The following is a 55,769-nucleotide window of genomic DNA, read 5'->3' as shown; positions in this document are numbered from 1 at the left end:
TGTCACGAGCCCTGAGCCGCTCAGCCATCGACACAGTTCTTCCGGTCAGGCCACGGCATGGAGCCTTCTGGCCGGCGGGGTGACCGCCGGTGGCCGTGCGCGGGGTCCCGGCAGTGCCAGCCGCAGGACGCGCTTCCACACCGAGCCCGCCTGGCGGGTCAGGGAATCGCTGGTGTAGGCCAGGCCGAACCGGTCGCACAGGGCCCGGACCCGGGGCGCGATCTCGGCGTACCGGTTGCTGGGCAGGTCGGGGAACAGGTGGTGTTCGATCTGGTGGCTCAGGTTGCCGCTCATGATGTGGAACAGGCGGCCGCCGTCGATGTTGCAGGAGCCGAGCAGCTGGCGCAGATACCATTCACCCGGGGTTTCGCCCTGGAGGCGGTCCTCGGTGAAGACTTCGGCGCCGTCGGGGAAGTGGCCGCAGAAGATGATGGTGTGGGCCCACACGTTGCGGGCCAGGTTCGCGGTCAGGTTGCCCAGCAGGGCGGGCAGGAAGGCCGGTCCGGCGAGCAGCGGGAAGGCCAGGTAGTCCTTGATGATCTGGCGTCGCGCCTTGCCGGCCACCACGCGCAGCTGGGCCAGGGCTTCGGTCAGGCTCTTGTCCCCGGAGGCGACGCGTTCGAGTTCGAGGTCGTAGATCGCGATGCCGTACTCGAAGAACAGGGCCAGCAGCGCGTTGTAGAACGGCTGGGCGAGGTAGACCGGATGCCAGTGCTGCTCCGGGGTGATCCGCAACGCCGAGTAGCCGATGTCCCGGTCCTTGCCGAGCACGTTGGTCCAGGTGTGGTGGATGACATTGTGGGAGTGTTTCCACAGGCTGGCCGGGCAGGCGATGTCCCATTCCCAGGTGGTGGAGTGGATTTTCGGGTCGCGCATCCAGTCCCACTGCCCGTGCAGGACGTTGTGGCCGATCTCCATGTTCTCCAGGATCTTCGCGGTGGCCAGTGCCGCCGTCCCGGCGGCCCAGGCGGGCGGTAGCCAGGCGGCCAGCAGCAGCGCCCGGCCGCCCAGCTCCAGCGTGCGCTGGGCGGCGATGACGGCGCGGATGTAGCGGGCGTCCCGTTCGCCGAGGTCGGCGAGAACCTCCTGGCGGATCTTGTCCAGTTCACGGCCGAGCTCCTCGATGTCGGCCGGGGTGAGATGTGCTGTGTCGGTCACGTGTGTTCCTTTCAAATCTCCAGCTCGACGGGGCCGGCGGCGGCGGACACGCAGGTCTGGATCAGGTCGCCCGTTTCGCCGTGGATCAGGCCGGTGCGCAGGTCGCGTACCCGGCCGGTGCGCAGGGGCACGACGCAGCTGTGGCAGATGCCCATGCGGCAGCCGCTGGGCATGAGCACGCCGGCGTTCTCGCCGACGGTCAGCAACGGCGTCACACCGTCGGCGTCGGCCTCCCGGCCGGTCGTGGTGAAACGCACGTGCCCTCCCGCCGTGCCGGAGGCCGGAGCCGCCGGGCGGATGGACTCGGCGAACCGCTCCACGTGCAGCCGATCCGCCGGGCCGGGCCACTCGGCCGCAAGTTCGTCGAGCATCCCGGCCGGCCCGCACGCCCAGACGGTACGCCGCGCCCAGTCCGGGCACAGGGCGGCCAGGTCCGCCGGCCTGAGCCGTCCCGCGCTCCGCGTGTGCCGCTCATGCAGCCGCAGGTACGGCGATCGCGCGGCCATGCGCCGCAGGCGTTCACCGAAGATGACCTCGCGCGGTGTCGGCGCCGAGTGGACCAGCACCACGTCGGGCGGCTCGCCTCGCCGGTGCCCCGGCGGCCGCCCGGCGTGGACGGCCGGCGCGCCCGCCGGGGAAGCCTTCGCCGTGCCGCGGCCGGTGGGGATGTCGCCGGCCAGCAGGCTGCTCAGCATCGCCATCACGGGGGTGATGCCGCTGCCGGCGGTCAGGAACAGCAGACGCGGCGGTGGCGGCTCCGGGATGACGAACTCGCCCTCCGGCCCGGCCAGCCTGACGATCGTCCCGGGCGGGGTACGCCGTGCGAGGTGATGGGAGACGAGCCCGCCCGGGATCGCTTTGACCGTGATCGTGATACATCCGTCCGGCCGCTGCGGCGGTGAGGACAGCGAGTAGGTCCGCCACTGGCGCCGTCCCTGAATCTCGACACCGATCCGGGCCCATTGGCCGGGGCGGTGCGCCCGCCAGCCACGGCCCGGGCGGATCACCAGGGTGACCGCGTCGGCGGTCTCCGGGCGAAGGCTCTCGACCCGGCCGCGCAGTTCCCCAGCGGGCCAGAGCGGATCCAGCAATCCCAGGTAGTCCTCCGGCGACAGAGGCGTCGACAGCCACCGCCCGGCCCCGGCCAACGACCCCAGAACCCACGGCCAAGCTGAAGTGATCACGGGGCGTGATCCGGCCGCGATCCGGTTCAGCTTCTCAAGCATGTCGCCCGCCCGGGTCATGATCCAGGCGGGCGAGCCGACGGCTCAAGGGTGTCCGCGACGGTCATCACGCGCGTGATCGCCTTTCTTGGGCGTGGAAGAGGACAGTCCTGTTGATCACATCCGGGTAATTCCCGCTGATTCATAAAGGAGATGCCGCCGCTTCACCCGCAATCAGTAGATTCGCGCGGCGCTGGGCCGACCGCCAAACAAACAGGGATGATGAACATCTCCAGCAGGGCGGCACGGCCGGTTGCCGGGGGCCCCGCGCCAGCCCTGGCATGATCCTCGAAGCCGTGAGCCTTTTCATCCTCCTCCGCCCGGCCTCATGAGCAGGGTCGATGTGCTGGCGCGGAGAAGTCCAGGCGGGCCCTGGCGTATCCATTGCGGCAGGTCAGGGATCCGGGCTCGCAACAACAGTCGTCTAACCTCCTGAAACAGGATGAAATAGGCTCCGTTTCGGTGGTCAGCGGCCTTCGTTGGGGCGCGTTTCTGGAAGTCAAAATGCCTATCTACCTCCAGAATTGCGAGATTCCAAAAATCAGGGGTATGGTGAAAGCACCGAGGACTTTTCGAGCGTTGGCATACAGGCTGGCGTCGCCCACGGCGATACACCTTCGGCCCTTCAGGGGCTCGGACAGGCCAGGCAAGCCATGACGCCAACACTTTTTTCTCATTACACGCCACTGAACCCCGTCGCGTCCGCGATTCCCCGCGTCGACTCCTCCGTCCGGCTCAGCCTGAATCCCGTACGGGATCGGCGCGTCACCGTGGACGGAGCGTGGTGGCCCTACTCCCGCGACGCCGCCGCTGAACTGCCCGGCCTCATCGCCGCCGTCGATCAGCGGCTCGCCGGGACCACGCTGCGGATCGGTCTGCGCCAGGACGAGTGGGACCACATCCCGCACCGCCTTCCGGCCCGCGGGCGGCAGGTGAGAATCGGCTGGTTCGGCCACGCCGATCCCCATGTGCTCACCATGAGCATGGCAGGCGCGGAACCGATTGTCCTGCTGGTCATCCCGCCGGGCACCGCGACCGGTCCCGCCGAGGCCGGACTCAAGCTCGCCGCTGAGGACACGACCGGCTTCGTTCCGGCCGAGATCCTCACCATCGCGCACCTTTTCACCGCACCAGATGTCGGCTTGGCATACGAGGAGGACTCACCCGACTGGGAGAACGAGGGCGGGTACGTCACCGCCCAGCCGTAGACCCCCATTCGCTGACCCGCGCGCGAACCGCTCGCCGTTCGCCGGCCGGTTCGAGCCGGGACGCCACCGCCCAATCGCCCCGCGCGGCGTCCGGTCGGCGGGCCCGAATCGCTGCTATTCCTAATCTTCTCCGATCGGAGATCCCATGAACGTCATCGACCTGTCACCGCTCGGTGTGGTCAGCCCATCGGCCCCCACCATCATCCGCCTGTCCGGAGACATCGACATTCTCACCAGCCCGGAGCTTCGCCGGCGATTGACGAGCACGTTGCGCTACAGCACCAGCCTGCTCATCCTCGATTTGTCCGGGGTCTCCTTCTGCGACGCCTCAGGCCTGTCGGTCCTGGTCGGCATCAAAAACCGCGCCCGGACGATGGGCATCACACTGGCCCTGACCGGGCCCCGTCCGTCCATGTCCCGGCTGCTGCGCATCACCGGCCTGGACCGCAGCCTGCCGATGGTGGCCTGAGCGGATGCGCGCCCAGACCCCGGACCAGGCCTACGACGGGCGATCACCGTTCCCAGGCGCCGACCGGCACATCACCGCCGGCCCCGGGCAGGTGGCCCTCACGGCCATGATCGCGCTCGTGCCGTTCATCGCGCTGGGCGCCGGCATCTGGCTGGCGTGGGGAACCGGAATCACCCTCACCGACGTCCTGCTGGCCACGGTGTTCTACGCCGTGACCGGTCTGGGGGTGACGGTCGGCTTCCACCGGCTGTTCACCCACCGTTCCTTCACCGCGCGCCCCTGGCTGCGCATCGCGCTGGCCATCGCCGGGTCGATGAGCTTCCAGGGCAACCTCATCGACTGGGTGGCCGTCCACCGCCGCCACCACGCCTTCACCGACCGCCCCGGCGACCCGCACTCCCCCCACCGCTACGGCACCCACCTCGGCGGGCAGTTGCGCGGCCTCGCCCACGCCCACCTGGGCTGGCTGTTCAACGGCCAGCCCACCTCAGCCGCCCACTACGCCCCCGACCTGCTGCGCAACGATCCGGCCATGCTGCGCATCTCACGCGCCTTCCCCGCCCTGTGCGCCGCCTCCCTGATCTTGCCGTTCGCCGCGGGCTGGGCGATCAGCGGCAGCTTGTACGGTGCCCTGACCGCCTTCATCTGGGCCGGGCCGGTCCGCATCGCCCTACTGCAGCACGTGACCTGGAGCGTCAACTCCCTCTGCCACACCATCGGCGACCGGCCGCACCCCACCCGACTCCACGACCGCTCCACCAACCTGTGGCCGCTGGCGCTGCTGTCCTTCGGGGAAAGCTGGCACAACGGCCATCACAGCCAGCCCAGCCGCGCCCGGCACGGCGATCCCGGACAGATCGATCCCTCCGCCGCGCTCATCCGCCTGTTCGAACGCCTGCGCTGGGCCACCCACGTGCGCTGGCACACCCCCGGCCACCTCCAGCACCATCGCACGGTAGCCGGCAAACACACCCTGCACAGCCAGCACGCGGTGCCCCGAAGCGGCATCGCCCACGCCGCGACCCGCACCGACCCAGCGCCTGGATCCGGCTGAGCCGGACATCCGGGAGTGACCAACATCAAGGACCTGGACAAACGAGGCCTCGGCCAGCACCAGGCGATCTGTTCCATGCCACCATCGCGCCGACTGCTGTCTCGCAACCGTTCCAGATCGAGGTCGATCTGGAACAGTCGCGCTCGCCGGGCCTGGCCGCCCTCATCCCCGGGCGTCGCCAGACACGCGCCCAGCCCCGTTCAACGCCGATACCATGACGGCCCCTCCTACCGCGTGCTGCAACTCACCGTCCTGCTCACACGACCGCGCCATAGGCGCGGCGCAGGGCCGCTCAAGGCATCAGCCCCAGATCGCGCAGCTGCGCGGGGCGCAGTGGCCGCCATCCGCTGGTGTCGAGCTTGGCCAGCTCCGCCTCGACGTCGACGTTGATGACGCCGAAGAAGTTGATGTTGTCGCTGTGGCCGGGCGAGATGTGCGACAGCAGCTCATCGGGCACCTCGCGACCCTGGGAACGCAACTCCAGCACCGCTCTCGAGTAATATTCTGTCGTCCACGCGACCACTGAGTTGGTCAAAACGGTCAAACACCACGCCTGTTCGGTCTGCTGCTCCAGGTGCGGGCGGGTGACGGTGCCCAGCTGGGCGTAGTGCAGGTCCCTGCGCAGTGCGTGCAGGCTCTCGCCCTTGTTCAGCTGCCGGGAGATCTTCCGCCGGAACGCCGGGTCCGACAGGTACTTGGCCAGGTGCACGGTCCTTCTCAGCATGCCCCACTCCTTCAGCGCGGCGGCCAGGGTGTTCTGCCGGGAGGCGGCCGACCACTTGCCGACGATCAGCGAGGCGGTGGCCTGGCCGTACTTCAGCGACCTGGCCATCCGCAGCAGGTCGCTCCAGCAGTCGGCGACCAGGTCCTCATTCCACCGCGCGCCCAGCAGCGGCCCCGCATGCGGGTAGCGCCTGGTGATCTCGGTGGGGGTGTCGTCGCGAACCAGGGTGACCCGGGCCAGGTCCCGCATCCTGGGAGTGAGTGCCTTGCCGACCAGGTCGAACAACGCGAAGTTGATCAACGTGGCCCCATGGGAGTCTGTCGCGTGCTCATCGACCGGAAGGTCGGTCACGTTGCCGAGGAAGTCGTCCAGCACATAGTGCGCCTCCCGCGCCGTCGGCACAATGATCTTCGTGCCGTACGTCGACCACTGGTCCGAGACATGCGTGTAGGTCGACAGCACCTGACCCCCGTGGATCACCATCGTCCGGGCGCTCAGGCTCTTGCCCCGCACCGGGAATCGCTGGCCGTCGGAGGAGGACATGGTGCCGCCGCCGAACACCCTGGCCAGCTCCAGGTTGTAGTGGTGGTTGACGATGACCGTGTTGGCCTCGCGCAGCGTCTCCTCCCGGATGTACCACTCCATCGTCCAGGCCAGCACGTCATAGGACACTCCACAGGCCTCCGACATGCGGGCCAGGCCCAGATTCGTTGCCATCGCGATGAGAACGGCGAGAATGTTGCGCTTGGTCTCCACCGACGTGGTCAGCTTGCGGCCACCGGCGTGGGTGAAGCAGTCCAGGAAGCGCGTGCGGGCGTCCAGCTCGATCAGCAGCGAGGCGATCGGCGCGAACGGCAGCATCGCGGCCAGCTCGTCCTGGAGCGCCTTGGCCTCCGCCGGCACGTCCTCGGCCGACAGCGGCGGCACCACCAAGTGCTCGTCCTCATCCAGCCGGACCATGCCGACGTCATCGGGACTGGCCTCGGCCAGGGTCTTGTCCAGCTCGGCCAACGCCGCATGCAGTTCCTCCTTGCCCTGCTCCAGCGCGTCGGCCGCGCGGGCCGGCTTGCCCACCAGGCGGCAGTACTCGGCGCGCTTGGGCGCCCACTGCTCGGGCGTGTAGAGGTAGGTGGCCGGGTCGGCGTAGCGGCGCGAGCCGGGCACGAACACGTCCCCGCTGCGCAGCCCGTCGCGCAGGCACAAGATCACACACAGTTCCCAGTAGTGGCGGTAGGCGGTGTCCTCCCCGGACTTGCGGGCCCGCTCCAGGTAGTCGGCGTACCGGGCGGGCACGAAGCCGGTCGGCGCGCCCGCGGGCACCTTGCGGCCGCCGAGCCGGTTCAGCCCCTGCAAAGTGGCCACCGCCTCCATCAGCTCGCTCGTGCCCGGCCCGCCCTGGAAGTCGATCGCGGCCAGCACGTTCGGGGTGAACTGGCGCAGGTAGGTGTAGGCGTCGGCGAGTCGTGCTCCATCGCCCGATCCAGCAGGAACTGCTCGAGTTCCTTCATCGCCTGGCTGCCTGCGGGAGCCGTCTTCCACTCCAGGTATTTGGCGACCTGGACCAGATGGTCTGATCGGGTCTGGGCCCGCTGCCCATACAGCGATAACGCCGCGGGATCCACGCCCAGCCGGCCCGCGACCCGGGCCACCGCCGCCGGCGGCGCCGAGGTCACATCATCGGGCACGAACCCGAGCCACGGCAGCGTGCACAGCTGGACCATCATGCCCAGCCGGTCCACCACGCCCCGCCCGCGACCCGGGTCGACGAACGCGACGTCGGCCGCCGTGGGTGTGAAGTATCGGATCAACTCTTCTCTGCTGATCTCCGGGAACGAGCGCAGCTGTTCCAGCTGCTCTTCGGAGAACATCTTCTCTGACAACGCGCCGCCTCACGTGCCGCTCCGGACGAATCCGGAACGAACGTAGCGGCAGTGATCATCAGTCCGCCATAGATGGTCAAGCTCCTGTATTAGCCCAGGTCAGCGGTATATCCGTTGGAAATTTCTTCATTGCTACCGGGACCCCTAGCACCGTGATCCCGGGCAGCAGGATCCGCTCCTTCAGCAGATGCACCCGCGCCCGGTCAAACAGCGCCCGCGGCCCCTCCACCGAGGACCACACCCGGGCCGCCACGAACTCGCGGATCTCGGCCTCGCCCGCGCTGAAGTCGCGGTAGCCCAGCAGCTCGCGGATCTCCCAGGCGTGCTCGTACACGGTCTGCTGACGCTGGCCGTAACCGGCGAAGTCCGAGGGATCCAGCGCGAGCTGGTCGGCCACGAAGGCGACCACGCCCGGCGGCACCGCCAGCGGGTCCTCGGTCAGGAACACCCCGAGCATCCGCACCGTGCCCCACTGCACCGCCCATGCTGCGGACCGTCTTCGAGCGGCCCGACGCCCGCCTCGGCCCACGTCCAGCACCGTCACGTCGTTGAGGCGCTGCCAAGTACCGGGCCGCTGCCGAGCAGCTGGACGAGGCCAGGGACGACATTCTGTCCTTCACCGCCTTTCCGAAGGCGGTGTGGCGAGGTGTGGAGCGACAACCCTCCGGCGAGAATGCGCGGCGTGGGCGTCGACCTCACCCTCGTCAGTCTGGGACGCGCCGCCCTGGATTCCGGCTCGGCGACCCGGCCGGTGCGGCAGCCGAATCGCCGGCGCCGGGTCCTTCGGACAAGTACTGGCGCAGGCTCGCCAGGGCAGCGTCCAGAAGCTGGGGCAGGGAGGCGTCACGCCCGTTGAGCCACTGCTCGTACGCCGACAGCGCCATCCCCAAGCTCACGTGCCCCACCGTCCGGGGGAGCAGGTCGTCGGCTGACAGGCCGTACCTGTCGGCGACGTACTCGGCGATGACCCGGCGCCACGCGGCGTACTTGAGCGCGGAGTGGGCCTGTAACGCCGGGGTGGTGAGGAGCAGCCGCATGCGCTCACGATGCTGCGGGATCGCGGTCTCGTCCAAGTGGTTGAAGTCGAGCACGGCCTGATGCACCGCCTGGTAGACCGGGATGTCGGCTGGCATGGCCCGCAAGTACTCGCGCAGGTGCTCCAGACCGGCCTCAAACCGTCCCCAGGGAATGTCGTTCTTGGAGGGGTAGTACCGGAACAGCGTCCGCCGCCCGATGCCCGCGGCCTCGGCGATGGCGTCCACCGACGTCTCCTCGAACCCCCGCTCGGCGAAGAGCCGGAACGCCACCCGCTCGATCGCGGCGTGATCGGTAGTGGAGCGGCGCCCCCGCGTCGGCCTCGATCGGCTGGTCACAACCACCAGAATCTAGCAGCTTCTGAAACAGAGCCTTCCTTTTTGGCCCTCAGTGCCATTAAATGATTTGTTGCACTCGATGCCGTAAATGCGCGGCCGCCCCCAGAGGAGTAGCCATGGAAGACAGGACCACCCCGACCGCACCCGAGGAAACCGTCGCCGCGACGGAGGAGCTCACGGTGGAGACGTTGATCGAAGAGGTGTCCATCGACGGCATGTGCGGCGTCTACTGATCGGCGGCAGGCACATGACGACGAACCCGCTCGATGAGGCGTGGGAACTCTCTCCCGGAGTGGCCCTGCGGCCGGAGCCGTTCGGGGCGCTCGCCTACCACTTCGGCAACCGGCGCCTGAACTTCCTCAAGCGCACAGAACTCGTCTCGGTGGTCCGTGCTCTCGCCGACCATCCCGACGCCCGCACCGCCCTGGCCCTGACCGGAGTGCCCGCGGATCGGTGGCCCACCTACGCCGACGCGCTGCGCGGCCTGGCTGCCGCGGACATGATCAGACCGCGCACGCCAGGAGACGCGGCGGGAGATGCGCCCGCGGCTCCCGCGGGCAGAGCCGCCAGCGGATCGCTCGTCGAACGGTTCGAGTACGGCCTGGCCGCTCCCATCTGCCTCACCTGGGAGCTCACCTACGCCTGCAACCTGTCCTGCGTGCACTGCCTGTCGTCCTCGGGACGGCGCGACCCGCGCGAGCTGACCACAGCCCAGTGCGAGGCGGTGATCGACGAACTGCAGGCCATGCAGGTCTTCTACGTCAACATCGGCGGCGGCGAGCCGACGGTGCGGCCGGACTTCTGGCATCTGCTGGAGTACGCCGTGGACCATCAGGTCGGGGTGAAGTTCTCCACCAACGGGGTGCGCATCACGCCGGAGCGCGCGCGGTACCTCGCGGCCACCGACTACGTGGACGTGCAGGTGTCACTGGACGGCGCCACGGCCGAGGTCAACGACCGGGTGCGGGGCACGGGATCGTACGCGACGGCGATGCGGGCGCTGGACAACCTGGCCGAGGCCGGCTTCGCGAACGCGAAGCTGTCGGTTGTCGTGACCCGTGACAACGCGAGCCAACTGGACGAGTTCAAGGCGATCGCGGACGCCCGCGGCGCGACGCTCCGGCTCACCCGGCTGCGCCCTTCGGGACGCGGCGCGGACGTGTGGGACGAGCTGCATCCGACGGCGGCGCAGCAGCGCGAGCTGTACGAGTGGCTGCTGCGCGTGGGCGAGAACGTGCTCACCGGCGACTCCTTCTTCCATCTCGCCGGCTACGGTAAGTCGCTGCCGGGACTGAATCTGTGCGGAGCGGGCCGGGTCGTGTGCCTGATCGACCCGGTCGGCGACGTCTACGCGTGCCCATTCGCGATCCACGACAGCTTCCTCGCCGGCAACGTGCTCTCCGACGGCGGGTTCGCCGGGGTGTGGCGCGACTCGGAGCTGTTCGGTGAGCTGCGTTCGCCGCAGACCTCCGGCGCCTGCACGAAATGCAGCTTCTTCGACTCCTGCCGCGGCGGGTGCATGGCGGCGAAGTTTTTCACCGGCCTGCCGCTGGACGGGCCCGATCCGGAGTGCGTGCGGGGGCACGCGCAGGACGCGCTGGCCGCGGCCGGACGCAGGATCCCACAGCCCAGCCAGGATCACTCCCGCAGGCGGCCGGTCCCGGTGCGCATCGGACGCCGCCCCGCTCCCGCCGCCCCCCCGGTCCACGCGTGCGCGGAGAGTCCGCTGGCCGGGTTCCCGCTATCACACGACTCGTAGCAGAGAGGTTCTCATGGCCAACGCATGGTTCGAGACGGTGGCGGAGGCACAGCGCAGAGCCCGGCGCCGCCTGCCCAAGTCGGTGTACGCGGCGCTGCTCGCGGGATCGGAGAGCGGCCAGACGTACCGCGACAACCTGGACGCCTTCGCGGCGCTCGGGTTCGCGCCGCATGTGGCGGACCTGCCGGCGAAGCGGGACCTGGCGACCACGGTGATGGGCCAGGAGATCTCGCTGCCGGTGCTCATCTCGCCGACGGGGGTGCAAGCCGTGCATCCGGATGGGGAGGTGGCGGTGGCGCGCGCGGCCGCGGCGCGCGGGACGGCCATGGGGCTGAGCAATTTCGCGAGCAAACCGGTGGAAGAGGTCGTGGCGGCCAACCCACAGACCTTCTATCAGATGTACTGGATGGGCACCCGGGACTCCATGATCCAGCAGATGGAGCGGGCGCGCGCGGCCGGAGTCAAGGGCCTGATCGTGACCCTGGACTGGACCTTCTCCCACGGCAGGGACTGGGGCAGCCCATGGATCCCCGACCGGCTCGACCTCAGGGCGATGGTCAAGTTCGCGCCGCAGGGCCTGTCCCGGCCCCGGTGGCTGCTCGACTTCGCCAGAACCGGCCGCCTCCCCGACCTGACCGTCCCCAACGTGGCCGAGGCCGGTCAGCCGGCACCGACGTTCTTCGGCGCGTACGGCGAGTGGATGCAAACACCGCCGCCGAGCTGGCAGGACGTGCAGTGGATGCGCGAGCAGTGGGCCGGCCCGTTCATGCTCAAGGGCATCGGCCGCCTCGACGACGCCCGCCGGGCCGTGGACACGGGAGCCACGGCGATCTCGGTGTCCAACCACGGCGGGAACAACCTGGACGGCACGCCGGCCACGATCCGGCTGCTGCCCGCCATCGTCGGCGCGGTCGGTGACCAGGTCGAGGTCCTGCTGGACGGCGGCGTCCGGCGCGGCGGCGATGTGGTCAAGGCGCTCGCGCTCGGCGCGCGGGCGGTGATGATCGGGCGCGCGTACCTGTGGGGGCTCGCGGCCAATGGCCAGGCCGGCGTGGAGAACGTGCTCGATCTCCTGCGCGGCGGGATCGACTCGGCGCTGCTGGGGCTCGGACGCGCGTCCGTGCACGACCTGGTGCCCGGCGACATAGTGATCCCGCCCGGGTTCACCCGCGAGATCGGCGCGTAGGTGCCCGATGAGCCCGGCCTCGCGGACCTCCCCTGGGCCGCGCTGCCGCCCGCGCCCGCCGTCCTGGTGCCGCTCGGCTCCACCGAGCAGCACGGACCGCACCTGCCGCTGCACACCGACACGACGATCGCGACGGCGGTGGCGGAAGGCGCCGCCGCCCGCCTGCGCCTCGCGCGGCCGGGCGAGCCCATGCTCGTGGCGCCCGCCATCGCCTACGGTGCCAGCGGCGAGCATCAGGGCTTCCCCGGCACCGCGTCGATCGGCACCGACGCGCTCACTCTCCTGCTGGTCGAGCTGGTCCGGTCGCTGTCCCTGTGGGCCGGGCGGATCGTGATCGTCAACGGGCACGGGGGGAACCTGCGCGCTCTGGCCGCCGCCGTGCCGCAGATGCGGGACGAGGGGCACGATGTGGCCTGGGCGCCGTGCACGGACGGAGGCGGCGATGACACGGACGCCCACGCGGGGCGTACCGAGACCTCGCTCATGCTGCATCTCGCCCCGCACCTGGTGGACCTGTCCCTGGCCGAGCCGGGCACCCTCGCCCCGCTCGCCGACCTGATGCCCGAGATCATGGCGAGGGGCGTCGCCGGCGTGTCGCCCTCCGGCGTGCTCGGGGACCCCACCTCTGCGTCGCCCGAGGAGGGGCGGCTCATCCTCGGCCGGATGGCCGGCGACGTGGCCGCCCGTATCCTGCGCGGGCGGGCGGACCGTGGCGGCCACCTGCGTACGGACGCGGCGACATGCCCGACATGAACGGCAAGGTCGCCCTGGTCACGGGGGCAGGCCGCGGCATCGGGGCCGCCACCGTCCGCGCTCTGTGCGCCCGGGGCTACCGCGTGGTGGCGGTCGACTCCTGCGCGGCCGACGGCCCGGATCGGCCCGCCGGTGTCACCTACCCGCTCGCGAATCCCGACGACCTGAAGTCCCTGGCCGCCGGCCACCCGGACGCGGTCCTGCCGTACGTGGCCGACGTCCGCGACCGCGACGCCCTGGCCAAGGCCGCCGGCCTGGCGGTGGACCGGTTCGGCCGGCTGGACGCGGCCGTGGCCGCCGCGGCGGTCGTCGCCGGCGGCCTGCCGCTGTGGGAGACCCCGGCGACGCAGCTGAACACGCTCTGGGAGGTGGACGTGCTGGGCGTGTGGAACACCGCCGCGGTGTGCGTCCCGCCCATGCTGGCCGGGCCGGACCCGACAGGATGCCGGTTCGTCGCCGTGGCCTCGGCCGCCGCCTCGCACGGGCTGTTCCACCTGTCGGCGTACAACACGGCCAAGCACGCGGTCGTCGGGCTGGTGCGCGGACTCGCGGCCGACCTGGTGGGCACCGGGGTGACCGCCGCCGCCGTCTCCCCGGGCTCGACCCGTACGCCCATGCTCACCGCCACCGCCGGCGTGTACGACCTGGACGGCCCAGACGACTTCGCGCGGTCGCAACTGCTACGCCGCCTGCTCGAACCGGACGAGATCGCCGAGACCATCGCGTTCTGCTGTTCTCCGGCGGGAGGCGTGCTCAACGGATCGATAGTCTCAGCCGACGGAGGGTTCACCCCATGACCACCGCTCCCCTGCCCCAGGGCTTCGCCGTCCGGCTGAACCGGCGCGCCCGCGTCCGCGACGGCGGCCGCACCCTCGTCGGCGGCGCGCCGACGCGCGTGATCCACCTCACCGACAAGGCCCGAGGCGTCATCACCGGCCGTACACTGCGGGTCAGCGACCGTGTCTCCGCCCTGCTGGCCGACCGGCTGTTGGAGATCGGCATGGCCGACCCGATCGCGGCGGAGCTGCCCGGCCTCGACCTCGGCCAGGTGACCGTCGTCGTCCCGGCCCGCGACCGACCCGATGCGCTGGCGAGGCTGCTGGCCGCCATCGGCGACCGGCATCACGTGATCGTGGTCGACGACGCCTCGGCCGACCCGGCCGCCATCGCGCGGGTGGCGGCGGCACATCGTGCCGAACTCGTCCCGCTGGCGCGGAACATGGGGCCCGCCGGTGCCCGCAACGCGGGCCTGCGCCGGGTCCGCACCCCCTTTGTGGCCTTCGTCGACTCCGACGTGGTCCCCGAACCCGACGCGTTCGCGATCCTGCTCCGGCACTTCACCGACCCACGCGTGGCGATGGCGGCCCCGCGCGTGCTGGGGCTGCGCATGCCCGGCAGGGACCGGTGGATCCGCCGCTACGAGGACGCGCGCTCCTCGCTCGACCTCGGCGTGGAACCCGGGATCGTCCGCCCGCGCGCGCCCGTCTCCTGGGTGCCCAGCGCGTGCCTGCTGGCCAGGGTGGACGCGCTCGGCGCCGGGTTCAGCGCCGACCTGCGCGTCGGCGAGGACGTCGACCTGGTGTGGCGGCTCGCGGCGGAGGGGTGGCGGGTGCGCTACGAGCCCGGCGCGATCGTGCGGCACGAGCACCGTACGGCGGTCCCGGACTGGCTGCGGCGCAAGGCCTTCTACGGCACCGGCGCGCATCTCCTCGCCCAGCGGCACGGCCGCGACGTGGCGCCCGCCGTGCTCACCCCCTGGAGCGCGGCCTTCGCCCTCACGCTGCTCGCCCAGCGGCGCTGGTCCCTGCCGGTCGCCGCGCTGATCTTCGCAGCGGCCGCGGTACGGATGTCGGCCAAGGTCAAGGGGAGCGACGATCCGACGCGGCTGGCGCTGATCCTGACCTCGGACCGGGCCGTCGCCGCAGTGTGGCAGACCACCGCGCTGCTGCTCCGCCACTGGTGGCCACTGGCCGCCGTGGGATGCGTCTTCTCCAGGAGACTGCGCCGGACGGTGGCCGCCGCCGCCGTGTTCGACGCGGTGGCCGATCTCCGCCGCACCGGGGCCCACCTCGACCCGGTTCGGTACGCCCTCGCCCGCCGCCTCGACGACGCCGCGTACGGAGCCGGCGTGTGGTACGGCGCCATCAAGGGCCGCTCACTACAGGCCCTCCTGCCGGACATGCGCCATCCGCGGAGGGTCAGGTCTCGGATCTGGCCCACATTTCGCCGCCGTCGCCGCGATGACCGTCCTCGCCATCGTCCGACTCACGGGAAAAGATGAAGAAGACCCGCTCAGCCTCTCCCGCCAGCCCAGCTGCCACACCACTTCTTCACCTCTTGACTGAGCCGTCAGCGGCGCCCTCACCCTCATCCTCCACACCGCCGCCCGCCTCCCCCACGCCTTGGCCGATCTGCTGCGTGCGTTCCTGCCCGTCATCACCGCACTCGCCGAACTCCGCATCGTGCTCGCCCGCGGCCGACGGCGAAGGCCTTCGTGACCACCCCACCAGCGCGGCTCGGGCCCGGCTGCGCGGCACGACGGTCCGCGCGACAGCTCCACCTCATGCTCCGCCCTGGGGAACGGGGACGAGACGCCGGCGCCACTATCCAGCGGCTGGCAAGAGCGCTACCGTCAGATACGAGCCGGTACTGCCAACTTCGGTGACGTACTGCCAACTCCGATGGCTCCTGACACAGACAGCACAGATGTCTGGCGCCGCACTAGTTGATAGCAGCACCCTTCGCTGACCTGCGTACTATCAATTAGGCGAACATCGAATCAGCGCGGCCGAACGAGATTCGAAGTGATAGTGCGACTCGAACAGCGTCCGGATGCGGGCGTGCAGTTTCCTTGCTGGTACCGGTCCCATCACGCCAGCCTTCATCATGGATCGGCGTACGGCGCGACCACGCCACCTGGAGGCACGTGGGATATCAAGGAAGCAGACCCGGGAGAGCAGCATCCACGCCCTCGGCGCGCCAGCTAAATTGTCCGAAACGCCAGCGCACTAGGCTCAGCGGTGCGGCAACAGGCCATGCCGACGCAACCGTTCCACCTCCTGGTGCGGCGCCTTATCGGCGAAATGCGCTATGAACTGCTCAGCAGCGCCATGATCGCCAGCATCGACTCGTGCCCGGAGTTCATCTTCTCCACCCTGCTCGGCCAGCAATTTAGCCAACCGCGTGGCGGCATAGGCCCCACTCTCGCCATCAGCGAGAACACGCCAAATCTTAAGAGCTTCCTCCTCCTGACCCTGCTCAGTTAGCAACTCGGCTAGCCGCGTGGCAGCGTATCCGTCGCCATTGTCGACGTGGACTTGCAACACGTCGGCGGCTTCTCTCACCCGGTCCAGGTCGACCAGCACGGCAACTAGCCGCTCGGCGGCAAGCCAGCTGCCTGTTGCGACGAGAGCGCGCAACGTATCCTCCTGGCCGCTCCGGGCCATCACCACGGCCAGCTCCAGTTCAGCGATTTCGTGTCCGTGATCGGCGCGCACCCGCCATAGTTCGATCGCCTCCTCCACCCGGCCCTGTTTGACCAGCAGTTTGGCCAATTGCTGGACGACGGTGGAGTCACCCTCGTCCAACAGGCCCCGCAAGATGTCGGTCGCCTCCTCCAACTGGCCATGCTGGAGCAGCAAGCTGAATAGCCCGTAGGCGTGGAAGGCGTCATCCTCGGTGTGTGCTCGCCACAGGTCGACCGCCTCCTCGCACCGGCCCTGTTTCATGAGCAGTTCCGTTATCGGCTCGACAGGATTTGCATGGTCGACAGCCATAGCGCCTTGGTATAAGGGTTCGGCATAGCAGTACAACAACCGGTCCTCGGCGGCTCTGCCAAGGCGGGTCTGGTCGCCGGGATCGGTGACAGCTCCACACGGTCGTGGTCGATGACGCGCAGCGAGCCGACACCCGCCGCAGCCAGGTAGTAGAGCAGCGTCGACTTCACACCGCCCGCACTGATCGACACCACCGACGCCCCAGCCAGCTCTCTCTGCCCGTCCCCACCTATCGCCTCTTCGACGGCGGCCAACAGTTCGGCCGCGATGACTGTGCCGGTTAGCGGGACGTCGACTTCCGCCAGGCCGGATGCCGCTTCGGGATACCCGCGCAGGATCACCTTCATGTACGACTCCCAGAGTCATGGGCCCCTTCAAGCCAGGGCCCCGTGCCTTCACTGTCGCGGCGTTCCTGCAGCAATGGCGGCCGGATAGTGCGCGATGATCGATGGCGAGGCGACCGCCGAGGAGTTCCGGCGACGGGGCGGCGACGTCGTCCTCTAACCACGCAACCCCGCGCACGGCGGCATCGACGGCGACGAGGCCGTCATCCTGGGCATCGTCGCGTCGGTGCTGCGCAACCTCTAGTGCCAATATCCGTCGTAATAGTCGACCAGGTGTTGGGCGTTCGGGCCGGCCGAGGCTGCGGCGATCGTGAGGTCGGCCTCGCGGAGCGTCTCCGACCGCACCAGCGGCGGCACCGATGCGACCGGCACCTCGTGGCCGTTGCGGTGGAAGGTCATCGGGTTGGTTGCGCACAGCGCGTCCAGGTCCCAGCCCTCGTCGGACATGCCTTCGACGATGCGCAGCATCCAGCGGGCCTGCCAGCCCGCGAGGTCGCGCACCACCTCGCCCTGCCCCTCGTGACGGTCGTGCTCCCAGTAGCCGATCGACACGCCGGTCCAGCCGTGCCGGATCAGTTCCGTCCGGGCCAGGTCGTAGCGCACGACGTGACCGGCGACGCGGTCCGGCTCTTCCGCGTACACCTCGCGGAGGACCTGTTCGAACGGCTGCGCCAGACCCGTCTCGCGCCATGCCCGCACCTCCTCGGTGCTCGCGTCGACCGGGTGCCACAAGGTGACCGGGCCTTCGGGGCGGTGCCCGGCCAGTTCCCAACCGTCGGCGGTTCTGACCGGCAAGCCTGAGGGGCCGCCGGGTATCCGCCACACCAGGGCGCGGGCGTCGGGGCCGGTAACAGGGTGGTCGAGAAGGTGCTCGCCGACCTCACGCCAGGTCCACGCGCGCTGGTGAATCAGCGCCTGCTCCAGGCGGTAGCGCGTAGCGGCGCGCGCCTGCTCGACCTCTCTGGGCTCGGTATCGGCGGCAGGGCGCGTCCGGTCGAGGAACTGGTCGCGGGTCAGTGCGGCCGCGTCGGCGAGCGCGTCGAGCGCGCGGGCGGCATTCTCCTGTACGGACGCCGCCCGCACCCGCGCCTGAACGAACGCGAGCGGGGTGACCGTATCGGTTCCGCCCCGGCGGGCCAGCACGTCGACGGCCGCGCCGGCGACGGTTTCGCTGCGGCAGGTGGAGCCGGGGCCGTCGTGGCCGGTGCCGCAGGTGACGGCGGCGTCGGCGAGCAGCGAGGGGACCCACGGTTCGTCGAGGGCCTCGCAGGTCCAGATCAGGCCCCGCACCACCGAGACGCTCCGGTCCTTCAGGAAGCGGTCCTCGGTCCAGGTGATGTCGGCATGGTGGCAGACGAACGGGCCGCCCCGGTAGGCGGCCAGGTGGGTGACCAGCTCGTGGACCAAGGCGGCGGCGGCAGGAGTGAGCAGGTCGTGGACGGCGGTTAACCAGCTGTCGCCGGGGCCGGGCGTGTCGGCGGTGGCCCAGTGGCGCAGCAGCGGCAGCATTCCGGCCAGGCGGGGGCCGTACTCCTCGGCCAGCATCGTGGCGAAGGGGTCGGCCTCCCCGACCACGTTCCTGACCGCACCGGCAGGGCCCTCCTCGGTGAGCAGGCTCTCCAGGAGCGGCAGGAGCTCTCCCAGGTCCGTCAGGTGGCCGAACAGGTCACGGCGCTGCTGCGGATGGAGCAGGTGGGCGGCCGACAGCGGGATCCGGTAGAGCTCCACGTGGCGGGTGTGGCCCTGGCGGGCCCAGTAGCCGGCGCGTTCGGCCAGGTTCCAGGCGTCGCTGGGCGTCCAGTCGACGGCACGCTCGGCGACGGTGCGAACCAGGCGGAGGATGCGCTCGTCGTAGTCGTGGCCGCCGTGCGGGCCGAGCCAGAGCTTGGTGTGGGCGTAGGTGCCGTAGAGGCGCCAGTCGGTGCCGGGGCCGGGGTCGAGGCCCTGCTCGGTGAGAGCGTCGAAGCGCTGGTAGGCCTCTCTGGTGGCCGGTTCCAGATGATCCCAGTTGCCCGCGAACGTCACCCGGTGATCGTAGTCGTAGGATGCCCCATGAAGATCGTCGTTCTGGACGACGACCAGCGGGCCACCCGAGACCTGGGTGTCCTGGCTCAGTGACCCTGGCATCGGCTCACTGAAGTCGGCACGGCGGCTCAGTAGATATGGAACCGGCTCAGCAAACGCGGCATGCGGCCACGCTCCTGTCGCCGCACCTCACATGAGGTTCCATAGGTGCCAGATTCTGTGGACACCAGCCTGCAACGGGCGACCGCGTACCAATGACATCTAATCTGCGCAGCAGTGACAGAAAAGCTGCGCCGCAGTGTCAACAATTCGGCGTCCCGCAAGAGAGCTGGTCTGTACCGGTACAAACCCCCGCTGGCTTGACCAGCAGCAACTGCGCATCCACATCGTGGACCCGCACCAGGTGATCGTGTACCAGTGACATCAACTCTCCGCCACTGTGTCAATAATTCGGCGTTCCGCTTAAGGACTGAGCTTGAGTCAGTGCCTGCCTCCACATAAGCCCGTCACGGAGATCGGGGCTCAATGAGCGACCTTCGACACCTACTTGTGGCCGTAGAGCGGGCAGAATCTCGGTCAGCCGTTTCATCGCAAAAAGCGGCAAAAGATGACATATGGGCGCCGGGTCGGGCCGACGATCGGCGCGAGTGACAGAAATTCGGCGTTCGTAGTGTCATTAATTCGGCGTTCTACACGTTCGGCATCTACGACCTGAGCAACGATTCCGGTTGGGTGAACGTCGGCACCGACCACGACACCTCGGTATTCGCGGTGGAGTCGATCCGCCGCTGGTGGCGCTCACGCGGACGCCTCGATTTCCCGGCCGCCGGCCGATTACTCATCACCGCTGACTGCGGCGGCTCCAACAGCTACCGCTATCGGCTGTGGAAGGCAGAACTCGCGGCGTTCGCCGCCGAGACCGGCCTGACGGTGACCGTCTGCCACTTCCCACCAGGCACCTCCAAGTGGAACAAGATCGAACACCCGCCTGTTCTCCCAGATCACCCTCAACTGGCGAGGCAGGCCGCTGACCAGCCACGCGGTCGTGGTGAACAGCATCGCGGCCACGCGCACCCGCACCGGACTGCGCGTGCATGCCGAGTTGGACACCGGCGCCTACCCGACCGGGATCTCCATCAGCCGCGACTATCTCCGATCACTGCCGATCACTCCCCATGAGCACAGGGGAACCTGGAACTACACCATCGCCCCCACCGGGACGGGCACACTCCGGGTGCACCCACCTCGGCCTTTGTGGAGCTATCGCGGGGACACGTGTGCCGGCTTCGGAGTGCGCCCGGCTGAGGGCGGCGGAGGTTGCGGCGATGGCGGCGCCGGCGGTTATCCCCGGGCGTGGTCGTAGCTGGCCCAGCCCTGGTCGAGAAGCCGGAATCCGACGTCGATGACCGTCTCTGGATCGTCATGGCGGGCCATGAGTGGTATCTGGAGCGCGAACCGGGCGTAGAAGCGGATCTCGTCGCTTGGCTCGGCGAGTCCGAATTCGTCGGTGAGGGTCTCGATCAGTGCGTCCTCGTGGCGTAGCCACATCTTCTCGGCGTACTCGATCAGGCTGGGGGTGCCTTCCATGAGGGCGACGATCTGGTTCATGGGCTCGGTGTTCAGCGCGGCGATCTCGCCGAGGTAGTGCGCCTTCAGCGCCTCGGAGATCGTTATGCCGGGTGCGCGGCCGGTCACCGCTGCGACGAGACGGTCGTGCCGCTCGCCCTCGTCGCTGAAGACCAGGGCCTCCTTGCAGGGGAAATGCGCGAAGACCGTCTTGGGGGTCACATCGGCCTTTTCCGCTATCTCGCGGACCGTCACCGCGTCGAAGCCCCGCTCGAGGAACAGCGCGGTCGCCGCTTCCAAGATCGCAGTCCGTGTCGCGGCCTTCTTGCGCTCGCGGCGCCCCACGGGCGCGTCGTTCACCATGCTCAAACTGTAACCCGAAGGGAACGCTACATTGACACGAAAGGTAAACCGAATATAGTTAGAAACCGAGTGGAGTTATCGAGTGTGACTCATGGGCCCCATCAGGCCCAGGCGTGTCACGGCCGCCTCATCGTGCGAGCCACTGATCGCCGGCAACCGCAGCAGGGCCGCTGACGGGGGCCGATGGGAGTCGATCTCCGCCGGGCTCCGCACGCCAGGCCCCGCCTCTACCAGCAGAAAGGCACACAGGCATGACAGAAGACATGGAATCGACGCGGCGGCGCGGCGTCGGTGGGCGCTGGCTTGAGCAGCGTCGGAGCGCGGGAGTGCTGCTGATCGCTGGCCCGGTGATCTTCCTGCTCGCGGAGTTCATCGCCGCCACGGCGTGGACCGATCCGGCCTACAGCTACACCCACCACTTCATCAGCAATCTCGGCGTCCACGGGCCGTCGACGCTGTTCGGGCAGTACATGTACTCGCCACTGGCCTGGGTGATGAACACCGGCTTCTTCCTGTTCGGCCTCACGATCCTGGCCGGGATCATCGCCCTGCGCGACGTGTCGGGGCGGCGCCGCTGGGCCGTGCTCGTCCCCGCGACGATGCTGGCCGTCGGCGGTGTCCTGCTCGCCCTTTTTCCCGGATCCGGCGAAGCGCTCAACGACGGCACCGGCCAGTACCACAGCACCGGCGCCTTCCTCGGTTTCATCGGCGGGAACGTGCTGACCATCGTGCTGGGACGCCGCTGGCAGGGCATCGGTGTCTCCCGGCGCATGGGCCGGGCGCTCATCGCGGTGGGCGTGATCGGCCTGCTGTCGATGACCGCCTACCTCGGGCTGATCTTGAGCGCGGGCGACAACCCCATCGGTGTCATCGGCCTGATCGAGCGCGGCGCCGTCCACCCGTTCCTGATCGGGCTCATCTGCGCCGGAGCAGCGATCAGCAAGCGCCGGCCCGCGGATGCGGCACCGGCCCGCCAGGTCAGCGCGCACGCAGCCGACTGACACCCGCCTGCTGACCCACCCCTGACATCCCGCCGGCCCCCGTCCCCGGACATCCATCGCCTCACCGAGAGCAAAGGACAACGACCATGACCGACAACCTCGACACCGGTATCGCAAGCACCGGCGCGCTGGGCTGGGTGCGCACCTGGGGCGTCTCGCCGCAGGCGCCGGACAACTCCGTCACCGGCATCGAACCCCTCGCGGACGCCACACTGCGGCAGATCGTGCGGGTGAGCGGCGGCGGAGACCGCGTCCGGATCCGGCTGAGCAACGAGTACGGGACCGCGCCGGTGACGATCGGCGCCGCGCGGGTCGCCCTCACCGGATCCGACGACCAGGTCCAGGACGGCACATCCCACACGGTGACCTTCAGCGGCCGGCCGACCGCCACGATCCCCGCCGGGGCGCCGATCCTCAGCGACCCCATCGACCTGCCGGTGCCCGCCCTGTCGCATCTGACGATCAGCATCCACCTGCCCGGCAGCGTCGAGGCCGCCACCTGCCACGGCACCTTCCACGCGCTCGGCTGGATCATCCCGGGCGACGCGACCGCCGCGGCTGCGCTCCCCACCAGCGCGGCGCCGCTGCCCGCCCAGGCACTGATCTCCGCCGTGGAAGTGCTGCCCGACCGGCGCTCGAACGCGATCGCCGTCCTGGGGGACTCCCGCGTGGACGGGATCGGCTCCACGCCGGGCGCCGACCGGCGCTGGACCGACGTGCTCGCCGAACGGCTGGCCGAGCGCGACGGGACGACCCGCTACGTGATCAACCAGGGGATCGGCGGGAACCGGCTGCTCAACGACGGGATCGGGACCGCCGGGCTGGCCCGCTTGGACCGGGACGTCCTGGCTACGCCGGGCCTGGGCCACGTCGTGGTCGCGGTAGGCAACGACCTGGTCTTCTCCTTCGCCCCCGGCACCGAGGAGACCGCCGGATTCCTGGCGATGTTCGGCGGCGAGCCCGTCACCGTCGAGGACATCATCGCCGCCCACCTCCAGGTCGCCGCCCGCGCCCGCGCGAACGGCGTGAAGATCCACGCCGCCACCGTCGCTCCCTACGGCGGCTCGGAGATGTACACGGCCGAGGGAGACGAGGCACGCGAGCAGATCAATACCTGGATCCGCACCAGCGGCGTCTTCGACGGCGTGCTGGACTTCGACGCCGTCTGGCGTGACCCGGCCGACCCCTCCCGCATCCGCGGCGACCTGCACATGGGCGACGACCTGCACGGCAACGACGCCGGCTACGACGCCTTGGCCCACTCGATCGACCTGTCGATCTTCGACTGAACCCTCCGGCCCGGCGGAAGCCGGGCCGGGCGACCCTGTGAGAAAGGAATCTCCGATGCATGACGTGGTGATCGCCGGAGCGGGCCCGGTCGGCCTGTTCCTGGCCGGCGAACTCGCCCTGGCCGGCTGCGCCGTCCTGGTCCTGGAGCGGGACGCCGACCCGCGCCCGCCGCTCAAAGCGCTCCCGCTGGGGTTGCGCGGCCTGAACGCCGGCTCGGTCGAGACGTTCTACCGCCGCGGCATGCTCCAGCCGCTGCTGCAGGCCTCCCACGTCGACGCCGCCGCCATCGGCGCCGACCCCGACGCCGACCAGGCGCCCGCTCCCCGGAGCCTGGGCCACTTCGCCGGCATCACCCTGGACGCCGCCGACATCGACCCAGCCGCTTTGACCTACCGGCTGCCCGGCCCTGCGATGGACGGCCTCATGACCAGCCTGGAAGCGGTCACCCAGGTCTTGGCCGAACGCGCTACGGCGCTCGGCGTGCCGATCGTGCGGGACGCGCCCGTCACCGCCGTGACCCAGGACGAGGACACGGTGACGGTGACGGCCGACGGCCGGGACTACCCGGCCGGTTGGTTGGTGGGATGCGACGGCGGACGCAGCACCGTCCGCGCGCTTGCCGGCTTCTCTTTCGTCGGCACCGAACCGCTGTTCACCGGCTACATCGCCAAGGTCACCTTCGCCGACCCGCACGAACTGCCCTTGGGCTTCCAGCTGACGCCGACCGGCATGTACCTGCGCACGCCCCTGGAAGGGCACCTGGGCATGATGGACTTCGACGGCGGCGCCTTCGACCGCACCCAGCAACTGACCCGCGAGCACCTCCAGGCCGTCCTGGACCGCGTGTCCGGCACGAACGCGACCCTGGAGGAGGTCCATCTGGCCTCCAGCTTCACCGACCGGGCGATGCAGGCCACCACCTACCGCAACGGCCGCGTCCTGCTCGCGGGCGACGCCGCCCACATCCACTCACCGCTCGGCGGCCAGGGACTCAACCTCGGCATCGGGGACGCGATGAACCTCGGATGGAAACTGGCCGCGACCGTACGCGGCGACGCTCCCGACGGCCTGCTCGACACCTACACCGCCGAACGCCACCCCATAGGCGCCGCCGTCCTGGACTGGTCACGCGCCCAGGTCGCCACCATGAACCCCGGCCCCAACGCCCCGGCCCTGCAGCAGCTGGTCCGCGACCTGATGGGCACCCCCGACGGGACCACCCACGTCTACCGCAGATCCTCCGGCCTGTTCCACCGCTACGACCTGGGCAGCGAGCAACCGCTCATCGGCCGCACCGCCCCCGACTTCCGCCTCGCCGACGGGATCAGCCTGGGCGACCTCCTCCACGACGGACGCGGCGTCCTGCTCGACTTTAGTCCCGAACAGACCCTGGCCGAGCAGGCCGCGCCATGGAAGGACCGCGTGCACTACATCAGCGGCCACCCCCGCAGCGACCTGGGCTACGGGGCCCTCCTCATCCGCCCCGACGGCATCGTCGCCTGGGCCGACACCCCTCCCGCAGCAGGCGGCGACACGCTCCGCCACTCCCTCACCCGCTGGTTCGGCCGCCTCTGAAACACCACAGCACCGCCGTATTGCCGTCACCGCCGGGCCGTCACCGCCGCAGGGCCGCGCGACGGCGGCACCAGGCGGCCACCCCGCCACCGGAAGATCGTTTGCAACCGTATGGAGGTACGCCATGTCCAAGTTGAAGATCATCGTGGGGACGACCCGCCCGACCCGCAACGCCGACCGGGTGACGGCCTGGGTGCAGGCCGCAGCCACCTCGCACGGAGCGTTCGAGGTGGAAGTGCTGGACCTGCGGGACTGGCCGCTGCCGTTCTTCGCCGAGCACTTCGGCAGCGTCGGCGACATCAACGACCCCACCTACTCCCAGCCGCTCGTCAAGGCGTGGAACCGGGCCGTGAAGGACGCCGACGCCTACCTGGTGGTGACCGGTGAGTACAACCACAGCGTCCCGGGCGTCCTGAAGAACGCCATCGACACCGTCTGGCTGTCGCACGCCTTCCGCAACAAGCCAGTCGCCGCCGTCGGCTACAGCGCCGGGATCGGCGGCGGGATACGGTCGCTGGAGCACCTCGCCCAGATCATGGTGGAGACCGAGGCCGTGCCGCTACGCAACACCGTGGTGATGCCGTTCATCACCGACGCCTTCGACGACACCGGCCAGCCCACCAACCCGGCGACCAGCGCCTCCCTCCAGGTGCTCCTGGACGACCTCGCCTGGTGGTCAACCGCCCTGGAACGCGCCCGCGCCGCCGGTGAACTCGTGCCCGGCCGCATGCGCCTGCGCGACCTGACGCTCAAAGCCCAGGCCGCCGCCACCCGCGCCAGCTGACCTCCAGTCACCTGACTCCCCGCACACGATCCCTGCCGCGGCCCGACCGGCGCCCAGCAGCTCACCACCCCCACGAAAGGCGACAGCCATGTCCGATATCCGTTCCCAGTCCTCCGCGCCAGCCGAGCACGCACTCGCCGAAGGGATGCCCGTCCCGCCCTCCGGCGCGCTGTTCGTGCAGATCAAGCTCCAGGCCCGCCCCGGCAGGACCGAGGCGGCCGAGCAGGCCATCGAGAAGATCATCACGCCGACGCGCGCCAACCCCGACTGCCTGGAATTCCGCGTCCTGCGCTACCGCGACGACCCACGGGCCTTCACCCTGCTGGAGCACTGGACGAGCATGAAAGCCACCGACGCCCACGGCGAGAGCGACTACATGGCCGACTACCTGGCCACCCGGGAGGACAACTTCGAGGTTCTGTCGGTCGACTTCATCCACGAACTCCAGCCGCCGATCCCCGCACCCTGATCCTCAGCCGGGGAACACCGGCCCGCCGGTGTGTGTCGAACGCCCGACTTCGAGGGCAACCTGTATCTGTTCGCCCGAGCCACTGACGGCAGCGTCAAGTACTGGTACGGCAACGGCGGCCCCTGGTCGACCACCAACAGCATCAACGGCTGATCCACGAAGAACGCCCCGGCACCGGCAGGAAATACCAACGCCCCGTCCCACCGCGATTCGCGGAACGGGGCGATCTATGTCAGGCGGTGAAGACGACTTCGAGAATCAGTGCAGAGGGCTCCGGGAATCGACATTGACCCCGACAAGCCGGCCTCGGTGTAGGTGGAGGGGAATCCGGGTCCTGTTACCTTCTCCCGTCGTGGCTCGTCATAGGGGTGACGACCGAATACGAACGGTCGTCGCACCAACGAGTGAATAGAGAACAGGATGCTCAACAACATCATGTACACGACGGTCTACGTCACCGATCAGGACCGCGCACTGGAGTTCTACACCGAGGGACTCGGCCTGGAGAAGCGGGCCGACTACGCGGGGCCCGACGGGCGGTTCCTCACGGTCGGCGTTCCCGACAGCCCGGTGCAGATCCTCCTGTGGTCGCATGCGGCGGCCGCGGGCCAGCCGGGCGACACCGGCGCCACAGGCCAGCCTGTCGCGCCTGGTCCGTTGATCCTCGAATCCGACGATCTGCGCAAGGACTTTGAGATCATGCGCGAGCGCGGCGTCACCTTCGAGGAGTGGGAACCGGTGGACTATCCGTTCGGGGTCCGGATCGAGGCGGTGGACCCGGACGGCAACCGGGTCTCGCTGCGTCAGCCGCGAAAGCCGCGCCAGTCGTGACCACCCACCCATCCGACCTCGTAACCGAGACGTTCGAAGCCCAGCGCGATCGGCTGCGGGCGCTTGCCTACCGCGTGCTGGGCTCGCACGCCGACGCCGAAGACGTGGTCCAGGAAGCCTGGATGCGCCTGGTCCGCCAGGACGAGGCGGCCATCGGCAACCTGGCGGGATGGCTGACCACCGTGGTCGGCCGCATCAGCCTGGACCTGCTGAGATCCCGTCAAGCCCACCCCGAGACCACCTACGGACACGAGTTCGCCGACCTCGTGGTGACGCCCGCCGACGAGCCCACACCGGACGAGCAGGTCGCGCTGGCCGACTCGGTCGGCTTCGCCCTGCTCGTCGTGCTGGACTCGCTCACTCCGAGCGAGCGCCTGGCGTTCGTCCTGCACGACATGTTCGCGGTCCCGTTCCAGGAGATCGGCCAGATCCTGGGCAAATCTGCCGACGCCACCAAGATGATCGCCAGCCGCGCCCGCCGCAAGGTCCAAGCAACAGACCGGCCAGCGGACCCCGGCCGCGAGCACCAAGAGGTCGTCCAGGCATTCCGCGCCGCTGCCCTCGGTGGCGACTTCGAAGCGCTCCTGCGGGTCCTCGACCCGAACGTGAAGCTGACGGTCGACACCCCGGGCGGCGTGGTCGTCACCCTCGGAGCCACCGCGGTCGCCTCCGGTGCCCGCATGTTCTCCGGCGAGGTCGCTCGTCAACGAGCTGTGCTGGTCAACGGCGTCCCTGGCCACATGTCCTGGCGCTCGGACGGAACACCGCTGTCGGTCATCGCCTTCACCGTCGCCGACGGTCGGATCACAGACATCCACATCGTTGTCGACCCGGCCAAACTCGCCTCGATCGATCTGCCCGCCACGGCCTGAGCCGGGTGTCGTCATCGGTCGGCCCGTGCATGTGCAAGTCATCCCGGGCCGACCAGCCGAGCTCCTCAGCGCAGTGGCCGGTTCGTGCGAGGGCCCCGAATGCGGGCCAGCCGTGCGGCAGCCCGTGACGGGACGTCACCGCCGATACTGTTCGACGGCCCGCGGGGTCCGCGCGTATCGGGCAACAGCACGATCGTGAGCTACTCCACACCGCCCGGCTGCGCCGCACTTGCGTCACCCCCGAGTGGCAGGCGCTTGGCGACATCCAGCCGTACCTCGCCGTAGGGCTGGACGTGCTGCCAGAACAGCGGTGTCGGCCCACGCCGGTCGGCGGACTTGAGCAGCTTGGCCCACTCCGGGTCGGCCAGGACGTCCTGCAGCATCAACGTGTTGATGTAGACGAGCGCGGTCTGCAGGATCCGCAGGCACAAGACGGTCATCTCCAGCTCCTCGCGCCGGTTGGTGGAGATGTCGCCGCCCTTGCCGTAGAAGATGACGCTGTTGGCGCCGTTGGAGGACTCCACCACGTTGAGCCCTTCCTGGATCTCGCGTTGCAGCTCACGGAGTCGGAGGTAGCGGGCGACGAAGATGGTTTTCTGTGCGCGGCCGACCTCCAGCATGGCCTGGTAGGTCGGGTGGGAGGCGGAGTCAGTGAAGCGGCGCAGAATCGCCTCGGTGGAGGCGGTGCCCTGTTGGATCGCGGTGGCGTATTTGATCATCTGGTCGTAGTTCTGCTCGATCAGCTCCCACTTAATGGGCCGGGTCATCGCCGGGGTCAGCCGCGGGTACCGGTCGCTTTCGCCGCTCTCGACCCGGTACAGCTTGACCTTGTTGATCTGCTTGATGCGCGGCAGCAGGTCAAAGCCCAAGAGCCTGCTCACGCCGAACCCAATTTCGGTCTGGCCCCCCAAGTGCGTTATGGGCACTTCGCCCGCGATGACACCAAATCGCGGACGGTCAGGCGTCGAGGAACGTGGCTACCGCGTGCGTCACAGCACCGATCCCCTCAGGATGCTCCGCGGATCCCGACCACCGTGCACTTCGATTGCCGTGTCCGGCGATGCTGCGACTAGTGGTCATCTCGTATTACGAGATATCATCGCGCAGTGCGCGCGATGCATGCATCACGAGCAAGTCCCGAGTAGCCCACCAGACCAGGAGGACGTTTTCGATGCCAAGCGCAGACGAGCAGGCGGGACGATCGGCGGGCTCCCGGATTGCGGTCATCGAGAAGGCGGTGAAGACACTGGACGCCCTCTTGCACGTGGCCGACGGCCTGACCCCGACCCAGGTGGCGGAGGTGATCGGCACGAACCGGAGCACCGCCTTCCGGCTCCTCACCTCGCTCGAGCAGGGCGGGCTGCTCGACCGAGACCGCTCCACCGGCCGGTACCACCTCGGCATGAAGCTGCTCCAGTACGGCTCGGCGGTGCGTAGCGGGATGCCCATCATCAGGGTCGCGGAGTCGACGCTCGCGAACCTCCGGGACGAGACACGACAAAGTGTTCTCCTCGCCATACGCGAGGGCTGGGGGGCGCGATGCCTGTCTCGTCTGCCCGGACCCGAGGTGGACGTGGTCTCCTGGACCACCGGCGAGTGGCTTCCCATGCACCTCGGGGCAGCTCCCCAGGCGCTCATGAGCGCCATGAGCGACGCGGAGATCGACCAGTACCTCGCTGAGAACACCGACTGGCACACCCTCCAGGGGGATCGAACCGCTGACGACATCCGGAAGGGGATCGCCTTGATCCGGCAGCGCGGCTGGGCGCTGAACCAGGAGGGAATCACTCGAGGCGTCGCGTCCCTGGGCGCCGTCGTCTACAACCGCAGCGGCGTCCCGGTGTGCGCGATCTCGGTTGCAGGACTCGAGCACCACTACGCCGAGCCCGGGCTGGAGCACACGGCTGCCGCCGTCCTCGCCGCGGCCAAGGAGATCAGGGACAAGCTCGACTGACCGATGACGTCGCAGTGGTTCGGTTCTGGTCCGAGGAGAGTCCCCGGACCAGAACCGAACCAGAGTGGGTGGGTCGCGTCATTCAGGAGCCGGAGAAGCCCAGCTCGAATCCGCTGGCACCGGTGTACTGCATCATGACCGGCGGCAGAGTGACGCCCTGGTGCTTGTCCGCTGAGAACTCATAGGGTCCGAGGACGCCGGTGTAGGAGCTTCCTTCGATCGCCTTGGCGATCTCAGGACCGCTCGTGGCTCCCCCCTTGAGCGCGTTGATGATCATCTCGGTGTTGTCGTAGGCGGCCCCGGCGGCCGCGGGCGGCTGCTCCCCGTACTTGTCCGTGTAGGCCTTGGCGAAGGACTTGACCTTGTCGGCGTAGGGGACGCTGTCCTCCACGTCGTCGGAGATGTTGACCCAGAAGGCGTTGGCGAACAGACCGCCCTGCGGCAGGTCGTTGGCCAACGGCTGCAAGGCGTCCAAGGATGCCGAGCCCGTGCCTACCCAGATCGGCTGGGTCATGCCGAGGGCCTTTGCGGCCTGGGCTATCGGGACGATGTTGCTGCCCGAGACGCCGGCGACGATCAGGTCCGGGTTGGCGTCGCGCAGTTTCGTCATCTGCGTCTCCAGGTTCGTGGAGCCGGACGTGAATCGCTGCTCGGCGACGACCTCATACTGACCGGGGTCATTCTTGGCGATGTAGCTGAAGATCGAGAGGTACCCATCGCCGGAGGCGTCGTCCTGGCCGATGAAGCCGATCCTGTGGACTCCCAGGTCCTCGAGCCAGGGCAGCGTCGCGGGCACGTAGTCGGTGACCGGTGCCATGCTGAGGAAGAAGTACGGCGTCGGCTCGATGTTGGTGGGTGAGAGGCAGAAGTGAAGCACCTTGGCCCGGTCCAGGATCGGCTGCATGGCCCGGCATCCTGCACTTGACGAGGTCCCGATCACCACGCTGGTCTTCGAGCTGAGTGTCCTGGCTGCCGCGGCCGCGACCGTCGGATCCGAGGTGCCGTCCTCGACGATCAGGTCGATCTGCTTGCCGTCGATGCCCCCGTCGGCGTTGACCTGGTCGACCGCCAGCTGGATGCCGCTCAGTCCGGGAACTCCGTACGCGGCCTGGGCGCCGGTCTTGTCGATGACGACGCCGATCGCGATCGACTCACCTGAGCTGTCGTCGGCGGTGCCACCCGAGGACCCGCAGGCGGCGGCGAGGGCGACAGCGCCTGCTGCGATCGCCGTGGCGACCACCCTCATTGGTTGCTTCATTGCATACCTCATTTTTCGGGCACCCGGACGAGTGCGGAGTTGTGACCGGCCACGGCAGACGCGGCTGCCCGGCCGTCCTTGATACGAGGCTCCGAAGAGCCACTCCTACGGCGTCGACGACGAGTACCCGCCCTCTTGTCTTCCCGTAGCAGAAGGAGAACGACGATGAATGCGCCGTAGATGTAGACGTCCTGCCAGGACGTCGAGACGTAGCCACCGGCGTAGCTGGCGAACAGGCCGATGGCCAGGGAGGCCAGCGCCACGGGGACGTACTCCCAGCGGCCGGCGATGGCACCGATCGCGCCCGTCAACGCCAGCGCGAACACCCAGGTCCAGCCGAAGGGCATGATGGGGGCCAGGAGAATCCCGGCCGCTGCACCGAAGAAGCCGGCGACCTGGAAGCTGACGAACTGCATCACCTTCGTGTTGATGCCGACGATGCGTGCACCTTCGACATCGTCTGCTGCCGCGCGAAGCGCCTTGCCCAGCATGGTCCGCTCGAAGAGCACGAAGCCGGCGACCACCAGGAACGCAGCGCCCGCCCACATCAACAGCGAGTGAGGAAGCACCGTCGCACCAAGGATCCGCAGCGGCTCGTTGGAGAGCCACGGCTTGGCGCTGCGGTCGTTGAGGCCCCAGAACTGGCGTGCCAGCTCTGCGAAGAGGAGCGCGCCGCCCAGGAGCATGATGACGGGTCCCGCCTCACCGCGTGTGGCGAACCTGTTGAGGGCGAGCAGATACAGGAACACGGCGATGCCGGCGCAGGCGAGCAGACTTGCAAGGGCTGCGGCGACCAACGGCCAGCCCAGGCCGTCGTGCACCGAGCCGAAGATCAACGCGCTGTAGACGACGTACGTGCCCTGAGCAAGGCTCTCCACCCGCGAGACCTGATAGGTCACGACCATGCCGAGAGCGACCAGCATGTAGAGGAACCCGACGTTCAGTCCCGCGAAGGTCAGCTGCAGGAATGTGCTCACACCACACCACCCAGATAGGAGTCGACGACCGCAGGATCGGAAGCGAGCTCGTCCGCGCTGCCGGACAGGACGACTCGGCCGGTCTCGAGCACTGCGCCGCGGTGGCCGACGGAGAGTGCCTTCCCGACGTTCTGCTCGATCAGCAGGACACCGACTCCGAGCGTGGCGAGCTCTGCGGCCTTCTGAAGGATGATGTCGACGTAGATCGGCGCGAGGCCCAGGCTGGGCTCGTCGAGGATGAGGTAGCGAGGGTCGGCCATGAGGGCGCGCGCGATCGCAACCATCTGCTGCTCACCACCGGAGAGGTCGCGGGCCTTCCTCCTCAGCAGTCTTCCCAGCTGAGGGAATGTCTCCATGACGCGGCCGTAGGAGGCGCTCCGCTCCGACCGTGATCTCGTCCAACCGCCCAGGAGCACGTTGTCGCGAACCGTCGAGCGACCGAACAGGTGTCGCGCCTCGGGAACCAGCGAGAGCCCTCGACGCACACGCTCGTTGGCGCTCGCCTCCGTCACGTCGACGTCGTCGATCATGACCTGACCGCCACGAAGCCCCAGCACTCCGGCGAGGCACCTGGCGGTCGTGCTCTTGCCCGCGCCGTTTGCTCCGAGGAGGCAGAACACCTCTCCGGGACGTACCTCGATGCTCACCTCGTGCAGCACCGGCGCTCCGAGGTATCCGGCCACGAGCCCCTTACCGCACAGCATGGTCGGCTCCCAGGTACGCGTCGATGACGGCCGGATTCGAGCGGATCTCGGCCGGTGTGCCCTCGGCCAGGACGGTTCCGCGGTCGAAGACCACGATGTTGGACACGAGAGACATCAGGAACCCGAGGTTGTGCTCGACGAGGAGGACGGTCACCTCGTGCGTGGCGAAGTACTGCTTGAGGTCGGCGGCCAGAAGATGCCGCTCGGCGTCCGTCAGGCCGGCAGCCGGCTCGTCGAGGAACAACAGCGATGGCCCGCTTGCCAGTGCGCGCGCCACTGAGACGAGGCGCTGTTGCCCGGCGGTGAGGTCCTCGCTCGGACGATGAGCCAGCTCGAGGGCATGGACGGACTCCATGGCCTCCAAGGCCGCGTCCCGCAGGAGCGTCTCGTCCTTGCGCCACCTCCGCGAGCGGAACATGGCGCTGAAGACACCGGACCGGCCGGCGAGGTGGCTCCCGATCATGACGTTCTCCAGGGCGGTCAGTCCTGGAAAGAGGCGGGCATGCTGGAACGTCCGCCCGATGCCGAGGCGCGCGATCTGGTCGGGGCGTCTTCCAGCCAGGGTCGCACCACGCCAGGTGACGGTTCCTGCGCTGGCGAGGACCACGCCGCTCGCGGCACCGATGAAGGTCGACTTCCCTGCGCCGTTGGGCCCGATGAGGCCGAGCACGGAGCCCTCGGCAACCGAGAAGGTCACCTCGGAGAGCGCCGACACACCGCCGAACTCCACACAGAGACTCGAGGCCTCAAGCATCGCGCCTCCCGATGGCGCGAAGACGGCCGAGCGCCGAGCTCGCAAGACCGGCGAGCCCATGTGGCGACAGCAGGCAGATGACGATCACGGCGATGGCCTCCAAGAGCTCGGCGGTCAGCGTCTGGGTGACGTAGGCGGAGGTCGCCACGAAGACAGTCACCATGACCAGCCCCGCGAAGATGCTTCGCTCTCCTCCGACGAGGACGGGAAGGAAGAGCAGCAGGGAGGTCGCGAAGGCGAAGTCCGTCGGGGCGATGAACGCGCTGTAGTGGGCGAAGACGGATCCCGCGAATGCGGCGGGCACTGCCGCGACGAGCCAGAGCACAGCCTTGGCCCGCGCCGGGTTGATGCCGACCGTTGCGGCCGCGTCGGTGTCCTTGTGAATGGCCGTGAGCGACCGACCGAACCTGGAGCGCGCGATGTTGCGACCCAGCAGGAACAGTACGAGGACAGTGGCCCAGCTGAAGATGAAGTACGACTTCTCACCCGTCACCTCGAAGCCACCCGCGGAGAGAGGCGGGATGCCGAAGATCCCGTTGTTGCCGCCGGTGAGGTCGCTGAGGTTGACGAGGACCTGCTGCAGGAGAAACGAGAACGCGGCGGTCGCCATGGCCAGGTACCAACCACGAAGGCGGAGGATCGGGCTGGTGACCAGCGCGAGCGTCAGCGCGGCCGCGATGCCGAGGGCCACGCCGACCAGCGGCGAGAGGCCCCACCTGGTGGTGGCGAGCGCCGATGCGTAGGCGCCCATGGCCATGAAGACCGCGTGGCCCAGCGTCATCTGCCCCCCGAGGCCGGCGAGGAGGGACACGCCGACGACCGCGATCCCGTAGATGCCGGCGAGCACCAGGAGCGGGTAGACGTTCGAGCCGCCGAACAGCGGGGTGGCGACGAAGATCCAGACCACGATGGCGGCCGGCTGCCAGCCCCAGGCGAGGAGGCGCTCGACGTGGGCCGTCCCCGTGACCGTCTCGGTCGAGGATGCGCCGGAGGTCCGCGCTGCCGGAGCGTCCGAGTGAGTCGGCGTCATCACCAGTCGCTCGCGAACGTAGGTGCACCGGGCATGGAGTCGGCCAGCTGCGACACGAGCCCTCCTTTGATGTCAATCTCGTATTACGAGATGTCGGCTCGGAATGCGAACACCGTAACCTACGTCACATGTGATGGCAAGCACAAGTGCAAACTTCGAACGTCTAACGTCGGACAAAATCCTGGATTGTCTATGGCCACACAAATGAGTGTTGAACTTTGGGCTGACGGGCTCTAGGTTTCCGCCATGTCAACCTTCGTTCTGGTACACGGCGGCGGTCACGGAGGCTGGTGCTACCAGCGAGTCGCTCGCCGGCTCGAGGCGGCCGGCCACACCGTCTACTCGCCCTCGCTGACGGGCTCTGGTGACCGCTCCCACCTGATGAGTCCCGATGTCGACCTGGAGACGCACATCACCGAGGTGGCCAATCTCCTCTTCTTCGAGGATCTGAGCGACGTCATCCTCGTCGGTCACAGCATCGGCGGCATGGTCGCCAGGGGGGCCGCCGACCGCGCCGACGGCCGGGTCGGGAAGCTCGTCTACCTCGACGCCCCGCAGGGGCGGACGGCCGCCGAGGCCCTGCCGATGTTCGACCTGCGGGCAGGCAGCAAGGTGGTCGATGGCGTCGAGCTCATCCTCCTTCCGAGCGAGGACCTACTGGGCTTCTTCGGGGTCACCGATCCGGAGGACGTCGCGTGGGCCCTGCCGCGCCTCACTCCCCACGCCTGGAAGTGCTTCGACCAGGAGCTCAGCCTCCAGAACGAGCAGGCGGTCGCGGCGATCCCGCGCTACCTCATCGTCGCCAGCGGGAGCGTGGACCTCGGCGTCCATCCCGAGGAGCTGCTGGCTGCGGCGAGAGCCGAGGACCGGCTCTGGGTGATCGAGGGCGGGCACGATCTGATGATCACCGCGCCCCGGGCCGTCGCCGACTCGCTGGCGCAGATCGCCGCCGAGGGGACGGCCTGGGCGAAGGACACCGGCGCCGCCTGACAGCGCCGTGGCGGCGTCGCAGCCGACGGCGGTCACGCCACGTTCTCCAGCACCACGGCGAGCGCCTGGCCGACGCCGATGCAGATCGCGGCTACGCCGTACCGGTCGCCGGACTCCTGCAGCCGCGCGGCCAGCGTGCCGAGGATCCGCCCACCGGACGCGCCGAGCGGATGGCCGATCGCGATGGCACCGCCATCCGGCCGACGTTGCGGTTGTCCTCACCCGCCTGGTTGGCGCAGCCCCACACCACGTCGCCGATCCGGCCCGGGTCCAGCCCCGGTGCCTTCGCCAGGACGCCGGTGATCGCGGTCGCGGCGAGGTCGTCGGGCCGCACCTCGGCCAGAGCGCCGCCGAAGCGGCCGAACGGCGTACGCACCGCGGCGTACACGAAGGCGGCAGTCATGACTCGACCACTCCCGCCCGGTCCCATTCATAGAAGCCCTGGCCTGTCTTGCGGCCGAGCTCTCCCGCGGCGACCTTCTGCCGGAGGAGCGTCGGGGGCTCGAAGCGCGCCCCCAGCTCGGCCGCCAGGTGCTCCGCGATGGCGAGCCTGACGTCGAGGCCGACGATGTCGGTCGTCCTCAGCGGGCCGGCCGGATGCTTGTAGCCCAAGGTCATGGCGGCGTCGATGTCGGCCGCTGTGGCCACGCCGTCCTCGAGCATGCGGATCGCCTCGACAGCCAGCGCAACGCCGAGCCGGCTGCTTGCGAAGCCCGGTGAGTCGGTCACGGTGATCGGAGTCTTGCCGAGCGCGCGGACCCAGTCCTGCGCAACCTCGGTCAGGTCGGGTGCCGTTCTCGCGCCGACGACGATCTCGACCAGCTCGCTGGCCGGCACGGGATTGAAGAAGTGCAGCCCGAGGAACCGGTCCGCCTTCGCCAGACTGCCGGCGATGCGGTCGATCGACAGCGCGCTGGTGTTGCTGGCGAGGACGGCGCCGGGGGCGATGCGCTCGACGGCGGTGAGCACCTCGACCTTGAGCCCGAGGTCCTCCGGGACCGCCTCGACGACCAGATCGCAGTCGGCGAGCTCCTCCGGGTCGGCGACGGCCCGCAGCCGCTCGACCACCTCGTCGACCGGGCCCGACAGGGCTCCTCGCTCGACGGCCTTCACCAGACTGCGCACCACCGTCTCGCGCGTGATCCGGGCGGCGTCCGCGTCGACCTCCACGACCGTGACCTCGGCGCCCGCCAGGAGGAAGGCGTGTGCGATGCCGGCGCCCATCCGGCCGCCGCCGTACACGCCCATGCGGGACGGAAGTGCTGTGCTGGTCATCTGAGCTCCTGGAGAGGTAGGGGCGCCTCTGGCGCACGGTCAGCCCCACGGCGGGTCGTCGCCGAGGTCGGTGAGTGAGGGGTACGCCGTCGTCGACGGCGTGCCTCGCAGGCCCTGGGCGATCGGGCTGGGCAGCGTGGGGAACGACCGGCCGGTGCCGGGTGCGGCGACCCGCTCGGGGGCATCGACGTCGAGGAGTCCTGCGGCGACCGCCTCGTCCCAGGTCGAGACCACCACCGTGCAGACGTCCTCGCCGTCGAGGACGGACCGCCAGTGGTGACTCGGCTCTGCTGCGAATCGCGCACCGAGCGCCGCGATCACCGCCTGCTCCTGGCCCTCGTCGTCCCGGAACCTCTGGTCGAGGTCGACCAGCTCCACCAGGCGATCCCAGAACTTCTGCTCGAGGGCCGCGCAGGCGATGTGCCGGCCGTCGGAGGTCGGGTAGACGTGGTAGCGCGGGCTGCCGCCGGTGAGCAGCTCGGCGCTCGGCCGGGGCCATCCCCCGCCGGCCTGGTGGGTGGCGAAGTAGCCATAGGCGAGGACCTGCAAATTGTGCGTCATCGAGACCTGCAGGTGGGCGCCTCCGCCGCCGAGGTCACGCCGACGCAGCGCCAGCAGGACGTTGACCACCGCCGGATAGGTGCCGCCGGCGATGTCGGCGAGCACGGTCACCGGCAGGGTCGGCGAACCGGTGGCGTCCACGACCACGCCGAGCAGGCCCGACTCCGCCAGGTAGTTGAGGTCGTGCCCGGCCCGGGACGCGTGTGGACCGCTCGCGCCGTACCCGGTGATCGAGCAGTAGACGATGTCCGGGTTGACCGCGCACACCGCGTCGTACCCGAGCCCGAGCCGGTCGGCGACACCCGGCCGGAACTGCTCCACCACGACGTCGGCCTCTGCTGCGAGCTCGAGCACACGGTCGCGCTGCACCGGGTCCTTGAGGTCGACGCCGTAGGCACGCTTGCCGCGGTTCAGGACGGCGTAGTTCGCGCTCGCCTCCCCGAACCTCGGCAGGTAGCTGCGCATCTCGTCGCCCCGACCCGGCCGTTCGAGCTTGACCACGTCGGCGCCCGCCTCGGCGAGCAACAGCGTGGCGAGCGGACCGGGGAGCAATGTCGAGAGGTCGAGCACCTTGATGCCCGCCAGGGGCAGCAGGTCGGCGCTCACCCCAGCATCTCCCGCAGCTTGAACTTCTGGATCTTGCCGCTCGGCGTCATGGGCAGCTCCGGAAGGCTGACCACCCGCTCCGGCAGGTAGTGCTTGGAGAGGCCCTGCTCGAGCAGGTACGCCGCAAGCGTGTCGACCGTCAGCTCGGGCCGGCCTTCCTTGACCACGATCACCGCGCAGATGAGCTCGCCCAGTCGCTCGTCGGGAATGCCGACCACGGCGGCGTTGACGACGTCGGGGTGATCGAAGATGACGGACTCCACGTCGGTCACCGGGATGTTCTCGCCACCGCGGATGATGATGTCCTTGCTGCGGCCGCGTAGGCTCAACCAGCCGTGCTCGTCGATGCTGGCGCGGTCTCCGGTCCGGAACCACAGGCCCGCCAGGAAGGCCTCGTCGGTGGCGTCGGGCCGGTCGTAGTAGCCGTAGACGACGCCCGGGCCGCGCATCAGCAGGTCACCGATCTCGCCCGTCGGCACGTCGTCGCCCTCGGCGTCGACGACGCGAACCGCGGAGCCGGCGAAGACAGAGCCGTCGGTGCGCTGGATGGCGGGCGGCTCCTTGGGCGTGCAGGAGCTCATGATGCTGCATTCGGTCATGCCCCACGCAGGCGCGATGTACGCGCCGAGCGCCTCCTGCGCCTGGGCGGGCAGGTTGCGCGGCACCGGGGAGCCTGCGATGACGAGACAGGTCAGCGGGCAGTCCGGGTCGTCGACGAGGTCGGTGCGCATCATGTCCTGCAGGAACGTCGGGGCGCCGAAGAACGTCGTCACCCGCTCCTCGCGAATGATCCGCACTCCCCACGCCGGGTCCCACCGATCGACGTAGACCCCGGTGCCGGCGAACAGGACCGTCATCACGATCCCCCAGGCGAAGCCGGTGTGGTGGCCCACGGGTGAGGCGACCAGGTGGACCACGGGGTCGCCGTACATCTGCGGACCGACGTGCTCAACCTGCCGCCGGATGGCGTAGATCAGCGTGTTGTGGCTGTGCATGGCGCCCTTGGGCTCCCCGGTCGTACCGGAGGTGAAGCCGAGGTAGCAGACCCGGCTGGGCACCGGCTCGGGGAGCGTGTGGCTGGGGACGTCGTCGTGGCTGGACCACGACGACTCGCCTTCGCGCAGGTCGGACTCGTCGTCGTCGAGGAGGACGACGTGCTCGAGCGTCGGGATCTCGGCTCGCAGCCGACGGGAGAGGTCGAGATGCTCGATGCTGCGCCAGCGGCGCGGAACCACCAACACCTTGGCCTTGCTCCTGCGCAGGATGGCCGCGGCCTGCCGCTCGCCGTAGGCGACCGGGATGCCGGCGTAGACGGCGCCCAGCTCGTTGATCCCGAAGACCATCTCGGGGTACTCGACCCAGTTCGGCAGCATCAGCACGACGGCATCGCCCACGCCGACGCCGAGCGAGGCGAAGACGCTTGCGGCGTGGTGTGCGTTGGCGTCGAACTCCCGGTAGGTGCGGGTCACGCGGTCGCCCTGCGTGCGGCGACCGACGAGGGCGACCCGATCGGGATGGACCCGGGCTGCCTGGGTGAGCAGCGAGCGCACCGAGCGCTCCTCCCACCATCCCGCCTCGCGCCACTCTCGGGCGACCTCGTCCGTGACGGGGGTGCGCTGGCCGTCCAGCACATCGGCCAGCTTCGGGTAGGTCGGGGTCGTGGTCATGACGCCTTCCTGTGCAGGGTGTCGGTGTCCGGCCGTCCCACCAGCAGGCGCGCAGCACGCACGGCTGCGCCGTGCAGGTCGACTGCGGCGCGCAGAGAGACGGCGTCGCGAAGAAGGCGCTCGGCGGGGTACTCGGTCAGGTAGCCGTAGCCGCCGTGCGACTGGAGCGCCGCTGCTGCGACCTCGACCGCGCCGTCACAGGCCTCCCGGGCTGCAGCGAGTGCGCGAATCGGGTCGGTGAGTGGGTCGAGTGCGGCGGTGAGGGCCACCGACGCGCCGGCAGCCTGCTCGAGCAGCGACTGGCGCACCGTCGGGAGCGCAGTCAGCGCGTCGCCGAACTGATGCCTCTCGGCGGCGTAGGCGGTCGCGGCGTCCACGGCCGCGGACGCGATCCCGGCCGCGACCAGGGCGGCGCCGCGGTGCAGCCGCGCCCGCGCTCGGTCGGCATCCACGCCGCGCAGCTCGACCACGTCGTCGCTTCCGGCCTCGACCCGCGCCGAGCGGGTGAGCGCTCCGCCGAGGCCGGTACGCCGGAGGGCAGTGGTCGTCAGCGCCGATGGCCGCACCGATAGGGCGGAGCCCGGGCCGTCCAGCACCAGCAGGTGCGGCTCCTCCGAAGCGGCGTCGACTCGGTCGACCGTGCCCCGCAGGATGTCGCCGTCCCAGGCCAGGCGAACGTGGGGCGAGCTCGCGTCCACCACCGCCACGGCGGCGGCACCGGTGTGCAGGGTGCCGACGAGCTGCGCGCACCGGGCTTCGGGGCCTACGACGTCCACGGCCGCGTGTGCCTGGACCGAGGCCCAGCCGAGCGCCGGCCAGCTGCGACCCAGCTGCGTCCAGGCGACTGCGGTGGTGACGGCATCTGCGCCGCCTCCGCCGTACGACTCCTCGGTGCCCAGTGTCCAGACGCCGAGCTCGGCGAGTGCGGTGACGAGCCCGTGCACGACATCGGGGGTGTCGGTCAGCGTCAGGTCCCGGTCGCCGGCGAGGCTCTGCAGCATGCTCAGCAGGTCGAGCTGGTCGGCGTCGAGGGTCGGGCCCCGCCAGGTCATGACCAGAAGCTCTCGGGATCGGGGTCGCGGTGGCCCGCGAACGCGGCGCTGACCTCGTGGGCCTCCTGGGTCTGCAGGTAGAGCGAGAGCTGTTGGTCGTGTGCCATCCGGGCCTGCCCCGAGACGCCGTTGTGGCGAGCCGAGAAGGCCCCTTTCAGGCCGCCGATCGCCAGGGGACTCCGCAGGGTGATCTCCCGGGCGACCTCGGTCGCCCGCGTCTGCAGGTCCTGCGGAGGGGCCACCTCGTTGACCAGTCCCATGAGGAGCGCCTGCTCTGCGGAGTACTTGCGGTTGAGGTACCACATCTCCTTGGCACGCTTGCGGCCGACGGTGTCCTCGAGGTACCAGGACCCGTAGCCGGCGTCGAAGCTGCCGACCATCGGGCCAACCTGGCGGAAGACCGCGTTCTCCGAGGCGATCGTGAGGTCGCAGACGGTGTGGAGCACGTTGCCGCCGCCGACCGCGAAGCCGTTCACCGCGGCGATGATCGGCTTCGGGATCGTGTCGATCGCCTGGTAGACGTCGATGATCGGCAGCACCTGCGACTGGTCCAGCGACGTCACCGGGTCGTGCTCGCCGCCGATGCAGAAGAACCTCTCGCCGGCACCGGTGAGAACCGCCGCCCGCAGCTGCGGGTCGAGGCGGAAGCGCTGGAGCGCGTCGAACAGCTCCAGGCAGGTCTGGTGGCGGAGCTTGTTGCCGGCCTCGGGACGGTTGAGCGTGATCGTGAGGACCGCTCCGTCGGTGGCGGTCAGGATGTCGTCGTACGTCGGCACGTTCATCGGCTGTCCTTCTTCCCGGTGCGGAATCCCTGGCCGCTCTTGGCTCCCAGCCGTCCGGCGGCCACCATCTTCCGCAGCAGCGGCGGCGGGGCGTAGCGGTCGTCGCCGGTGGCGGCGTGGGCGCTCGCGGTCGCGCGCAGGTGGACGTCGAGGCCGATCATGTCGAGCATCTCGAGCGGTCCGGACTTGTAGCCGAGCCCCAGGCGGAGCGCGAGGTCGATGTCGTCGGCGGTGGCCAGCCCGTCGTCGTACTCGGCGATGACGTCGTTGAGGTACGGCAGCAGCAGCGCGTTGACGAGGAACCCGGGCCGGTCCTCGACGACGACGGGCTTCTTGCCGTCCAGCGTGTCGACGAATGCGACGAGCCGATCGATGAGCGCCTCGTCGGTCTGCAGCGCTCGGACCACCTCGACGGTGCGCATCATCGGTGCGGGGTTGAAGAAGTGGAGGCCCGCGACCCGGCTCGGGTGGGGGAGCGCCGCGGCCAGGTCGGTGACCGACAGGGCCGAGGTGTTGGTCAGGATCGGGGTGTCGGCCCCGACCACGTCGGCCACTCGCGCGAGCAGCGCCTTCTTGAGCTCGGCGTCCTCGGTGACCGACTCGACCACGAGGTCGACGCCGGCGAGATCGGCGACCTCGGTGGTCCCGGTGATCCGGCTCAGCACCGCTTCCTTGGTGTCCTCGGTGAGCTTGCCGCGGGCCACCCCGCCCGCGAGGAAGTCGGCGGCCGCGTCCGCCCCCCTCCCGATCCGGGTCGAGTCGGTGTCGAGGACGACCACGTCGCGTCCGGAGGCCGCGAACACCTGCGCGACTCCGGCACCCATGGTCCCGAAGCCGAGCAGTCCGATCCTCTGGAAGTCGTTCATCGAGCTCTCCTCTCAGACCCGAAGAGACGGGTGTCGTCGTAGTCGTAGAACCCGCGGCCGGTTTTGCGGCCGAGGTCGCCTGCCGCGACCATCCGCTCGACCATCGGCGGCGGGAAGAAGCGCGGGTCACGCAGCTGCTCGTAGAGCCGGGTCGCGACCTGCTGGTGGACGTCGAGGCCGACGATGTCGAGCAGCCGGAACGGGCCCATCGGGTGACCGAGCGAGCCGAGGACGGCCTCGTCGATCGCCTCCTTGCTCGCGATGCCTGCCTCGAGTGCGGCGATGCAGGAGTTCTCCCACGGGATGAGGAAGCGGTTGACGATGAAGCCGGGGCGGTCCTTGGTGACCACGCTGGTCTTGCCCAGGGAGGCGAGGAACTCGACGGTCGCCTTGTGAGCCCAGTCGGCCGTGTGGCGGCCGTCCGCGACCTCGACGAGCTTCATCAGCGGCGCCGGGTTGCAGTAGTGGGTGCCGACGACCCGCTCCGGGAGGCGGGAGCCGGACGCGATGCCGGTGACCGAGAGCGTCGAGGTGTTGGTGTGGAAGAGGGTCGACTCCGAGACGATCTCGTCGAGCCGTCCGAAGGTCTCCTTCTTCAGGGCGAGGTCCTCGAAGACCGCCTCGACGACCACGTCGCACGGCGCCAGGTCGGTCAGGTCGGTGCTGCCGACCAAGGCGTCCTTCGCGGCCTGCCCGGCCGAGCCGTCGAGCTTCCCGAGCTGCACGCTGCGGTCGAAGAACGCGTGCACGGTGTCGATGCCTCGGCAGAGGTTGGTCTCGTCGACGTCGAAGAGGACGGTCCGGTGCCCGGCCCGGGCCATCACGGTCGCGATGCCCGACCCCATGGTCCCGGCGCCGAGGACGGCGACGGTCTTGCTCTTGTTGCTCACTGATACTCCTGGGATATGCGGTCAGCGGACCGACTGGCCGCCGTCGATGACGATGACTTCGCCGGTCATGAAGTCCGAGGCGCTGCCGGCCAGCAGCAGCAGCCACGGCTGGAGCTCGTCGGGCTCCCCCATGCGGCGGGCGGGGATGGCGCGCACGACCTTCGCGAACGTGTCGGCGTCCTCGCGCAGGTCGGCGTTCAACGGGGTGGCGAAGTAGCCGGGCGCGATCGCGTTGACCTGGACGCCGGCGCGCGCCCACTCCATGGCGATCGACCGGGTGAAGGCGATGACGCCGGCCTTCGAGGCCGAGTACGCCGCGTGGTTGGGCACACCCTGGAGTGCGAAGTTGGAGGCGATGTTGACGACCTTGCCCGAGCCCTGGGCGGTCAGGTGGCGCCCGGCCGCCCGGGTGGCCAGGTAGGTCCCGCGCAGGTTGGTGGCGAGGACCTGGTCCCACTCGTCGGCGGGCTGGTCGAGCAGCGGCGTCGAGGCGACGATCCCGGAGTTGTTGACCAGGATGTCGAGGCGCCCGAAGGTCTCGACGGTCGCCTGGACCATCCGTTGGACGGACGCCTCGTCGGTGATGTCGGTCGGGCAGGCGAGCGCCTCGCCGCCGCCCGCCTTGGCCTCCTCGACGAACGCCTCAAGCTCGCCGGAGGTGCGGGACGCGACCGTGACCGAGGCACCAGCACGGACGAGGGCCTCAGCCATGGATCGCCCGAGGCCGCGCCCGGCACCCGTGACGATGGCGACCTTGCCGGTGAGGTCGGTCATGACAGCTCTCCCATCGCGCGGGTGGTCTCGCGGCCGATCAACAGCCGCTGGATCTCGTTGGTGCCGTCGTAGATCTGGGTGACCTTGGCATCGCGCAGGCATCGCTCAACGCCGAGGACGGCGAGGTCGCCGTAAGGTCCGAGGAGCCGGGTGGCGGCCACCGCCGTGGAGAACCCGAGGTCGGTGCAGGCCTGCTTCATCATGCCGATCTGGCCGGTCGGGATGTCGGTCGAGCTGTCGACCTGACGTGCCACCGCGTGCAGCAGGAGGCGGCCCTGGAGGATCCGGCCGCGCAGCTCGGCCAGCACGAAGGTCTGCTCGTCGGGCAGCCGAGCACCGTGCTGCCGGGTCAGGAACGCCAACGTCCGCGCGTACGCCGCCCGAGCCAGGCCGACACCCTGGGCCGCCGCGCTGATGCGCGACTTCACCACCGAGCTCATCACGACCTGCCATCCCCCGCCCTCGTCTCCCAGGAGGTGGTCGGCAGGGATCCACACGCCGTCGAAGAAGAGCTCTGCGGTGCTCGAGCCGTGCATGCCGAGCTTGGCGAACGGCCGGCCGTGCGTGACGCCCTCCCAGCTGCCATCGACGACGAAGGCGGTGATGCCGCGCCGGCCCAGCGACCGGTCGGTCGTCGCAAAGCAGATGATCACCCCGGCGCGGTCGCCGGTGGTGATGAAGGTCTTGGAGCCGTTCAGCAGGTAGCCGTCCCCGGTGGGCCGGGCCGTCGTCCGGAGGCTGGCCACGTCGCTGCCGGCCTGGGGCTCGGTGATGCCCAGCGAGCCGTAGGTCGAACCGCCGACCAGGCCGGGGACGTACCGCTCGGCGAGCTGGTCGCTGCCAGCGATCAGGATCGGGTACGCCGCGTGCATCTGGGTCATGAAGACCAGTGAGGTGGCCGCGCACCCGGCGGTGATCTCCTCCATGGCGACGGCGTACGCGACGTTGGTGTCGTCGGTGCCGCCGAGCCGCTCGGGGAAGACGAGCCCCATGAGGCCCGCGGAGGCGAGCGCCTGGACACTGTCGTGCGCGAAGTCCTCCGCCTCGTCGAGCCCAGCGGCGCGGGGCGCGACCTCGCGGGAGACCACATTGCGGGCGACCGCCCGGACCTCGAGCTCGCGCTCGGTCAGCGCCGCATCGGCAGCAGGCTCGTCGAGCGCGTCGTGGAGGGCGACGTACGCCTTGGGGCTCGCGTCGAGATCGAGCGGCTCGATGCTCACTGGGGGACCCTTTCTCTTGAGGGCCTGTCAGGGATGGCCGTGAGCATGCGGCAACGAGACCTCGACACCGACGAGTCAAACACGACCACGGTGGAGGAGGAATCATGTTTGTGGGTTGGGACGCCTTCCACGCTGCCCGACCGCGCTGGGGTGCCTCGAAGTCGAAGTCCGACCCCGGGGACAGCTACAAGCTGGCCGACTACCTGCGCACCGACGGACACCGACTCGCCCGGCTCCAGCCGCTGGATGAAGCGACCCGGAACCTGCAGCTGCTCACCCGCAGCCGCGGACAGCGACACCCCACCGCCGCTCGAATCCTGGCCCGTTCCTGGCTGCGTGTGGTCTGGGCCTGCTGGCACACCAACACCGCCTACCAGCCCAAGCTCCACACCAGCACAACCCGGATCCCCACAGCGGCCTGACCGCGTCAACGACGAGGAGGAGTCAAGGTGGAGCGCCCGCAGCACAGCGAGGACGAACGACCTTGACACCGACGACCGTTGACGCACACTCGAACCGCTGAGGATCGAGGGTTGACTCAGGAAACTCATGCTGGCTCCTGCCGGACGGGGTCGGCGAAGGCGGCTGGCCGCCGGGCCAGGAACGCGCCCACGCCCTCGTTGGACTCGGCGCCGCTGACGGCCAGTGCGGCGAGCCCGGTCTCGACGCGCAGGCCGGCGTCGAGCGGAGCGTCACGGCCGGCCTCGAGTGCGGCGAGGATCGAGCGCACCGCCGTCGGGCCCTGCGCTGCGATCGTCTCCGCGATGCCGGTCGCGGTGCCGAGCAGGTCCTCGGGCGCGACGGGCGGGACGGGGGTCAGCCCGAGCTGGTGGGCTCGCTCGGCGTCCAGCCGTGAGCCGGTGAGCATCAGGTGGGCGGCCGCAGGGGCGCCGATGAGACGCGGCAGTCGCTGCGTGCCGCCGTACCCGGGGATGAGGCCGAGTCCCGCCTCCGGCAGCCCGAGCGACGCTCGCGTGGACAACACCGGGAACGTGGAGGCCAACACGAGCTCGAAGCCACCGCCGAGAGCCACGCCGTTGACGGCTGCGATGACCGGGACCGCGGCCCGTTCGATGTCGCGCATGGCGCGCTGCCCGGCCTCCATGGTGCGGCGGGCCTCGTCGGGTCCCATGCCCGCGAGCTCCTTGAGATCAGCACCGGCGCTGAAGGCCTTGTCTCCCGATCCGGTGACCACGACGGCGCGGGTCGACGGCTCGTCCTCCGCGTCGAGCACGGCAGCTCGCAGCCGCCCGAGCACCTCGGCGTTCAGCGCGTTGAAGACCTCAGGTCGGTCGATCGTGACGACCACGACCGCACCGCGGCGTTCGGTGCGGACAGGGCCGGTCACGAGGCGAGCACCCCCTTGGGCAGCCCGACGGCACCGGCGGCGGCGAGCTCGTCCACCTGCTGATCGCTGTAGCCCAGGTCGACCAGGATCGTGCGGGTGTCCGCGCCGAGCCCGGGGAAGCGCTCATTGCGGGGGGTGTCCTGGGAGGCCAGCCGGAAGGGGCTGCGGACGCTCACGAGCTCCTGCTGGAAGCCGGGGACGGGAAGCAGGGAGCCGCGCGCGATGACCTGCGAATCCTTGACCACCTCGGCGAGTGTCTGGACCAGCGAGACCGGGATCTCGGCCGTCCCGAGGATGCGAAGCCAGTCGGAGGCCGATCGTGTGGCCAGCCGCTCCCCGACCTCGGCGGTGATCCGGGTCCGCTGGTCGCGGCGTCCGGCGTTGTCGGCCAGGGCCGGATCCGCCGCGAGGTCGGGGAGCCCGACCGCGCCGCAGAAGCGCTTCCACATCGCGTCGTTTCCGATCGCGACCACGATGGTGCGGTCGGCGGCCTCGAAGGACTGGTAGACGGCGAGCACCGAGTCGGTGCCGCCGCTCGGTGCCGGCTCCGGCTCGCCGGCGCTGTACGCCGCGATCCGGGGCGCCATGAGCGCCAGGTCGGTGTCGAGGAGGGAGACGTCGATGGTCTCCCCCTCGCCCGTCCGAGCCTGGCGGACCAGCGCGGCGTTGATGGCGACCGCGGCCGCCATGCCGGTGACCACGTCGGACAGGGCCGTGGAGACCCGCTGGGGGGTGCCACCCTTCGCGCCGGTCACCGACATCAGCCCGGAGCGCGCCTGGGCGACCAGGTCGTAGCCGGGGAGGTCACTGTCGGGGCCGTCGAGACCGAAGCCCGACATCGCGCAGTAGACCAGGCGTGGGTTGCGGGCCCGCAGGGTGTCTCCGTCGATGCCGAGACGGGTCAGCTTCCCGGGGTTCATGTTCTGGAGGAAGACGTCTGCGGTGTCGAGCAGGCGCAGCAGCACCTCCCGGCCTTCCGGCGCGCGGAGGTTGACGACCAGCGAGCCCTTGTTGCGGTTCGCGGACGCGAACCACGCAGAGGCCCCCTCGACGAACGGCGGACCCCACCCGCGGGCGTCGTCGCCGCGACCGGGCCGCTCGACCTTGATCACCGTGGCTCCGAGGTCGGCGAGGTACATCGCCGCGGTCGGCCCGGCGTACGACGTGGTCATGTCGACCACGCGGACCCCGACCAGGGGGCCACTCGCAGAGTCAGCCATCGTCACCGCTAGCTCGGCCAGATGTCGGAGGCCGACGGCTCACCGGCGACGAACTCGGCGACGCGACTCAGGAACATGCGCCGGAGCTGGAGGATGGCTCGATCCGACCTGCCCAGGTTCTGCAGGTTCGCATCGGCGATATGGCGCATCGCCTGCTGCGTCAGCGCGTCCTCGATGCCCTGCAGCTTGGGGTGGTCGACGAAGTCGATCAGCCTCTTCTCACCGCGAATGATCTGCTGGGCGCAGTCCTCGGTGAGCGGATACTTCGCGGCGACCTCCTCGAGCTCCTTCTGGGTCTGTCGCCACTCACGAGCACCCTCCTCGTCGGTGTGGATCGACATGATCCCGAAGCCCTTGTGGCTCTCGTCGTCGATGGGAACGCGCCAGTAGAGGTTCTCGAGCGTTCCGATGCGCATAGGGATGATCAGGTGCATCACGTTGGGGAACAGGACCGTGACCCGGGCGTGGAGTCCTTCGTCGTCGACCTCCTCGACCCTGACGCCGTACTCCAGGCGCTCGACGGTGAAGTCACGCACGACGGCGGCATCGCCGGAGAATCCGGTGCGAGTCAGCTCCGGGTTGGCCGACAGCGCGTGCGTGTAGGGCACATGCGCCAGGTCCATCGAGTTCTCGTGGTTGAGATACCAGTTGCAGTACCGGCGGTAGACCTCGGCTTCGAGGACGGGGGCGGATGCAAGCCCGTACCCATGAGCTCGTGAGTACGCCGCGATGTCGGGGAACTCCGGCTCCGGCCCCTCGCCGAGGTAGACGAAGATCAGCCCGAACTCCTCGCGGACCGGACGCGTCCCGATGGTGACGCGCTCGAGGAGGGCCGGGGTCTGCAACGGGGCTTCGACACAGCGCCCGTCAGCGCCGAACTTCCAGCCGTGGAACTGGCAGCGGATCGCATCGCCCTCGACATTGCCGATCGACAGCTTGGTCAGCCGGTGCGGACACAAGGCGTCCATCACCACCGGCCGTCCGCTCTCACCCCGGAAGAGCGTGAGTTCCTCGCTCATGATCGTGACCGGCTGGGCCTGCCCGGCCTCCAGGTCGACAGAGCGAGCGATGGGCTGCCAGAAGCTGCGCAGGTACCGACCAGCGGGGGTTCCCGGTCCGGTCTCGAAGGGGGTGAGCGTCCTGGCCCGATCGGCCAGAGGCTCCGGCGGCAGTACTGTGGTCACGACCAGCTCCTTTCGTACAGGGCCTTGTTGATGAACATGCCGCGGTCGACGAAGTCGGGACGCGGCACTCCGAACACGTCGATTCGCTGGTTCAACCCGGCGCCGATGGGTCGACTCGTGTGGATGTTCCCGGCCGGGATGATGGTGATCGACGGACTCGTCACGTGTACGTGCTCGTCGGCGCGCCAGTCGGCCAGTCGCGCCGTCCATGGCCTCCGCACGTGGTGGACGTACTCACCGGCGAGCGTCACGCTGGCCTGCTCGTAGTCGGCATGGCTGTGCGGCGTCATCCGGTTCGTGTCGGCAGGTCCGACCTCGGGCTCGAACCAGTTCACCGTCAGGGAGTCGGTCCGGAAAGGTCGCCCGGGCACCTCCCCCACGGCCTCGAAGTCAGCCACGGAGTAGACCTGAAGACCGCGCGGCGCGCGCGAGGGCGTCAGCGCGGGGAGCTCCTCGACCGCAGGATCGCGTACGGCGTAGGCCTGGCTGTTCCGCGCCTGGGCCAGCACCTCAGTGGCGCGGGCCGTGAAGACACTCAGCACGAAGCCGGGAGCGCTTCCCACGACGCGAGACTCGCCTGCCGGAACGACGACCAGCGACTGACCCCCGACCTGCACGGGGCCCTCTCCCCCCGCGGACACCTCCACCGAGGCCTCGTCCAGGACGGCCAGCACGTGCTCGTCGGGGGTGTCGACGTGGCGCAGCTCGCTGCCCGCGTCCAGCCAGGTCAGGCCGATCACGAAGTTCTGGGCGCGGTAGAGCCAGGAGTGCTCACCCGTTCCGAGCCTCCATCCCGTCGACAGCTGCCCGGCGGCGTCGGCGACGACGTAGTCGGCGCTCAGTTCGAAGAACTGAGCGGGACGCGGCGGAACCGGCAGAAGTGCTTCGTCTCGGGTCAAGGAGCGTCCTTCACGGCTGACAGATGATATCTCGTAATACGAGATGCCATCTCGTTAACGACCTCGTCATGTTGACCGACAATAGACTGCATGTCAACCGGATGAGGCCCCTCAGAAGCACGGTGGCTCCCCCTACGCGCGGGGCGCGGAGGGGGAGCCACGGTCTACTGCTGCGCGGTCCTGACGGGGACGGAGGGCGAGGACCGGAGATGCCCGCCGAGCGGGCATCGCGTCATGCCTGCTTGCCTAGGGGGTCGGCGACGCGCCGTCCCGCTCCGCTGCCTGATGAGTGGTGATGTGCTTGCGGAGGTAGGTCAGGTGCTCGACGATCGCCTCCTCGCCCGCGGCGGGGTCCTGCTGCTCGATCGCACGCAGGATGCGCTGATGCTGCAGGACGGTTTCCCGGCCGACCTCGGGGGACAGCTCGAGGTAGTGCACCGGCTCGGTCGCATGATGAAGCGCCTCGACGAAGCTCGCCAGCACCCGGTTTCCGGAGGCGCGTGCGATCAAGGTGTGGAACGCGCGGTCCAGCTCGGGAATCTCCGGATCGTCCACGGAGGCGGTCTTCTGCCGTTCGACGATCTCCTGCAGACCCTTCAGCTCCTCCTCGCCGCGGTTGACAGCCGCCAGCTGGACGGACGGGACCTCCAGCAGCTGCCGGGCATCGGCGACCTCGTCGAACTCGACCGTGCCGAGGGCAAGCAGGTTCTCGACGGACTCACTCATCACCGCACCGAGCGAGCGGTAGTCGACCGACTGGACGAAGTTCCCGCCCCTTGCGCCCGGCACCTTCGTGATGAGGTGCTGCGAGGTCAGGGTCCGGAGAGCCTCTCGCAGGGTCGTCCGGCTGACGTTGAACTGTCGGGCGAGCTCTGCCTCCGGGGGGAGCATCTCGCCTGGCTGCAGCTCGTTGGAGAGGATCGCCTCACGGATCGTCTCCTCCACCTGCTGCCGGGGCCGGAGCACCTTGCGTCCAATGACCTTCGACGCTTCGCCGGACCTCTCCTGCTTCATATCCGTCCTATTCCGCGCCCGAGACATCCCCGGACAGTAGATCTCGGGACGCCCCGAGATCGGCCCCTGCGACGCTGCACCGGTGGACGCACCCTATCCCAGGACATGTCGAGCATTGACAACGTGTCGAATGTCGAATGTTGATACCGTCACCCGTCCCGATGCCCGGGAAACCCGCGCCGCACCGCGTTGCTCAAGGCCACCGCCGTCGCGCGGAGTGCCCCGACATGCCGCTCCGGCCGGAAGCGCCCCGTGGGGCCGGTGAGGCTGATCGCCGCCACCGCGCCGTCGGCGCCGACGAGCGGTGCGGCGACGCACGTGATGCCCAGAGCCGACTCCTCTCGTTCGAAGGCCACCCCGGTGCGCCGGATCGCAGCCACCGCCTTCGACAGGCTCCCCGGGGCGACGATGGTGTGCGGCGTTCTCCGCTCCAGCGGCTTGGACAACACCGACTGCCGCAGCGAGGGGTCGCCGAACGCGAGCAGCACCTTGCCGATGGCGGTGCAATGCAGCGGCATCCGCCCACCGACGCGCGAGGGGCTGCGCACCTGCCTGTGACCGTTGATCTTGGAGACGTAGACGACCTCGGCGCCGTCCAGCACTCCCAGGTGGACCGTCTCGTGAGTCCGCTCGTACAGGTCCTGCAGGAACGGGATGGCCAGCTCGAGCAGGCCGCGTTCGGCAGAGGCGCGCATTCCCAGCTCGAACAGGCCGCCGCTCACCCGATAGCCGGAGCCGTCCCTCGAGAGGAGCCGGAGCGCCACCAGCTCCTGGCACAGCCGGTAGACGGTCGCCTTGTGCAGCTCGGTGCGACGGACCAGCTCCGCCAGCGGCAGCGCCTGGTCGCCGATGGCGAAGGACCGCAGGATCAGCGTCGCCTTGCCGAGAACTGTCTTCGTGCCGACCGTCACATCTCGCATCGTAGCCGAACGTTTCGCTCACCGAGACGTAGGTCTGTTCAGCGGGCGACGCAGGGGGGACAGTTGCCGCCATGCAACTCCCGTCCGCGTCCGTCGCGAGAGACGAGATCCTCGCCGCCGTGCGCCGGCTCGAGACAGCTCGCGCGTCGGGGTTCGCCTGTCCCCCGGTGCGCGACCTCATCGGCGCCCACGACCTGCAAGCCGCCTACGCCGTCCAGCGCGAGCTCACCGAGAGACGCCTGGCCGGCGGCGCCCGCGCAATCGGGCACAAGATCGGGCTCACCTCGCCCGCGGTCCAGGCCCAGCTCGGGGTGGACCAGCCCGACTTCGGCGTCTTGTTCGACGACATGCAGTATGCGGAGGCCGACCTGGTGCCCATGACCGGGTTGCTGCAGCCCAGGATCGAGGCCGAGGTCGCCTTCGTCCTGGCCGAGGACCTCGACGAGGGTGACCTGGGTCTCGATCAGATCCGCGCCGCGGTCGACCACGTCGTGGCCGCGCTGGAGATCGTGGACAGCCGCGTACAGGACTGGGACATCAGCTTCGCGGACACCGTTGCCGACAACGCGTCCGCCGGGGCGTTCGTCCTCGGGCAGCAGCGGGTCACCCTCAGCGAGGTGAGCCTCCGCGAGGTGCAGATGACCATGCGCGTCACCGGACAGGACGAGTCGACCGGCGACGGTTCCGCGTGTCTGGGCGACCCCCTGCTGGCGGTGCAGTGGCTCGCGCGACAGGCTCGGGAGCTGGGGGACCCACTCCGAGCCGGCCACATCATCCTGTCCGGAGCCCTCGGGCCGATGAGGGCAGTGCGTCCGGGCGCCACGGCCGTCGCCGACATCACCGGGCTCGGCCGGGTGCACGCCCGGTTCGCCGGAGTGGACCAGGTGGCGGATCGAGCCGGCACAACCGCAGAGGAGCAGCACCGATGACGAAGACCAAGGTGGCGATCATCGGCTCCGGCAACATCGGAACCGACCTCATGATCAAGGTCCTGAAGACCAGCACGCACCTCGAGATGGGCGCCATGGTCGGGATCGACCCCCACTCGGACGGACTCGCCAAGGCGAGCCGCTTGGGTGTGGCGACGACCTCGGACGGGGTCGACGGCCTGGTGGCGATGCCCGGCTTCGACGACATCGGCATCGTCTTCGACGCCACGTCCGCCGGCGCCCACCGCGCCAACGCCGCCAAGCTCACTCCCCTCGGCAAGCGCCTCATCGACCTCACGCCGGCGGCCGTCGGGCCGTTCGTCGTCCCGGCTGTGAACCTGGACCAGCACCTGTCGGCAACGAATGTCAACATGGTGACGTGCGGCGGCCAGGCGACGATCCCGATCGTCGCAGCGGTGTCGCGGGTGGCACCGGTGGCCTACGCGGAGATCGTCGCCTCGATCGCGAGCAGGTCGGCGGGGCCCGGCACCCGAGCGAACATCGACGAGTTCACCGAGACGACCTCGGAGGCGATCGTCGAGGTGGGCGGCGCAGAACGCGGGAAGGCCATCATCATCCTGAACCCCGCGGAACCGCCGTTGATCATGCGCGACACCGTCTTCTGCCTGGTTCGTGCAGGCGACCCCGGAGTCCGTGAGCGGATCGAGCAGTCCATCGAGGAGATGACTGCGGACGTCGCCTCCTATGTGCCCGGGTACCGGCTGAAGCAGAAGGTTCAGATCACGCCGATTCCCCAGGACCAGCCCGTCTGGACCCTCCTGGCCTCGCCCGAGGACGAACGGCCCACGCACCAGGTGTCGACCTTCCTCGAGGTCGAAGGCGCCGCGCACTACCTGCCGGCCTACGCCGGCAACCTCGACATCATGACCTCCGCGGCGCTCCAGGTCGCCGAGCGGATGGCCGATGCTCACACCGACGCGAAGGCGACAGCATGACCCACCGTCTGTTCATCCAGGACGTCACGCTCCGCGACGGCATGCATGCGGTGCGACACCGGCTGGGCGCGGGCCAGCTCCAGGCGATCGTCCGCGCGCTCGACGAAGCCGGCGTCGACGCCATCGAGGTCAGTCACGGCGACGGGCTCGCGGGCGGCTCCGTCAACTACGGTCCCGGTTCCCATACGGACTGGGAGTGGATCGAGGCGGCAGCCGACGTCATCGAGAAGGCCCGCCTGACGACCCTCCTGCTGCCGGGGGTGGGCACCGTGGCCGACCTGCGCCGCGCCTACCAGCTGGGCGTGCGCTCGGTCCGCGTGGCCACTCACTGCACCGAAGCGGACATCTCCGCCCAGCACATCGCCGCAGCGCGCGAGATGGGGATGGACGTGTCCGGGTTCCTCATGCTCTCTCACATGGCCGAGCCCGACGCGCTGGCGGCACAGGCCAAGCTCATGGAGTCCTACGGCGCGCACTGCGTGTACGTCACCGACTCGGGTGGGCGCTTGACGATGAGCGACGTGACGGCGCGTGTGCGCGCCTACCGGGACGTGCTCGATCCGGTCACGGAGATCGGGATCCACGCACACGAGAACCTGTCCCTGTCGGTGGCGAACTCCGTCGTCGCGGTCCAGGCCGGCGCGCTCCGTGTCGACGCCTCACTGGCCGGGCAGGGCGCGGGCGCGGGCAACTGCCCCATCGAGGCCTTCGTCGCAGTGGCCGACCTGTCCGGCTTCGAGCACCGCTGCAACCTCTTCGCGCTTCAAGACGCCGCCGACGACCTGGTGCGACCGCTTCAGGATCGCCCTGTCCGTGTCGATCGAGAGACGCTCACCCTCGGGTACGCCGGCGTGTACTCGTCCTTTCTGCGTCATGCCGAGGCGGCCGGCGCACGGTACGGCGTCGACGTCCGAGAGGTCCTGATGGAGTGCGGACGACGCAAGCTGGTCGGCGGGCAGGAGGACATGATCGTCGACATCGCTCTGCAACTGACCGGATCGGAGGCCTCCTGACATGAGCAGCGACCCTGACAGCACGCCGGCTGGAGACGACAGAATGGAGCGAGGGCTGGCGGTCCGGCGGCGCATTCTGGGCGACACCTACGTCGACGCGGCGCTCGGTGCATCCGACTCCTTCTCGGCCCCCTTCCAGCGCTTCATCACCGAGAACGTCTGGGCCGGCGTATGGGACCGGGGCGTCCTCGACGAGCGGTCCCGCAGCCTGGTGACCATGTCGACCCTCGCGACGAACGGACACTGGCACGAGTTCGCGCTGCACGTGGGCGGGGCTCTGCGGAACGGGTTCCTCACCCCTGAGGAGCTCTTCGAGATGTGCGCGCAGCTCGCCGCGTACGCCGGCTATCCCGTCGCTCTCCGTGCCACCAAAGAAGCCAGACCGATCGTCGCCGAGTTCCTGGAGAAGAAGAGCTCATGACCACGACCGCACCCGTCTCCCTCGCCGGAAAGGTCGCCGTGATCACCGGCGGCAGCAAGGGGATCGGGCGATCCATCGCCCGGCGCCTGGGTCAGGCCGGGGCCAAGGTCGTCATCGGAGCCCGCGGAGAGGCCGACCTCGAGGCCGCGCTGGCAGCGCTGACCCAGGACGGCGTCGACGCGCGCGCCGTCGCGGTCGACCTGAGGTCGGCGGACGGTCCGCGCCAGCTGGTCGAGGAGTGCATCTCCTTCGGCGGACGCTTGGACATCGTGGTGAACAACGCCGGCTCGGCGCCCTCCAGCGAGTTCCTGAACCTCACCGACGAGGACTTCCTGGCGAGCTGGGAGCTGAAGCTGCTCGGTGCCATCCGCATGATCCGACTCGCCATCCCGCACATGCAGGCAGTGGGTGGCGGGCAGATCATCAACATCGCCGGGACGGGCGGCCGCGAGCCGGGAGCGAACCAGCTGGTCGTCGGCACCACCAATGCGGCGCTCCGTGTCGTCTCGAAGGGCATCTCGAAGGGCTTCGGCGCAGACGGGATCCGATCGAATGTGATCAGCCCCGGCCGGGTCGACACAGACCGGTACGCCACGTACAAGGCCAGGAAGGCCGCCGAGACCGGCCTGAGCGAAGACGAGATCGCAGCCTCGGATCTGGCTCAGACCCCGACCCGGCGCATCACGAGTCCTGACGAGATCGCCGAGCTCGCGCTGCTGATGGCTGCTGGTCTGGTGCCCAACCTGACCGGCTCGGACGTGGTTGTGGACGGGAGCGCCTCGAACAGCATGTGACGGGGCTGTCGACTCACAGCTCGATCTG

Annotated in this window: 57 protein-coding genes and 4 pseudogenes (1 of these 61 running past the window's edge); 26 read left to right on the top strand and 35 right to left on the bottom strand. The window is 69.4% G+C overall.

Annotated elements, in window-relative coordinates:
* Positions 1-45 precede the first annotated feature (45 nt).
* Together Aple_RS02230 and Aple_RS02225 are read right to left on the bottom strand one after the other, a co-directional pair.
* Entirely contained in the window at positions 46-1,158 is a 1,113-nt protein-coding gene (locus Aple_RS02230) for a fatty acid desaturase family protein (protein WP_155342707.1), read from the bottom strand.
* An 11-nt stretch (positions 1,159-1,169) separates the two neighbouring features.
* Positions 1,170-2,384, bottom strand: a complete 1,215-nt coding sequence (locus tag Aple_RS02225; protein ID WP_155342706.1) for a ferredoxin reductase — start codon at positions 2,382-2,384, stop codon at positions 1,170-1,172.
* Between the two features lie 650 nt (positions 2,385-3,034).
* Here Aple_RS02225 and Aple_RS02220 point away from each other — a divergent pair.
* From Aple_RS02220 to Aple_RS02210, 3 genes are all read left to right on the top strand, one after another.
* Positions 3,035-3,589 (top strand): DUF5994 family protein, encoded by a 555-nt coding sequence (locus Aple_RS02220; RefSeq protein ID WP_155342705.1) that lies wholly within the window; start codon positions 3,035-3,037, stop codon positions 3,587-3,589.
* 145 nt (positions 3,590-3,734) lie between these two features.
* Positions 3,735-4,058 (top strand): STAS domain-containing protein, encoded by a 324-nt coding sequence (locus Aple_RS02215; protein ID WP_155342704.1) that lies wholly within the window; start codon positions 3,735-3,737, stop codon positions 4,056-4,058.
* A gap of 4 nt (positions 4,059-4,062) precedes the next feature.
* Positions 4,063-5,112 (top strand): acyl-CoA desaturase, encoded by a 1,050-nt coding sequence (locus tag Aple_RS02210; protein ID WP_155342703.1) that lies wholly within the window; start codon positions 4,063-4,065, stop codon positions 5,110-5,112.
* A gap of 292 nt (positions 5,113-5,404) precedes the next feature.
* On the opposite strand, the gene Aple_RS02205 is transcribed toward Aple_RS02210, so the two are convergent.
* From Aple_RS02205 to mftR, 4 genes are all read right to left on the bottom strand, one after another.
* Complete coding sequence (locus Aple_RS02205; protein WP_218038090.1) at positions 5,405-7,255, bottom strand: Tn3 family transposase; 1,851 nt, start codon at positions 7,253-7,255, stop codon at positions 5,405-5,407.
* Positions 7,207-7,716, bottom strand: a complete 510-nt coding sequence (locus Aple_RS53075) for a DUF4158 domain-containing protein (protein ID WP_218038073.1) — start codon at positions 7,714-7,716, stop codon at positions 7,207-7,209. The genes Aple_RS02205 and Aple_RS53075 overlap by 49 nt, the downstream gene beginning before the upstream one ends.
* A 76-nt stretch (positions 7,717-7,792) precedes the next feature.
* Positions 7,793-8,260, bottom strand: a complete 468-nt coding sequence (locus Aple_RS02200) for a DUF4158 domain-containing protein (RefSeq protein WP_155342702.1) — start codon at positions 8,258-8,260, stop codon at positions 7,793-7,795.
* A gap of 160 nt (positions 8,261-8,420) precedes the next feature.
* Entirely contained in the window at positions 8,421-9,089 is a 669-nt protein-coding gene (gene mftR / locus Aple_RS02195; protein ID WP_218038072.1) for a mycofactocin system transcriptional regulator MftR, read from the bottom strand.
* A 116-nt stretch (positions 9,090-9,205) separates the two neighbouring features.
* Between mftR and mftA the strand changes: the two genes are divergently transcribed.
* Genes mftA through mftF form a run of 6 tightly spaced genes read left to right on the top strand, consistent with a single transcriptional unit; the run spans position 9,206 to position 15,068 of the window.
* Positions 9,206-9,322 (top strand): mycofactocin precursor MftA, encoded by a 117-nt coding sequence (gene mftA / locus Aple_RS02190; protein ID WP_155342700.1) that lies wholly within the window; start codon positions 9,206-9,208, stop codon positions 9,320-9,322.
* Complete coding sequence (mftC, locus tag Aple_RS02185; protein ID WP_246264034.1) at positions 9,307-10,848, top strand: mycofactocin radical SAM maturase; 1,542 nt, start codon at positions 9,307-9,309, stop codon at positions 10,846-10,848. The genes mftA and mftC overlap by 16 nt, the downstream gene beginning before the upstream one ends.
* 13 nt (positions 10,849-10,861) lie before the next feature.
* Positions 10,862-12,034 (top strand): pre-mycofactocin synthase MftD, encoded by a 1,173-nt coding sequence (mftD, locus tag Aple_RS02180; RefSeq protein ID WP_155342699.1) that lies wholly within the window; start codon positions 10,862-10,864, stop codon positions 12,032-12,034.
* Positions 12,035-12,787: a mycofactocin biosynthesis peptidyl-dipeptidase MftE gene (mftE, locus tag Aple_RS02175; protein ID WP_155342698.1), complete on the top strand. Its 753-nt coding sequence runs from the start codon at positions 12,035-12,037 to the stop codon at positions 12,785-12,787. It abuts the gene before it with no gap.
* Entirely contained in the window at positions 12,775-13,584 is an 810-nt protein-coding gene (locus Aple_RS02170; RefSeq protein WP_218038071.1) for a mycofactocin-coupled SDR family oxidoreductase, read from the top strand. The genes mftE and Aple_RS02170 overlap by 13 nt, the downstream gene beginning before the upstream one ends.
* Positions 13,581-15,068 carry a mycofactocin biosynthesis glycosyltransferase MftF gene (gene mftF / locus Aple_RS02165; protein ID WP_155342697.1) on the top strand — a complete coding sequence of 496 codons (1,488 nt, stop codon included), beginning with the start codon at positions 13,581-13,583 and terminating at the stop codon, positions 15,066-15,068. Before Aple_RS02170 ends, mftF begins: the two co-directional genes overlap by 4 nt.
* Before the next feature lie 49 nt (positions 15,069-15,117).
* Here the strand turns inward: mftF and Aple_RS02160 are convergent, their stop codons facing one another.
* The 4 genes from Aple_RS02160 to Aple_RS02145 form a co-directional block, all read right to left on the bottom strand.
* A complete protein-coding gene (locus Aple_RS02160) occupies positions 15,118-15,324 on the bottom strand; it encodes a hypothetical protein (RefSeq protein WP_155342696.1) in 207 nt (68 codons plus the stop codon).
* A 477-nt stretch (positions 15,325-15,801) separates the two neighbouring features.
* A complete protein-coding gene (locus Aple_RS02155; RefSeq protein ID WP_155342695.1) occupies positions 15,802-16,563 on the bottom strand; it encodes a tetratricopeptide repeat protein in 762 nt (253 codons plus the stop codon).
* A complete protein-coding gene (locus Aple_RS02150; RefSeq protein WP_155342694.1) occupies positions 16,527-16,910 on the bottom strand; it encodes a ThiF family adenylyltransferase in 384 nt (127 codons plus the stop codon). The genes Aple_RS02155 and Aple_RS02150 overlap by 37 nt, the downstream gene beginning before the upstream one ends.
* A gap of 237 nt (positions 16,911-17,147) precedes the next feature.
* On the bottom strand, positions 17,148-19,034 hold the full coding sequence (locus Aple_RS02145) for a DUF4132 domain-containing protein (RefSeq protein WP_155342693.1): 1,887 nt from the start codon (positions 19,032-19,034) through the stop codon (positions 17,148-17,150).
* Positions 19,035-19,628: 594 nt separating this feature from the next.
* Here Aple_RS02145 and Aple_RS02140 point away from each other — a divergent pair.
* Positions 19,629-20,148, top strand: a pseudogene (locus tag Aple_RS02140) (ISAzo13 family transposase); the annotation flags it as partial.
* Positions 20,149-20,273: 125 nt separating this feature from the next.
* Here the strand turns inward: Aple_RS02140 and Aple_RS02135 are convergent.
* Positions 20,274-20,861: a TetR/AcrR family transcriptional regulator gene (locus Aple_RS02135; RefSeq protein WP_155342692.1), complete on the bottom strand. Its 588-nt coding sequence runs from the start codon at positions 20,859-20,861 to the stop codon at positions 20,274-20,276.
* Positions 20,862-21,112: 251 nt separating this feature from the next.
* On the opposite strand from Aple_RS02135, the gene Aple_RS02130 reads away from it, so the two are divergent.
* The 8 genes from Aple_RS02130 to Aple_RS02100 all read left to right on the top strand — a co-directional run bounded on the left by Aple_RS02130 (position 21,113) and on the right by Aple_RS02100 (position 27,683).
* Positions 21,113-21,862 carry a DUF998 domain-containing protein gene (locus Aple_RS02130; protein WP_155342691.1) on the top strand — a complete coding sequence of 250 codons (750 nt, stop codon included), beginning with the start codon at positions 21,113-21,115 and terminating at the stop codon, positions 21,860-21,862.
* A gap of 86 nt (positions 21,863-21,948) precedes the next feature.
* The gene (locus Aple_RS02125) at positions 21,949-23,151 is read left to right on the top strand and encodes an SGNH/GDSL hydrolase family protein (protein ID WP_155342690.1); all 1,203 of its coding nucleotides are present in this window, start codon (positions 21,949-21,951) and stop codon (positions 23,149-23,151) included.
* A gap of 55 nt (positions 23,152-23,206) precedes the next feature.
* Positions 23,207-24,727, top strand: a complete 1,521-nt coding sequence (locus Aple_RS02120; RefSeq protein WP_155342689.1) for an FAD-dependent monooxygenase — start codon at positions 23,207-23,209, stop codon at positions 24,725-24,727.
* A 124-nt stretch (positions 24,728-24,851) separates the two neighbouring features.
* Positions 24,852-25,511, top strand: coding sequence for an NADPH-dependent FMN reductase (locus Aple_RS02115; protein WP_155342688.1), 660 nt, complete (start codon positions 24,852-24,854; stop codon positions 25,509-25,511).
* 88 nt (positions 25,512-25,599) lie between these two features.
* Positions 25,600-25,980: a putative quinol monooxygenase gene (locus Aple_RS02110; RefSeq protein WP_155342687.1), complete on the top strand. Its 381-nt coding sequence runs from the start codon at positions 25,600-25,602 to the stop codon at positions 25,978-25,980.
* A gap of 30 nt (positions 25,981-26,010) precedes the next feature.
* Positions 26,011-26,133 carry a hypothetical protein gene (locus Aple_RS55405; protein WP_281361512.1) on the top strand — a complete coding sequence of 41 codons (123 nt, stop codon included), beginning with the start codon at positions 26,011-26,013 and terminating at the stop codon, positions 26,131-26,133.
* A gap of 267 nt (positions 26,134-26,400) precedes the next feature.
* Positions 26,401-26,811: a VOC family protein gene (locus Aple_RS02105; RefSeq protein ID WP_155342686.1), complete on the top strand. Its 411-nt coding sequence runs from the start codon at positions 26,401-26,403 to the stop codon at positions 26,809-26,811.
* Positions 26,808-27,683: a sigma-70 family RNA polymerase sigma factor gene (locus Aple_RS02100; protein WP_155342685.1), complete on the top strand. Its 876-nt coding sequence runs from the start codon at positions 26,808-26,810 to the stop codon at positions 27,681-27,683. The genes Aple_RS02105 and Aple_RS02100 overlap by 4 nt, the downstream gene beginning before the upstream one ends.
* 200 nt (positions 27,684-27,883) lie before the next feature.
* Here the strand turns inward: Aple_RS02100 and Aple_RS02095 are convergent.
* A pseudogene (locus tag Aple_RS02095) lies at positions 27,884-28,588 on the bottom strand (Tn3 family transposase); the annotation flags it as partial.
* Positions 28,589-28,854: 266 nt separating this feature from the next.
* On the opposite strand from Aple_RS02095, the gene Aple_RS02090 reads away from it, so the two are divergent.
* On the top strand, positions 28,855-29,637 hold the full coding sequence (locus Aple_RS02090; RefSeq protein ID WP_170321239.1) for an IclR family transcriptional regulator: 783 nt from the start codon (positions 28,855-28,857) through the stop codon (positions 29,635-29,637).
* Between the two features lie 82 nt (positions 29,638-29,719).
* Here the strand turns inward: Aple_RS02090 and Aple_RS02085 are convergent, their stop codons facing one another.
* Genes Aple_RS02085 through Aple_RS02065 form a run of 5 tightly spaced genes read right to left on the bottom strand, consistent with a single transcriptional unit; the run spans position 29,720 to position 34,360 of the window.
* On the bottom strand, positions 29,720-30,895 hold the full coding sequence (locus tag Aple_RS02085) for an ABC transporter substrate-binding protein (RefSeq protein ID WP_170321238.1): 1,176 nt from the start codon (positions 30,893-30,895) through the stop codon (positions 29,720-29,722).
* An 8-nt stretch (positions 30,896-30,903) separates the two neighbouring features.
* Positions 30,904-31,872, bottom strand: coding sequence for a branched-chain amino acid ABC transporter permease (locus tag Aple_RS02080; protein WP_155342682.1), 969 nt, complete (start codon positions 31,870-31,872; stop codon positions 30,904-30,906).
* Complete coding sequence (locus Aple_RS02075; RefSeq protein ID WP_155342681.1) at positions 31,869-32,576, bottom strand: ABC transporter ATP-binding protein; 708 nt, start codon at positions 32,574-32,576, stop codon at positions 31,869-31,871. Before Aple_RS02075 ends, Aple_RS02080 begins: the two co-directional genes overlap by 4 nt.
* Positions 32,563-33,330, bottom strand: a complete 768-nt coding sequence (locus tag Aple_RS02070) for an ABC transporter ATP-binding protein (RefSeq protein WP_170321237.1) — start codon at positions 33,328-33,330, stop codon at positions 32,563-32,565. Before Aple_RS02070 ends, Aple_RS02075 begins: the two co-directional genes overlap by 14 nt.
* Positions 33,323-34,360, bottom strand: coding sequence for a branched-chain amino acid ABC transporter permease (locus Aple_RS02065; protein ID WP_155342679.1), 1,038 nt, complete (start codon positions 34,358-34,360; stop codon positions 33,323-33,325). Before Aple_RS02065 ends, Aple_RS02070 begins: the two co-directional genes overlap by 8 nt.
* A 246-nt stretch (positions 34,361-34,606) precedes the next feature.
* On the opposite strand from Aple_RS02065, the gene Aple_RS02060 reads away from it, so the two are divergent.
* Positions 34,607-35,350: an alpha/beta fold hydrolase gene (locus tag Aple_RS02060; protein ID WP_155342678.1), complete on the top strand. Its 744-nt coding sequence runs from the start codon at positions 34,607-34,609 to the stop codon at positions 35,348-35,350.
* Positions 35,351-35,382: 32 nt separating this feature from the next.
* Here Aple_RS02060 and Aple_RS54150 read toward each other — a convergent pair.
* From Aple_RS54150 to Aple_RS02010, 11 genes and pseudogenes are all read right to left on the bottom strand, one after another.
* Positions 35,383-35,550: pseudogene (locus tag Aple_RS54150) on the bottom strand (3-oxoadipyl-CoA thiolase); the annotation flags it as partial.
* 47 nt (positions 35,551-35,597) lie between these two features.
* Positions 35,598-35,753, bottom strand: a pseudogene (locus Aple_RS54145) (thiolase family protein); the annotation flags it as partial.
* Positions 35,750-36,625: a 3-hydroxyacyl-CoA dehydrogenase family protein gene (locus tag Aple_RS02050; RefSeq protein WP_155342677.1), complete on the bottom strand. Its 876-nt coding sequence runs from the start codon at positions 36,623-36,625 to the stop codon at positions 35,750-35,752. The gene Aple_RS02050 and the pseudogene Aple_RS54145, both read right to left, overlap by 4 nt.
* Positions 36,626-36,664: 39 nt before the next feature.
* A complete protein-coding gene (locus Aple_RS02045; RefSeq protein ID WP_218038068.1) occupies positions 36,665-37,792 on the bottom strand; it encodes a CaiB/BaiF CoA transferase family protein in 1,128 nt (375 codons plus the stop codon).
* Positions 37,789-39,459: an AMP-binding protein gene (locus Aple_RS02040; RefSeq protein WP_155342676.1), complete on the bottom strand. Its 1,671-nt coding sequence runs from the start codon at positions 39,457-39,459 to the stop codon at positions 37,789-37,791. The genes Aple_RS02045 and Aple_RS02040 overlap by 4 nt, the downstream gene beginning before the upstream one ends.
* Positions 39,456-40,511 carry an acyl-CoA dehydrogenase family protein gene (locus Aple_RS02035; RefSeq protein WP_155342675.1) on the bottom strand — a complete coding sequence of 352 codons (1,056 nt, stop codon included), beginning with the start codon at positions 40,509-40,511 and terminating at the stop codon, positions 39,456-39,458. Before Aple_RS02035 ends, Aple_RS02040 begins: the two co-directional genes overlap by 4 nt.
* Positions 40,508-41,293, bottom strand: a complete 786-nt coding sequence (locus Aple_RS02030) for an enoyl-CoA hydratase-related protein (RefSeq protein ID WP_155342674.1) — start codon at positions 41,291-41,293, stop codon at positions 40,508-40,510. Before Aple_RS02030 ends, Aple_RS02035 begins: the two co-directional genes overlap by 4 nt.
* The gene (locus Aple_RS02025; protein WP_155342673.1) at positions 41,290-42,159 is read right to left on the bottom strand and encodes a 3-hydroxyacyl-CoA dehydrogenase family protein; all 870 of its coding nucleotides are present in this window, start codon (positions 42,157-42,159) and stop codon (positions 41,290-41,292) included. Before Aple_RS02025 ends, Aple_RS02030 begins: the two co-directional genes overlap by 4 nt.
* Positions 42,156-43,049 carry a 3-hydroxyacyl-CoA dehydrogenase family protein gene (locus tag Aple_RS02020; protein WP_218038067.1) on the bottom strand — a complete coding sequence of 298 codons (894 nt, stop codon included), beginning with the start codon at positions 43,047-43,049 and terminating at the stop codon, positions 42,156-42,158. Before Aple_RS02020 ends, Aple_RS02025 begins: the two co-directional genes overlap by 4 nt.
* Positions 43,050-43,070: 21 nt before the next feature.
* Complete coding sequence (locus Aple_RS02015; protein WP_155342671.1) at positions 43,071-43,823, bottom strand: SDR family NAD(P)-dependent oxidoreductase; 753 nt, start codon at positions 43,821-43,823, stop codon at positions 43,071-43,073.
* On the bottom strand, positions 43,820-45,043 hold the full coding sequence (locus Aple_RS02010; RefSeq protein WP_155342670.1) for an acyl-CoA dehydrogenase family protein: 1,224 nt from the start codon (positions 45,041-45,043) through the stop codon (positions 43,820-43,822). The genes Aple_RS02015 and Aple_RS02010 overlap by 4 nt, the downstream gene beginning before the upstream one ends.
* 104 nt (positions 45,044-45,147) lie before the next feature.
* Here Aple_RS02010 and Aple_RS02005 point away from each other — a divergent pair, with 104 nt between their 5' ends.
* A complete protein-coding gene (locus Aple_RS02005; protein ID WP_155342669.1) occupies positions 45,148-45,465 on the top strand; it encodes an IS110 family transposase in 318 nt (105 codons plus the stop codon).
* A 125-nt stretch (positions 45,466-45,590) separates the two neighbouring features.
* On the opposite strand, the gene Aple_RS02000 is transcribed toward Aple_RS02005, so the two are convergent.
* The 6 genes from Aple_RS02000 to Aple_RS01980 all read right to left on the bottom strand — a co-directional run bounded on the left by Aple_RS02000 (position 45,591) and on the right by Aple_RS01980 (position 51,619).
* Positions 45,591-46,391 (bottom strand): enoyl-CoA hydratase/isomerase family protein, encoded by an 801-nt coding sequence (locus tag Aple_RS02000; protein WP_155342668.1) that lies wholly within the window; start codon positions 46,389-46,391, stop codon positions 45,591-45,593.
* Positions 46,388-47,611, bottom strand: coding sequence for a CaiB/BaiF CoA transferase family protein (locus tag Aple_RS01995; RefSeq protein ID WP_155342667.1), 1,224 nt, complete (start codon positions 47,609-47,611; stop codon positions 46,388-46,390). Before Aple_RS01995 ends, Aple_RS02000 begins: the two co-directional genes overlap by 4 nt.
* 8 nt (positions 47,612-47,619) lie before the next feature.
* Positions 47,620-48,795, bottom strand: coding sequence for a Rieske 2Fe-2S domain-containing protein (locus Aple_RS01990; protein WP_170321236.1), 1,176 nt, complete (start codon positions 48,793-48,795; stop codon positions 47,620-47,622).
* Entirely contained in the window at positions 48,792-49,694 is a 903-nt protein-coding gene (locus Aple_RS51750; protein WP_170321235.1) for a hypothetical protein, read from the bottom strand. Before Aple_RS51750 ends, Aple_RS01990 begins: the two co-directional genes overlap by 4 nt.
* Before the next feature lie 246 nt (positions 49,695-49,940).
* Positions 49,941-50,708 (bottom strand): FadR/GntR family transcriptional regulator, encoded by a 768-nt coding sequence (locus Aple_RS01985; protein WP_155342665.1) that lies wholly within the window; start codon positions 50,706-50,708, stop codon positions 49,941-49,943.
* Positions 50,709-50,857: 149 nt separating this feature from the next.
* Positions 50,858-51,619 (bottom strand): IclR family transcriptional regulator, encoded by a 762-nt coding sequence (locus tag Aple_RS01980; protein WP_218038066.1) that lies wholly within the window; start codon positions 51,617-51,619, stop codon positions 50,858-50,860.
* 80 nt (positions 51,620-51,699) lie between these two features.
* Between Aple_RS01980 and Aple_RS01975 the strand changes: the two genes are divergently transcribed.
* Genes Aple_RS01975 through Aple_RS01955 form a run of 5 tightly spaced genes read left to right on the top strand, consistent with a single transcriptional unit; the run spans position 51,700 to position 55,741 of the window.
* Complete coding sequence (locus tag Aple_RS01975; protein WP_155342663.1) at positions 51,700-52,557, top strand: 2-keto-4-pentenoate hydratase; 858 nt, start codon at positions 51,700-51,702, stop codon at positions 52,555-52,557.
* A complete protein-coding gene (locus Aple_RS01970; RefSeq protein WP_155342662.1) occupies positions 52,554-53,513 on the top strand; it encodes an acetaldehyde dehydrogenase (acetylating) in 960 nt (319 codons plus the stop codon). The genes Aple_RS01975 and Aple_RS01970 overlap by 4 nt, the downstream gene beginning before the upstream one ends.
* Positions 53,510-54,526, top strand: coding sequence for a 4-hydroxy-2-oxovalerate aldolase (gene dmpG, locus Aple_RS01965; RefSeq protein WP_155342661.1), 1,017 nt, complete (start codon positions 53,510-53,512; stop codon positions 54,524-54,526). The genes Aple_RS01970 and dmpG overlap by 4 nt, the downstream gene beginning before the upstream one ends.
* 1 nt (position 54,527) lies before the next feature.
* A complete protein-coding gene (locus Aple_RS01960; RefSeq protein ID WP_155342660.1) occupies positions 54,528-54,947 on the top strand; it encodes a carboxymuconolactone decarboxylase family protein in 420 nt (139 codons plus the stop codon).
* Positions 54,944-55,741, top strand: coding sequence for an SDR family oxidoreductase (locus Aple_RS01955; protein ID WP_155342659.1), 798 nt, complete (start codon positions 54,944-54,946; stop codon positions 55,739-55,741). Before Aple_RS01960 ends, Aple_RS01955 begins: the two co-directional genes overlap by 4 nt.
* Before the next feature lie 13 nt (positions 55,742-55,754).
* Here the strand turns inward: Aple_RS01955 and Aple_RS01950 are convergent, their stop codons facing one another.
* Positions 55,755-55,769 carry the 3' portion of an MBL fold metallo-hydrolase gene (locus tag Aple_RS01950; RefSeq protein ID WP_155342658.1) on the bottom strand. Its footprint extends 636 nt past the window's final position, so 15 of the gene's 651 nt are visible here — the last part of the coding sequence; the start codon falls outside the window, past its right edge; the stop codon is at positions 55,755-55,757.

Source organism: Acrocarpospora pleiomorpha (assembly GCF_009687885.1).
Lineage (GTDB): Bacteria > Actinomycetota > Actinomycetes > Streptosporangiales > Streptosporangiaceae > Acrocarpospora > Acrocarpospora pleiomorpha.
This window is presented reverse-complemented; position numbering and strand designations above follow the sequence as displayed.

Excerpts from the sequence above, each read along its gene's own strand:
- Aple_RS02225 (WP_155342706.1), bottom strand. The coding sequence starts at position 2,384 with ATGCTTGAGAAGCTGAACCGGATCGCGGCCGGATCACGCCCCGTGATC.
- Aple_RS02220 (WP_155342705.1), top strand. The coding sequence starts at position 3,035 with ATGACGCCAACACTTTTTTCTCATTACACGCCACTGAACCCCGTCGCG.
- Aple_RS02215 (WP_155342704.1), top strand. The coding sequence starts at position 3,735 with ATGAACGTCATCGACCTGTCACCGCTCGGTGTGGTCAGCCCATCGGCC.
- Aple_RS02210 (WP_155342703.1), top strand. The coding sequence starts at position 4,063 with ATGCGCGCCCAGACCCCGGACCAGGCCTACGACGGGCGATCACCGTTC.
- mftA (WP_155342700.1), top strand. The coding sequence starts at position 9,206 with ATGGAAGACAGGACCACCCCGACCGCACCCGAGGAAACCGTCGCCGCG.
- mftD (WP_155342699.1), top strand. The coding sequence starts at position 10,862 with ATGGCCAACGCATGGTTCGAGACGGTGGCGGAGGCACAGCGCAGAGCC.
- Aple_RS02170 (WP_218038071.1), top strand. The coding sequence starts at position 12,775 with ATGCCCGACATGAACGGCAAGGTCGCCCTGGTCACGGGGGCAGGCCGC.
- mftF (WP_155342697.1), top strand. The coding sequence starts at position 13,581 with ATGACCACCGCTCCCCTGCCCCAGGGCTTCGCCGTCCGGCTGAACCGG.
- Aple_RS02155 (WP_155342695.1), bottom strand. The coding sequence starts at position 16,563 with ATGGCTGTCGACCATGCAAATCCTGTCGAGCCGATAACGGAACTGCTC.
- Aple_RS02150 (WP_155342694.1), bottom strand. The coding sequence starts at position 16,910 with ATGAAGGTGATCCTGCGCGGGTATCCCGAAGCGGCATCCGGCCTGGCG.
- Aple_RS02145 (WP_155342693.1), bottom strand. The coding sequence starts at position 19,034 with ATGCCAGGGTCACTGAGCCAGGACACCCAGGTCTCGGGTGGCCCGCTG.
- Aple_RS02135 (WP_155342692.1), bottom strand. The coding sequence starts at position 20,861 with ATGGTGAACGACGCGCCCGTGGGGCGCCGCGAGCGCAAGAAGGCCGCG.
- Aple_RS02130 (WP_155342691.1), top strand. The coding sequence starts at position 21,113 with ATGACAGAAGACATGGAATCGACGCGGCGGCGCGGCGTCGGTGGGCGC.
- Aple_RS02125 (WP_155342690.1), top strand. The coding sequence starts at position 21,949 with ATGACCGACAACCTCGACACCGGTATCGCAAGCACCGGCGCGCTGGGC.
- Aple_RS02120 (WP_155342689.1), top strand. The coding sequence starts at position 23,207 with ATGCATGACGTGGTGATCGCCGGAGCGGGCCCGGTCGGCCTGTTCCTG.
- Aple_RS02115 (WP_155342688.1), top strand. The coding sequence starts at position 24,852 with ATGTCCAAGTTGAAGATCATCGTGGGGACGACCCGCCCGACCCGCAAC.
- Aple_RS02110 (WP_155342687.1), top strand. The coding sequence starts at position 25,600 with ATGTCCGATATCCGTTCCCAGTCCTCCGCGCCAGCCGAGCACGCACTC.
- Aple_RS02105 (WP_155342686.1), top strand. The coding sequence starts at position 26,401 with ATGCTCAACAACATCATGTACACGACGGTCTACGTCACCGATCAGGAC.
- Aple_RS02090 (WP_170321239.1), top strand. The coding sequence starts at position 28,855 with ATGCCAAGCGCAGACGAGCAGGCGGGACGATCGGCGGGCTCCCGGATT.
- Aple_RS02085 (WP_170321238.1), bottom strand. The coding sequence starts at position 30,895 with ATGAAGCAACCAATGAGGGTGGTCGCCACGGCGATCGCAGCAGGCGCT.
- Aple_RS02075 (WP_155342681.1), bottom strand. The coding sequence starts at position 32,576 with ATGCTGTGCGGTAAGGGGCTCGTGGCCGGATACCTCGGAGCGCCGGTG.
- Aple_RS02070 (WP_170321237.1), bottom strand. The coding sequence starts at position 33,330 with ATGCTTGAGGCCTCGAGTCTCTGTGTGGAGTTCGGCGGTGTGTCGGCG.
- Aple_RS02065 (WP_155342679.1), bottom strand. The coding sequence starts at position 34,360 with ATGACGCCGACTCACTCGGACGCTCCGGCAGCGCGGACCTCCGGCGCA.
- Aple_RS02060 (WP_155342678.1), top strand. The coding sequence starts at position 34,607 with ATGTCAACCTTCGTTCTGGTACACGGCGGCGGTCACGGAGGCTGGTGC.
- Aple_RS02050 (WP_155342677.1), bottom strand. The coding sequence starts at position 36,625 with ATGACCAGCACAGCACTTCCGTCCCGCATGGGCGTGTACGGCGGCGGC.
- Aple_RS02040 (WP_155342676.1), bottom strand. The coding sequence starts at position 39,459 with ATGACCACGACCCCGACCTACCCGAAGCTGGCCGATGTGCTGGACGGC.
- Aple_RS02035 (WP_155342675.1), bottom strand. The coding sequence starts at position 40,511 with ATGACCTGGCGGGGCCCGACCCTCGACGCCGACCAGCTCGACCTGCTG.
- Aple_RS02030 (WP_155342674.1), bottom strand. The coding sequence starts at position 41,293 with ATGAACGTGCCGACGTACGACGACATCCTGACCGCCACCGACGGAGCG.
- Aple_RS02025 (WP_155342673.1), bottom strand. The coding sequence starts at position 42,159 with ATGAACGACTTCCAGAGGATCGGACTGCTCGGCTTCGGGACCATGGGT.
- Aple_RS02015 (WP_155342671.1), bottom strand. The coding sequence starts at position 43,823 with ATGACCGACCTCACCGGCAAGGTCGCCATCGTCACGGGTGCCGGGCGC.
- Aple_RS02005 (WP_155342669.1), top strand. The coding sequence starts at position 45,148 with ATGTTTGTGGGTTGGGACGCCTTCCACGCTGCCCGACCGCGCTGGGGT.
- Aple_RS01995 (WP_155342667.1), bottom strand. The coding sequence starts at position 47,611 with ATGGCTGACTCTGCGAGTGGCCCCCTGGTCGGGGTCCGCGTGGTCGAC.
- Aple_RS01985 (WP_155342665.1), bottom strand. The coding sequence starts at position 50,708 with ATGAAGCAGGAGAGGTCCGGCGAAGCGTCGAAGGTCATTGGACGCAAG.
- Aple_RS01975 (WP_155342663.1), top strand. The coding sequence starts at position 51,700 with ATGCAACTCCCGTCCGCGTCCGTCGCGAGAGACGAGATCCTCGCCGCC.
- Aple_RS01970 (WP_155342662.1), top strand. The coding sequence starts at position 52,554 with ATGACGAAGACCAAGGTGGCGATCATCGGCTCCGGCAACATCGGAACC.
- dmpG (WP_155342661.1), top strand. The coding sequence starts at position 53,510 with ATGACCCACCGTCTGTTCATCCAGGACGTCACGCTCCGCGACGGCATG.
- Aple_RS01960 (WP_155342660.1), top strand. The coding sequence starts at position 54,528 with ATGAGCAGCGACCCTGACAGCACGCCGGCTGGAGACGACAGAATGGAG.
- Aple_RS01955 (WP_155342659.1), top strand. The coding sequence starts at position 54,944 with ATGACCACGACCGCACCCGTCTCCCTCGCCGGAAAGGTCGCCGTGATC.